Below are 57,671 nucleotides of genomic sequence, written 5' to 3' on the forward strand. Positions count from 1 at the left end.
TTCTCCACCTCCGGTGCAGATATTACCCAGGATATTGTTTTAACAGAAGACCTTTTAAGCTTGGACGAGGTAGTGGTTACAGGAACGGGAACCGGAGCCAACAAAAGGTCCCTAGGAAATGCCATCTCTTCCGTGAAGTCCGAAGAATTGACCAATAATGGTGCTACCCAAGTAGACCAGGCCATTGCCGGAAAGGTTTCCGGCGCCTTGGTACAACAAAACTCCGGTGATCCAGCAGGAGGTATTAGTATAAGACTTAGAGGCCCCAGCACTATCGCAGGTAGTTCCGACCCACTGTATATTGTAGATGGAATCATTATAAGCAACTCCAGCAACGAGCTAATAGATTTGGGCGGTAACTCCCAAAACAGACTGGCCGACCTAAACCCAAACGATATCGATAAAATAGAAATTATTAAGGGTGCAGCAGCAGCAGCTATCTATGGTTCAAGAGCGAGTAACGGGGTAGTCCAAATTTTTACCAAAAAAGGAAAGAGCGGTGAACCAAAGTTTACCTTTATGACCAATACCAAACTTAACGAGCTTAGAAAAAAAATAGATTATAACACTGTTCCCCTAGCCTGGGAAGTAGCCACGGATAGAAACAATTTGGCCACAGTTCCCGTAGAGCGATATGATTTGCAAGATGTTATTTTCGATACTGGCTTCGGTTTGGAAAATTACTTTTCAGTAAACGGAGGCAATGAGAAGACCTCCTATTTTCTTTCTGCCTCACATTTGGATAATGAGGGAATTGTAAAGAATACCGATTTCAAACGCTACGGATTCAAGGCCAATATCACCCAAAAGGCATTTGACTGGCTAGATATCACCGGAGGTTTTAACTACGTAAGAAGTATTAGTAACGATGTTCCCAACGGAGGAATCAATTCGGCCTATGGCTCCATTACAGGTTTCTTGTTCAGTGACAACTCTATAGATCCAACCCCCGACGCATCTGGGGTTTATCCTGTAACCTCTCCTCTAGTAGCCAGAACAAACCCATTGGAAGCGGTAGACCGATTTGATTTTGGACAAAAAACCAATCGCTTCATCACTAGCATTGCTTTGGACGGTAAATTTAACGAACACCTTTCCGCAAAATATACCTTGGGAATGGATTATTATAACCAGTCCGCATTTGCCTATATTCCTATTAATAATACCTCAACATTACCCGATGGGTTTGCCAGAAGATCGGATCTAAACAGTTTTCAATACAACAGCGATCTAAATATAACCTATAGGACAGATATATCCGATAATGTGAACTCCACTACTACAGCGGGAGGTTCATGGCAATATGAAGAGAGAGACAGAGTAGGCATCAGCGCAACCGGACTTCCACCTGTAGTGCAAACGGCAACTGGAGGTAGTTTGTTGGAGCAAGGCGAGACAAGGTCCCAAATATCTTATTGGGGCGCCTTTTTACAGCAGTCTTTTTCTTTTATGGACAAACTTTACATAAATGGCGCGGTAAGAATGGACGGAGCCTCAACCTTTGGCAAGGATGAACGTAATCAAATTTATTTTAAGGCCAGTGCTTCCTATGTACTATCCGATGAAGATTTCTGGAAAGATGCCTTTTCGGACACTTTTAACTCCTTTAAATTAAGGACTTCATGGGGTCAGGCCGGTAACCTAACCGCCTTGGGTGCCTTCGATAGGTTTTCTGTATATTCACCCTCCGCTATTGCAGGTGCAGTAAGCCTTATACCCTCTACTGCCCAAGGCAATGAAAACCTTAAACCAGAAAGACAGGATGAAATTGAATTAGGTTTTGATGCCGGTTTTCTTAACAACAGGTTAGGCCTTGAATTCTCATACTACCATCAAAAAGTTACAGATCTACTACTACCAAGGGTCTTGGCCCCATCAACCGGTTTTAGCTCTAGATTTGAAAACGTAGGTAACCTGGAAAATAAAGGGATTGAAATACTGCTTAGGGCCGCGCCCATTAAAAATGAAACCTTTTCATGGGACCTAAGCGCTTCTTTCTCCAAAAACAAGAATGAGGTTACCAACGTAGCCGGTGGTGGCCGACTAACACTTGACGGAAGCTTTTCTACCAACTATGTGATTGAAGGTGAACCTTTAGGCGTTTTTTACAGACAATTTTATGCCAGAAACGAAGATGGTAGCATCGCTCTGGATGCTGATGGCTATCCATACAGAGGAACCACAGAGGATGGGGAATCATCCAAGGTGTTAGGTGATCCAAATCCAGATTGGTTTGGGTCGCTGATCAACGAAGTTTCTTATAAGAATTTTTCTTTAAGAGTACAGTTGGACGCGGTTCAGGGTTATGAAGTTTTCAACTGGAACCGCAGATTGATGGACAATGTTTTGTTTGGCGGTGGATATAATGTAGGTCAAGAATTGCTGGGGAACCTTCCTAAAGGTTACGGAGGAGCGCAGGCAAATATCTTTGAAGAGTTTATAGAGGATGGATCTTTCGTTAAGTTGAGGGAGGTAAGCCTTAGCTACAACTTTGCACCTAAATGGGATTTCATAGACAACGTAGCATTGAGTTTGGTAGGTAGAAACTTGGTTTCATGGGATAATTATTCCGGATGGGACCCAGAAGTAAGTGCCGCTGGCCAAAGTAACGGAGTAAGGGGATTTGATTTTGCTACAGTTCCGATCCCAAAAACCTATCAATTAGGAATAAATGTTAGTTTCTAAACTTAAAAAAACAACGATGAAAAAATATCTAAATTTAAATATAAAGGCTATTGCACTCTTGATGACCGTTTTGGCGGTTTCATCTTGCGAAACCGATTTTGACAACCCTAATGCCGCCACGGACGCCCAGGTTTTTTCTTCTAGGGAAGGCATATTGGCTGCGACCATTGGAATGCAACAATTGTATTCCACCACGGGTTTGAGATGGATCGTAGAAACACCAGCGGTCACCACCAGAGAGGCCGGTATTACCACTACATTCCAAAATATGATCGATCTTGAGGACGGTGGGGACATTCCAAATTCTACCTCCAATATAGTCGGACTCTGGTCCACAATGCTCAGGGTAATGTCTATTTCAGAAGATATTGCTAAAAACGCACCCGATCTCAATATTAATGATGGCACCAAAAGTGGTTTAATTGCATATGCCAATTTATTTAAGGCCATGGCCATAGGAAGTATGGCACAGAACTACGAACAAGTAATTGTAGAAATTAATCAGGAAGGGGATGCAGCATTCGTAACTAGAACAGAGGCCTACAATACCGCAGTTGCCCTGCTCAATGAGGCACAAAACTTAATTTCGGCCAATCCAATATCGGACGAATTCAGTTCAGAAATTCTGAGGGGAAATATAGATTTGGAAAATACCCTACAAGCCATGTTGGCCAGATACAACTTATTTGCAGGGAATTATGACGCCGCAATCACGGCTGCAGGTTCAGTAGACCAATCTTCCGCCTCCGTATTTACTTATGACTCACAGAATCTAAATCCAGTTTGGAGCAGGGTATTTCAAAACGGCGTTCCCAATTTTAAACCTAGGGACAATTTTGGTTTACCGGCCTCATTTTCTATAGACCCAGCGGATGGTCGTATAGGCTTCTATTTGGTTCCATTGGATGAATCGAACATTAATCAACTTCCAATAGAGGACCTTGCAGGATTCTTTGATGAGGAAAGTGGTACAGAATCGATTCCTGTTTATTTACCGGACGAAATGAACCTGATTATAGCCGAGGCCAATCTTAGAAAAACTTCAGCCGATATTACGGCTGCTGTTACGGCCATTAACAATGTTAGGACGGATAATGACGATGTTTTTGGTGTAAACGCCAATATTCCCGCCTATTCCGGTGATAACTCCATAGACGCACTATTGGAAGAGGTATACCTTAATCGTAGGCTGGAACTATTTTTAACCGGATCCAGTTTGGAAGACAGTAGAAGGTTTGATCGACCTGAACCCAGCACTAGCGCCAAGGTATTTACAGACGAAAGGAATAGAAATTTTTATCCTTACCCCAACACAGAAAGGGACAACAATAGTAATACCCCGGCCGACCCTACAATTTAGAGGAAATATTGTTTTAGAATACAAAAGGCCTACATTTATATTTAAATGTTAGGCCTTTTATTTCAACACCTAATTTCATATGTTCAAAAGACTTGCCCTTATACTCGCATTGACACTTACCTCCTGCTCGGTATTTAGACCTTCCATACCAACACCCAAACATGAATTTAGAGGGGTATGGATAGCCACCGTAGCCAATATCGACTGGCCAAAAAGCGGCCTCGATGATATTGAAAAACAGAAACAGGACTATCTGAAAATCCTGGATTTTTATAATGACTTAAATTTTAATGCCGTAATTGTACAAATCAGGGCTGCTGGGGATGCCTTCTATCCATCCCAATACGCACCTTGGTCAAGGTTTTTGACCGGCAACGAGGGCGTTGCCCCAGAACCTTATTACGACCCATTACAATGGATGATACAGGAAGCGCATACCAGAGGAATGGAATTTCACGCTTGGCTTAACCCCTACCGGGCCACATTTGATGAAAAATTGGAAATCTTAAGTAAGGACCATGATTACAATCTACATCCAGATTGGATGCTGAAATATGGAAAAAAATACTATTACAATCCCGGATTGCCTGAAGTACAACAGCATTTAACCAATATCATGGGCGAGGTAGTAGCCAATTACGATGTAGATGCCGTTCACTTTGACGACTATTTTTACCCCTATAAAATAACGGATGAAACTTTTGAGGATACGGAAACCTATACCAAATACGCCCAACCACAACAATCCCTGGAAGATTGGCGAAGAAGCAATATCGATAGTTTGGTGCATAAGGTGCACAACACCATAAAGAGCACAAAACCCTGGGTTCAGTTCGGTATAAGTCCGTTCGGAGTTTGGAAAAACAAGAGTACCGACCCATTGGGCTCGGACACCAAAGCGGGTCAGACCACCTATGAAGATCTGTATGCCGATCCCTTATTATGGATGAAAATGGGCTGGATAGACTATTTGGTACCCCAAGTATATTGGAGCATGGAGCTACCCGTGGCATCGCATAAAAAAATAGTGGACTGGTGGTCCAAAAATAGTTACAACACCAACCTATATATTGGCAACGGACCTTATAAAATAAGAAACAATAGTGACAAAGCATGGGATAAGAAAAAAGAGCTTCCAAATCAATTAAGGTTCGCAAGGGAAAATAGCAATGTAATTGGAAATGTATTTTTTAGTGCCAAATCCCTGATGACCGATAAGGAGGATGTCCTTAAAATATTGAAGAAAAAATACTACCGTAATATTGCATTGCCACCCACTTCACCTTTGTCAAAAAATAAATTTCACAATGAAATTATTGAATCACATATTGAAGAAAAAAATGGATTTTTACATTTCAGCATTCCATCCGAAGAAAGACAAAATTTAAGATATGCTTTGATATATGTAGCCAAAAAAGAATCAAAATTAAGTCTGGAAAACCCGGATAAATTGGTGGCAAAAATACCGCTATCGGACTCCGGTAATTTTAGTTTTGACAGTTCAGGATTCAAAGGAAAAAAACTTTTGGCATTGACGTTTATAAATAATTTTGGACAGGAAAGCAAACCCAAAATCATCAGCTTAAATTAAAGTCAAGGAAGATTTAATATCTTTCTGAGCAACAAAATAAAATCAATTTTAGAAATAAAAATCCGATAAAATGATTCAAAAAGACAAGTGGGCATGGGCATGGGTTCCTGTTTTATACTTTACACAAGGCATTCCATACGTACTTGTAGTAACAGTTTCGGTAATAATGTATAAAAAACTGGGTATCAGTAATTCAGATATCGGTTTATACACGAGCTGGTTATACCTTCCATGGGTCTTAAAACCCTTATGGAGTCCGTTTGTAGACCTCAATGGCACCAAACGAAAATGGTTTTTGAGCATGCAGCTAATAATTTCACTTGCCATCTTGGGAGTGGGTTTAACCGTGCCGACATCTATATTTTTCACCACTTCTTTGGCTTGTTTTTGGATGGCAGCTTTTGCTTCTGCAACCAACGATATAGCATCGGACGGATATTACATGTTGGGCCTGACGGAAAAAAAACAGGCCTTCTTTGTAGGCATGCGAAGTACCTTCTATCGCCTGGCCATGATTACCGGTCAAGGACTCATTGTTATCCTCGCAGGATTCCTGGAAAACTATTATGGAGACAACACAAAGGCATGGTCCGTTACCATGATCGCCGCTGCCATTTTAATGTTGGCCTTGACCATCGCCAACTTTTTTGTGACGCCAAAATACGAAACTTCCGAAGCCATTGTTCAAGTAAAACCCGAGGGGTTTATGGACGTATTTATTTCCTTTTTTAAGAAGCCCAATATTGGAATTGCCCTGGCCTTTATTTTAAGTTATCGCCTAGGGGAATCCCAGTTGGTAAAAATGGCCGCTCCCTTTTTGTTGGACAAAACCTCTGCGGGCGGATTGGAATATTCCACCGAAGCAGTAGGAACCATTTACGGTACGGTGGGAGTAATTATGTTATCGCTGGGAGGAATACTTGGTGGCATCCTTATTTCCAAGGATGGATTAAAAAAATGGATGCTGCCCATGGTCTTGGCCCTAAATGTACCCAACGCCATGTACGCTATTTTGGCCTTGACCAAAACTACTAGCATAGTTGCCGTTGTGGCAACAGTGGTTTTGGAACAGTTTGGCTATGGCTTTGGTTTTGCGGCTTTTCTCATCTTCTTGATCTATATTGCCGAGGGAATCTCAAAAACCTCGCACTATGCCATCGCCACCGGATTTATGGCCTTAGGTATGATGCTACCGGGAATGGCAAGTGGCTATATACAGGAATGGCTTGGATATGGTGGGTTTTTCGTTTGGGTGGTCATTGCTGCCCTTCCCGCCCTCTTCCTTTTAAAATATATTAAGTATCCCGCCGATTACGGTAAAAAAACCAATACCGAAGATGTTTAAAATTACACCCTATAATATCGCCACTACCCAGCTTGCCTTAAAAGAAAAAGTTGGTCAATTGTTTATGCCCGCAGCCTTCATCAATGATACCGAGGAAGAAATCCAAGGATTGGAAAAACTCATTGGTAAATACCATATAGGCGGCCTCTGTTTCTTTCACAGTAGGGCCAGCGCCGCGACCAATTTTGAAGGAAAAAAGAAGATTGTTTATAATGAACAAAGTTTAACAACGCTAAAAAACCTTATCCGTCGATACCAAAATGCGGCAAAATATCCACTCCTAATAAGTATTGATGCCGAATGGGGATTGGCCATGCGGATTGAAAATACCCCACAATATCCATATGCGATCACCCTAGGGGCCATACAAAACAATGAGGATTTAATATTCAAGGTAGGACAACAAATAGCTTTGGATTGCAGAAAAGCGGGAATTCATTGGAATTTGGCACCGGTTGTGGATATTAATAACAACCCCAATAATCCGGTAATTGGCTATAGATCATTTGGGGAAGACAAACTGAATGTCGCCCAAAAGGCCATATCCTTTATCAAGGGTACCCAGAGTGTCGGTGTTTTAAGCTGCATCAAACACTTTCCTGGCCATGGGGATACGGCTACGGATTCCCATCTTGGCCTTCCAATCATTAAAAAATCTAAGGAAGCCCTTATGGCAAACGAACTTTATCCCTTTAGGGAAACCATTAAAAATGGGGTGGATAGCGTTATGGTAGGTCATTTATCCATACCCACTTTGGATAACGGTGAGGGTACTCCAGCAACGATATCGAGCCCCATCATTAAAGGCCTCCTTCGCCAAGAATTAAATTTTAATGGCGTGGTGATATCCGACGCCTTGAACATGCATAGCGTAAGCAAAATGTTCTCCCAAAAAGGGGAACTGGAATGGCGTGCTTTTGATGCAGGCAACGATATCCTTTGTTTTGCAGAGAACACGGAGGAAGGCATTCAGAAAATCATGGATAATGCGGATCCTAAGGATATAGAAGAACGTTTTAATCGCGTATGGAAACTTAAGGAACAAGCCTTTAGCTACCTTTCCCCATCAGCGAAGGACCAACAAGAAACCTCTGCCCTAAACAAACAGCTAGCTGCTGAAAGTCTAACTTTATTGACGGGGAACGATAGTAATGTTGGCGATTTTATAAGAGAAGGCTTTAGTTGCCTTTCCTTAGGGGAAGCTTCAAACAAAACCTTTGTGGAAGTCATCTCGGGGATTGCCGATAAGGGACCAAAAAATGAGGATAATGTCTTAATAGCCCTTTACCCACCAAAAGTAAAACCCCAGAACAATTTTGACCTCAAAACCGAAGAACTGGAGTTGCTGCGGAAATTGCTAAAAACAAAGAAGGTTGTTCTATATGTGTTTGGAAACCCGTATACACTCAACCTTATTAATTATAAAGCGGCCAAAGCAGTGGTATTGGGATATCAAAATTTTAAAGAGTTTCAAGACATTGCCCTGGCCCATTTTAAGGGCGAAATTATAGCTAAAGGAACATTGCCTGTTACCATTAATCTAATTGAACCCTGAAAGACAATGGAGAACAACATTATCAAATCTTGGAACAAAAATGCCCTTGAATGGATCAGAGTAATTGACAATGCGGATATTGAATCCAGAAAATTCACCAATAATGCCATATTGGATCTCATTGGCAATTCTCCTGCCATCAAAATTTTGGATGTTGGCTGCGGGGAGGGATGGCTAACTAGAAGTCTTGGCGCCATGGGCAAATCTGTGGTGGGACTGGATGCCATTCCCGAATTATTGGAAAATGCTAAAATCAAAGGCGATGGCACCTTTTATCAAATGTCCTACGAAGATATAATATTGGAAAAACCCATCCCGGAAGCACCCTTTGATGCAGCTGTTTTCAACTTTTGTCTTTATCAAAGGGAAGGGCTCGGCCAACTTCTAAAGCAAGTAAAAAAATCACTATCGGAAAATGGATACATCGCTATACAGACCCTTCATCCCTTTTTCCTATTGCAAAATGATTTGGGATACAAAAGTCAATGGATCAACGATTCCTGGAAAGGACTTCCCGGCAATTTCACGGACGGCCACTCTTGGTACGCCCGTACTTTTGAATCATGGATATCCGTATTTAAAAAAGCCGGACTTCAATTACACCAATTACAGGAAGTGACCAATGATGATCATAAACCCATTTCGGTAATTTTTATTTTGTCCGAATAATACCTGGTCCTCCTTATGAACCATAACAACATCAATAATAAAAAATGAAAACATATAAAGTCATCGGGCTAATGTCGGGAACCTCCTTGGACGGATTGGACCTTGCTTACTGCCATATATGGGAAACCACCAGTGGATGGGATTTCGAGATTAAACAAACGCGCAGTATTTCCTATAGTGAAGAATTGCAGGCTAAACTTAAGAACTCCATTTACCTTCCGGCCGACCAACTGCTTCAATTCCATAATACCTATGGCAGCTGGCTTGGGCTACAAACCAAGGATTTTATCAAAGCCCATACCCTGGAAGTCGATTTTATTGCCAGTCATGGTCATACAACCCATCACCAGCCCCAAAACGGACTTACCTTTCAAATAGGTTCCGGTCAACACCTGGCCAACGAAAGTGCCACCAAGGTAATCTGCGATTTCCGTACCAACGATGTAGCCCTGGGCGGACAAGGAGCTCCTTTGGTGCCCATTGGGGATCAACTGTTTTTTGGTCAGTACGATTATTGCCTAAATCTTGGTGGAATAAGCAACATTTCCTTCGAACAAAATGGTAAAAGACTGGCTTATGACATAGGCTTGGCCAATATGATCCTCAACCATATTACCAAAAAAATAGACCTGGATTATGACAAAGGAGGTGCTTTGGCAAGGACCGGAAAGCTAAATCGGGGCATGTTGGACCAACTCAACGACCTCGAATTCTATAAACTGCCCTTTCCAAAATCAATTGGATTTGAATGGTTCGTAGAGAAAGTGGTTCCCATTGTTGAGAGCACCAAGGACAGTATTGAAAATCTACTACATACTGCCGTTCATCATATTTGTGATCAGATATCCCTTCAGGTATCAGCTCAAAAGAATAAAACAAATAAGAGTCTTTTTGTTACCGGAGGTGGTGCCCTAAACACTTTCTTAATGGATTGTTTACAGGAAAAACTAGGAACGGAAACTAAAGTGGTTTCTCCCTCAACAACCCTGATCGAATTTAAAGAGGCCCTTGTATTTGCACTCATGGGGGTTTTGCGGGAGGAACAGAGAATTAATTGCCTTAGCTCTGTAACAGGGGCCAAAAAGGACTCATTTGGTGGTGTTGTTTATTTGCCTGCTTAAAACATATCGTTTGGTATATTAAATCAAAACCTTATCTTGGTTACTTAAATATTACCTCTTTACAAAACCAAAGATATAATGAGCGATAAACAAAAAAAGGCAACCGCCTATTGGAAGGAAAATGTGCGCTATTTATTTATTCTGTTATCCATATGGTTTGCCGTTTCATTCGGGGCCGGGATATTATTTAAGGATGCCCTGAACACTATAAAAATTGGCGGTTTTAAACTGGGCTTTTGGTTTGCACAACAAGGGTCGATCTACGTTTTCGTGATCCTAATATTCGTGTATGTACGCCTTATGAACAAGTTGGACAAAAAATATGGTTACAACGAATAGCCGCTTCGAATTTTCCATTTCCGATCACAAATACCGAAATGCCATTGGACTTACCACCCAATTGGCCAAAACACAATCCAAAATATCAACCAAAAAAATTAAAATATGAGTGTTCAAGTCTGGACGTACCTTCTTGTAGGAATCACCTTTGCCCTGTATATAGGAATAGCTATTTGGTCTAGGGCAGGATCAACAAAAGAGTTTTATGTGGCCGGAGGAGGGGTGTCCCCCTTGGCTAACGGAATGGCCACTGCGGCCGACTGGATGTCCGCCGCCTCCTTTATCTCCATGGCCGGAATTATTGCCTTTGCAGGTTATGATGGTTCCGTTTACCTAATGGGCTGGACGGGTGGCTATGTGCTCTTGGCGCTGCTCCTTGCCCCCTATTTAAGAAAATTTGGAAAATTTACGGTACCCGATTTTATAGGGGACCGTTATTATTCCAATACGGCCCGTATGGTGGCCGTGTTCTGCGCATTGATTGTTTCCTTTACTTACGTGGCCGGACAAATGCGAGGTGTTGGCGTAGTCTTCTCCCGGTTTTTACAAGTAGATATCAATACAGGAGTGATCATTGGAATGGTCATAGTACTCTTTTATGCCGTTCTGGGCGGTATGAAAGGAATTACCTATACACAGGTGGCCCAATATTGTGTACTGATATTCGCCTTTATGGTCCCTGCCATATTTATTTCCTTTCAAATGACAGGCAACCCCATACCTCAATTGGGAATGGGCTCTACCCTTAATGATGGATCGGGGACCTTTTTAATGGACCGGTTAAACGGACTCTCCACGGAGCTGGGTTTTGCCGAGTATACGGATGGCACCAAATCTGTCATAGACGTCTTTGCCATTACCTTGGCCCTTATGGTAGGTACGGCTGGACTACCCCATGTCATCGTAAGGTTCTTTACCGTAAAAAGAGTCAAGGACGCAAGGAAATCGGCCGGACTGGCCTTGTTGCTTATAGCCATACTATACACTACCGCTCCGGCTGTTTCCGTTTTTGCAAAAATGAACTTGATCGATACCGTAAGCAACGAAAAATACAGCCAAATGCCCGTTTGGTTTAAAAACTGGGAGGAAACCGGGTTATTGACCTTCGACGACAAAAATAAAGATGGAATCATTCAATATGTAGCCGATAAGGATAAAAACGAGTTAATCGTAGATAACGATATTATGGTCTTGGCCAATCCGGAAATTGCCAACCTTCCAGCTTGGGTAATTGCCCTTGTGGCCGCAGGAGGATTGGCAGCTGCACTAAGTACGGCTGCTGGATTGCTATTGGTCATCTCGGCCTCTGTTTCCCATGACCTCATCAAGAAAGTTTTTAAACCCAATATCTCCGAAAAAGGGGAGTTATGGGCAGCAAGGGGAGCAGCAACGGTAGCCGTTGTAATTGCAGGGTATTTTGGAATTCACCCGCCAGGATTTGTGGCTGCGGTGGTTGCCCTTGCCTTTGGACTTGCAGCAGCTTCGTTCTTTCCCGCCATTGTACTGGGCATTTTTTATAAGAAAATGAACAAGGAAGGCGCCATTGGCGGTATGGTAGTTGGGATAAGTCTAATGCTGTTCTACATGGCAAAGTTCAAGTTGGGTTGGCTGGGCGAAATTCCGGATAAGTCAGAATGGTGGTTTGGCATATCACCGGAAGGCTTCGGAACCGTGGCCATGATCGTCAATTTTATGGTCGCCTTGGTCATCAACAGATTTACACCAGAACCACCGCAGGAGGTACAGGAAATTGTGGAAAACATTAGGATTCCCAGTGGTGCAGGAGAGGCTGTAGACCACTAATCCAATAGTCCAATATTAAGATTGGTGGTTTGGAAAAAACGAATGGCTACTTAGCTCCTCTATAAGAACAAACCACCAACCTTCTTACGAAGGTTTAACACATTCTCATAAAATTGGCATTTCAATATTAAATTCATATTAGGAAACCTTCCTTTTATGGATGATTTATATAAATTTATAGAAATTTTAAAAACACGATGAGCAATTATCACATTAAGCATTTAGAAGAGTACTATCAGGTTTATCGAAAATCGGTTCGCGAACCAGAAAATTTCTGGGGAGAAGTAGCTGAAGAGCATTTTTTATGGAGAAAAAAATGGGATAACGTTTTAAGTTGGGATTTCGAAAAACCTGAAATAAAATGGTTCGAAGGGGCACAATTAAATATTACCGAGAACTGTATAGATAGGCACCTACTTGCCAGAGGAGAAAAAACGGCCATTATTTTTGAGCCCAATAACCCGGAAGAGGAAGCCCAGCATATTACCTACCGTCAGCTGCACGAGCGAGTGTGCCAATTGGCCAATGTTTTAAAGGATCAAGGAGTTAAAAAGGGGGATCGTGTTTGTATCTACCTTCCCATGATCCCGGAATTGTCCATTGCCCTCTTGGCCTGTGCCAGGATAGGGGCCATACATTCCGTGGTGTTTGCAGGATTTTCATCCACTGCCTTGGCTACCCGTATCAATGACAGTGATTGTAAATTATTAATAACGTCCGACGGATCCTATAGAGGTGCCAAATCCATTGACCTAAAAGGAATTGTGGACGAAAGTTTAGAAGATTGCCCAGGTGTTAAAACAGTGTTGGTCGTAAAACGTACCAATGCAAAAATAAATATGAAGGAAGGGCGAGACAAGTGGTTACAACCTCTTCTTGAAAGTGCTTACCTGGATTGTGTACCGGAAATAATGAACGCAGAGGATCCCTTGTTCATTTTGTATACCTCCGGTTCTACCGGTAAACCCAAGGGGATGGTGCATACCACGGCAGGCTATTTGGTGTATACCGCCTATACCTTTAAAAATGTCTTTCAATATACAGAAAACGATGTCTATTGGTGTACTGCGGATATAGGCTGGGTAACCGGGCACAGTTATATTGTATACGGACCCTTGGCCAATGGCGCCACCACCCTAATGTTCGAAGGGGTACCCAGCTACCCTGATTTTGGAAGGTTTTGGGAAATCGTGGAAAAACACAAAGTAAACCAGTTTTATACCGCTCCTACCGCTATCCGTGCCCTCGCAAAGCAGAATATAGCATTTGCCGAAAAACATGACCTATCCTCGCTAAAAGTATTGGGCTCAGTTGGTGAACCCATCAATGAAGAGGCTTGGCACTGGTACAATGACGTTATTGGAAAAAAGAATAGTCCCATTGTTGATACGTGGTGGCAAACAGAAACAGGAGGCATTATGATAACGCCCATTCCTTATGTAACGCCTACCAAACCTACCTATGCCACCCTACCCTTTATAGGGATACAACCGGCGTTGATGGACGAACAGGGCAAGGAACTAAAGGGCAACCAAGTAGAAGGTAGACTATGTATAAAATTTCCATGGCCAGGAATGGCAAGGACCATTTGGGGCGATCATGCCAGATATAAGGACACCTATTTCTCGGCCTTTCCCAACAAATACTTTTCCGGGGACGGTGCCCTGAGGGACGAAGTGGGATACTATAGGATTACAGGTCGGGTAGATGACGTAATCATAGTGTCTGGCCACAACTTGGGTACGGCTCCAATAGAGGATGCCATCAACGAACACCCTGCAGTGGCAGAATCGGCCATAGTAGGCTTTCCGCATGACATTAAGGGAAATGCACTTTACGGCTATGTAATCCTTAAGGAAACCGGGGAATCCCGTAACCACGATAATCTAAGGAACGAAATTAACCAGATCATCACAGAGCACATTGGCCCAATAGCCAAACTGGATAAGATACAGTTTACCTCTGGCCTGCCAAAGACCCGTTCCGGCAAGATCATGAGGCGTATCCTGCGCAAGATTGCCAGCAGGGACATGAACAATTTAGGAGATACCAGTACACTGCTAAATCCTGAGGTAGTGGAAGAAATTAAGGACAACGTACTTTAATTTATTCTGAGGGGCATTGCCACTTTATAGAAAGTCATAAAGTGGCCGTGCTTTCCACTATATCTTTTTTAGACCCAGAAGATCATAGCCGTTTGTAATACTTTCCCATTGGCCTAAAAAAGGATGCCGCTGCAATCACTAATGCGGGTTGCTCCAATAGGCCCCTATCCCCTATTTAGATAGTATCACAAATTGCTTTGCCATTCTTAAACTACTGTTCTAATTAAAACTGACCGAAATGCCACAAAAATTTGAAGAATGGACCATTAAAGACCCTTGCCCCGGAATGGCCCTTCAAAATATTCAGCCTATTTCCCATAGGGCTTTTGCTTTGGTAAGCAGAAATAAAAATGGTTTGGTGTCAAAGGAAGGCGCCCTAAACATAATAGGGGCAATAGACATGATGGAGGCACTGGATTACCATTTCAACAATTTTATTGAACATGGAAAAGGTGCAACTAATATCAACCAAAAACACGAGGCCGTTGCCTATCTCAATAGATTAGGCCAACTATATGCTTTTACAAAATCGGATTTCACTAAAAAATACAATTCGGAACCCAAAGCCATATTGCCTAAACTGGATGAGCTTTATATATTTCGCAGAAAAAACACAGCACATCGATCTCTAGATGCTCCACAAAACGAGCCGAAAGAATACAGGAACAGGCAAGCCCTTTCTTTACTTGGTGCAACAACCTTAAAATTTATGGGGAACGAACAATATGTTTTCCCTAATTACAATAAGGACCACAAAGAAACTGAATGGCAGTATTTTACACCTGCCACCGATCATCCCATTGTAATGGAGGAATCCTATCAACTTATTGAAAAGATAATTACCCAAATGCTCAAACCTACTTCCATTTGAAGAAGATCTTACTTATTGCCTGCGATTAGCCTAATTGTACTACAAACCTCCCCTACTGTCCAATTCCTGAATAATTGTCGTTAACTGATCGTGGGTAATTGGCTTCACAATATAATCGGTGATTTCGCTTATTTTTTTTGCCCTATCAATATCCACAGGGTCTACCGATGAGGAGACCATGTATATCGTTATTTTCTTTCCCAGCTTTGGCTTTATCTTTACATATTCCTCCATGAATTGAAATCCGTCCATGATAGGCATATCTATATCCAAAAAAATCACATCCGGAAGCTCCTTATCATTGTGTAGATTATCCAACATAAAATCCAAAGCTTCTTCACCATCCGAAAATACCATAATATTATCGGTCAAATTAAGTGACTTCATGGTCCTGACCATGGTAAATTGATAGATATCGTCGTCGTCAACAATACAAACATTTAAAGAACTACTCATTTACTATCTAATTAAAATTAATATTAAAGGTGGTACCCACATTTACTTCACTTTCAGCCGAAATAGACCCACCATGAGCTTCTACTTGCGTTTTGGTCATGAACAAACCAATTCCCCTGGCATCGGGATGCCGGTGAAATACCTTGTTCAAACCAAACAATTTGTGGCCATGCCTTTTTAAATTTATTCCTTGCCCGTTATCAGTGACCTTCAAGAATTTTTTACCATTTTCAATACCGGTTGTAACAAATATTTCAGGTACTCTATCCGCGCTCCTGTATTTTAGGGCATTTCCAACTAAGTTAAGAAAAATACTTTCTAAATAAATAATATTGTAAGTAATATAAGGCAATTTTGAAAAATCGCTTTTAATTACCGCTCCGGTTCTCATAATTTCGCCAGAAAGTATTTCCTGGGTTTTAACCATTACCGCTTTAAATTCAATTTTCTCTAGCTTATCCGAATTATTTTCCTTCCTAATGTTTAAAGCCTCCACCAAGGTATTGAGCGTTAACGTAAGATGTTGTACAACATTTTCCAATTTTTGGAACAGATCCAATCGCTCCTCCTCACTTTGGGCAAGTTTATAAAAACCTAAAAGTGCATTGAGATTGCTTACGGGAGCTCTTAAATTATGGGAGGTAATCTGAGTAAAATCTGCCAATTTCGTATTTTTGACAACCAATTTATTGGCAAAGACCTCTAACTCCTCCTTGGCTTTCAATATTTTCCCCTCTGCTATTTTTTGGAAGGTAATATCCCTTATCGCAGCGGATACCAAAACACCTTCTTGCGTTTTTAGTGGGCTTAAACTTATTTGTATAGGGATTAACTTTCCTTTTTTATTGATTCCAATTAATTCCTTTCCCTCTCCCATATCCCGGGTTTTGGGATTGGCGAAGAAACTAGACCGATGGTTGGGGTGTTTCTTATTAAAAACTTCAGGAATAAGGATTTCCACAGAATTACCTATCAATTCCTGGGCAGTATACCCGAACAACTTTTCAGCCTGCTTGTTGATCATATGAATTTCCCCCGCTTCATTGACGATCACCATGGCATCAGGAGCCGATTCCAACAATCCCCTAAATTTAATCTCTTCCATGCGCTGTTCCGTCACGTCCTGGCAGGAACCTACCAACTCTGTTACCTCCCCTGCCTCATTGGTCATAACTTCTGCCAACAGATGAATATTCTTAACCTTCCCATCCCTTAATTGAATTCGATGCATTAAATCAGGGAATTTTTTATTCTCAAGAGCCAATGTTACATGATTGGTTACGAGTTCTCGGTCTTCGGGGTGTACATAGGAAAAATAGGTGTTGTAGGTCAATTCCTGTAATTCTTCATCCACACCAAAGATCTTGTAGAGATTATTGGACCATCTAACCTCATTGCTAATGGTATTCCATTGCCAGTTGCCTATCATTGTTAGACGCTCTGCTAAATTTAGGACTTGATTCCTCCGCAACAACTCGTTCTCTGCCTTCTTTCTTTCCGTTATATCCGTAGCAACATTTAAAAACCCGATCAATTCCCCATCATCATTTTTGACAGCAGATAAAGTGGCTTGGACTGTTATATTAGCACCATCTTTCTTTCTATAATTCCATTCCCTAACATCAAATTCATTTTTTTCCGCCAATTCCTTCATAGGATTAAAAACATCGGGGTCTTTTCCATATTTCTGGGACATATCCAACAAAAACCTTTTCACCTCCTCCTTATTCGTGTAGATTCCTGGTGCTTTTGAACCTACAATTTCCGAAGCCGAATAACCCAATAAATTCTCGGCCCCATGATTAAAACTATTTATAATTCCTTTATCGTTGGTAGTAATTATGGCTATGGTCTTGGAATTGAATATGGCCTTTAATTCAGCATTGGCCTTACTCAACGCCTGTTCGGACTGCTTTCTTTCATTAATATCTTGGAAAATCCCAAAAAGACCAACACATTTCCCATCCACAAATTCCGCATTTCCAATAGCGCGGGTCCAAATAGTAGCCCCCTTGGCGGTTACAAGTTCTACCTCAACATCATAGGGCTGCCCTGTTAAAATAGCCCTGTCTACCACCTGCTGAATGGTTTCACGACTTTCCCCTTCCTTATAAAAATTAATAGCGGTTTCCAATTCAGGTGTATAATTTTCAGGCACCTCATGTATTTCACAAACCATCTTGCTCCAATAAACTTTATTGGTTGAAAAAATAACTTCCCAAGTACCAATTCTGGCCACTTCATTAGTCTTATCCAATATTTCGATCATACGGGCTTGTTCCTTATCTTTTAACTTCTGAGGTGTTATATCCCCTGTATGCATTAGCAAACCTCCTATCTTTCCTTCAGAAACATACCAAGGACGCACATCCCAATAGATCCATTGTATTGTTCCATCTGCACGCTTAAATGGAGCTTCCTCACAAATATCTATGGCCCCATTAAGGCATTTTTGGTGGTTGGCTTTCCAATCTTCACCTATTTCAGGGAATAGGTCATAATGCGACTGTCCTATTATTTCCTTGCCTTCCATTTTATAATCGGATATCCAGCGTTGGGATACGGCTATATATTTCATGTCATTGTCCAACATTGCAATGGCAGTGGGTGCTTGTTCTATAAAGATTTTGTTATACAGCTCCCTTTTTTCAGTATCTTTTTCAGACATAATTAACTCCCTATGATTTGTGGAAAATTCCTAAATTAATAATTTATGGTACCGGCCTATGAACCTCATATTCCAGCATCAACCATGACATTCCCTAACAATTAAAAGGCCCAGATAATGGTGTTTGACCATAAATTTTAAATACTCGATTCAAAAATTCTTGTCCATATGTTAAAATTAGTACATTTTTCCTACATAATAACAAGTCAACAAACCATAACTAGCATTACGGTCTATAAAGAGGTTATTTAAAAGCACAGGATTTTCTAAATCCAATTCCACAAAAAAGTACAAATATGTAAGTACTGTTTAAAGTGGGTCAAATGAAGGTCTATATTTTAAAACACCCTTTATACCCCAAATATGGAGTAAAACTAAAAGCAATACATTAGTCTTACCCATACTTATATTGCTGAACCAATCTCATTATTAAACCAATCTAACAATGAAGGAAAATATAAAAACCTAAAAAATAAAGCTAATCGGAGTAACACTCCCAGTAATCAAGTTGGGAAGAAAAAAGTTGATACGGACCAAAAACGAATTATAGGATACCCGGATGCTATCTGGTCCCGATACTATCGGTAAAAATTATTATTTGGCTACTATCCAACATGGAACGCCAGGAGGTTATCGGGTTTGGGGTCTCTTTAACGATCCTAACCTTCATCTATTTACTAAAGGGCATAAATTGGAAAAAAAATAATCTTCCCAATGTCATTGGTTTCCATTTTAAAGCAAGATGGTGTTTAATTGTAAGGGATCGGATTAAGCCAATTTAGCTTTGTTCAATTTAGTTGAGAAAGACAATTCTTTTTTAACCCTAGAATTTTTGAACATGTACAAACGAGCTACTTTGTTTTCGTTTTTAACAGAAACCTCATTTTGGGTAGCAGTAACGATACTCATGGTAACAGTTTCAACTTTCACTTCCTGCCCAACGTTGTTTGCTTGTGCAGATACTCCGATAAAAAGAACAAAAATTAAAGTTAAAAGCGTTTTCATGTTGCGTTGTTTTGTTATGTAAATTTAACGCCACATGCACCTTGACATAGATCACAAATCGTTTAAACCCCCTTATTTTTCGGTATCTGACAAATCTCCCGATAAAGTGTAGAAAATGCTCGGTGAGTGAAAACCTACCCAGGAAACGCTAATCGATGTTAATGGTATTTAATCGGTAATTCCTACGGTATTTTAGTTCACTAAAACCATATTCACTCAATTTTTGTAGTATAAAACCTATTAAAATAGATGTGCCGTGAATAGACTCTCGGGCAAAGCGATTCTATAAATTGTCTATGTTCAACAATCCTTCCTATTTAAAGATATTTTTGGTGCACAGTCCACGGCCTTCATATACTTGACAATACCTAAAAACAACCAATTAACAAATGATGCGAACTACAAAACTTATTTATATAGACGAAACAAATCAATGTTTGAAGGTTTACAGCAACCTGGGTATAGCTATCCAATATTGAACAGCCTTAAATATTTGCTAGTATCACTTATAATTACCTTCTACAAATACTTTGTTGATCAGATAATGGTTGGCAACTAAAGTTTGGTTGGATAGATTGTAATTTAGTTCGGGGAGATTTCCTTTCCTTATGGATTCTGGTGGACCTAAAGATTAAGCTAATTTAGCTTTGTTCAATTTAGTTGAGAAAGACAATTCTTTTTTAATCCTAGAATTTTTGAACATGTACAAACGGGCTACTTTGTTTTCGTTTTTAACAAAAACCTCATTTTGGGTAGTAGTAACGATACTCATGCTAACAGTTTCAACTTTTACTTCCGGCCCAACATTGTTTGCTTGTGCGGCTACTCCGATAAAAAGAACAAAAATTAAAGTTAAAAGTGTTTTCATGATGCGTTGTTTTGTTATGTAAATTTAACGGCACACGCACCTTGGCATAGGTCACAAATCGTTTAAACCCCCTTATTTTTCGGTATCTGACAAATCTCCCGATAAAGTGTATAAAATGCTCGGTAAGTGAAAACAGTACAAGAAAACGCTAATCGATATTAATGGTATTTAATCGATAATTCTTACATGATTTTAAATAAAACCATTCACCTACAATCAAAAATTGTAGTAAAATATTTACAAATAAATTATTTGCAATAACAGTATCCATTTGAACACCAATGCCCCTTCCAATACTCTCAGTTTTAGTTGTAGACGTATACCTTTTAACCGTGTCAATCCTTCCATGCCGCTCAAAACATATAATAACATGATATTTTAAAACTTTTAAGCAGTTTATCCGTAAGTATTTTGGAATTACAAACACTAAAGGATTAAGTATTTATCATCGATATGTTTGGTAAAACTGTTTTACCTTTATAAGGCAAGATTTTTGCTGTCTTATTATTATGGTTCCCGTCATGTTGGTGCCACTGAATAAATAGATCATATTAACGCTAAGAAATTTATCTATGAGACTTTTAAACATTACCTTATTAACAATTTTAGGACTTTCTGCCATGAGCTGTCAATCCAAAACCAAATCCGAACAAAAGCATGAAATAATTGCCGAAGTCAGCCCGCAAGAACTACAGCAATATGAAACTGCCTATTTTGCCAGCGGTTGTTTTTGGTGTGTGGAAGCTATTTTTGAAAGTGTAAAAGGTGTAAAGGAAGTGGTCTCCGGATATTCTGGTGGTAAGGAAAAAAATCCCACCTATGAACAAGTAGGCTATGGCCGCACCACCCATGCCGAAGCTGTTGAAGTTTATTACGATCCCAAGATCGTTTCCTTTGAAACCTTGGTAAAGGTGTTTTTTGGATCACATGACCCCACCACCTTAAATAGGCAGGGGCCGGACAAGGGTGCCCAATACAGGTCTATAGCCTTCTATAAAAATGAATCCGAAAAGAAAATAATTAACGACTATATTTCCGAACTGGAGAATAAAAAAGTCTATTCAGCACCTATAGTAACGGAAGTAAAACCTTTTAGTGTTTTTTATGATGCCGAAGACTATCACCAAGATTATGAAAAAAACAATCCCAACAACTCCTATATTAGAAATGTATCGGTACCTAGGTTAAAACGATTTCAAGCCAAATTTCCGGAATTATTAAAGAATCAGTCACATTAGTGCATACACCTCATACAGTAACAAGTTAATTCCTTTAAACTGAAATCTATCCCAACGGGAAGAGTTTACAATTACGACTAGGCCGACTGCATAAAGCGTGTCGGCTTTTTATTTGGTGTCATTTTAATATAACAATTGGGCCAATTTTAGTGTAATTTGGTAATGTTTAATCACTTTTTTATACCTTTCAAGCTCACATTATAAAAATAAGATTTAAAAAAATGAAAGTAAGAGCAAAACTTCCCTCCACCCTATTCTGTGCCATAATGTTGGCTACCTTATTAATAGGTTGCGCAGGTAAAGAAAAGGACATCACGCCTTGGGTACATCTTTTTGATGGAAAGACCTTGAACGGTTGGAACCAAAAAGGTGGAGAAGCCAAATATGAAGTCGTTGATGGCACAATCGTTGGAACTACTGTACACGACACTCCCAACTCCTTCATGACCACCAATGAAATGTATGGGGATTTTATCCTGGAATTGGAATATAAGGTTGATTCCTCCATGAACTCTGGAATTCAGATTAGAAGTAATAGCATCCCAACCTATAGAAATGGAAGGGTACATGGATACCAAATAGAAATTGACCCTTCAGAAAGGGCATGGAGTGGCGGTATCTTTGACGAGGCTAGAAGGGGCTGGTTAAACACATTGGACAATAACCCCAAGGCACAGCAAGCATTCAAACAAAATGACTGGAATCACTACAGGGTGGAGGCCATAGGCGACACCATTAAAACATGGATCAATGACGTACCAGCGGCCTATCTAATTGATGATAAGACAGCAAGTGGCTTTATTGCCCTACAGGTGCATAGCATAGGAAAGAACAAAAAGGAAGGAACCTCAATTGTTTGGAAAAACATAAAAATACTTACGGACAACTTGGAAACCTATTCAAGAAAATCCCCTTTAACACCAATAGTTACCAAAAACAAGCTTACCGTAGGCGAAGAAAAGGATAACTGGAAACTACTTTGGGACGGTGAAACTACCAATGGATGGAGAGGTGCCCGTTTGGACGGTTTTCCGGAAACCGGATGGGAAATTAAGGACGGCATACTTACCGTTCTACCCTCTGGGGGAGAAGAATCTGCCGCTGGTGGAGATATTGTAACTACCGACCTCTATGGCGATTTTGAATTAAAAGTAGATTTTAAACTTACCGAAGGTGCCAACAGTGGCATAAAGTATTATGTAAATACCGACCTTAACAAAGGTCCTGGTTCTTCCATTGGTCTGGAATATCAAATTCTGGACGATGCTCGCCACCCCGATGCCAAGTTGGGCAATCATGAAGGTAGTAGGACGGTAGCTTCATTATACGACCTTATTCAGGCAGACCCCAACAAACCCATCAATCCTATTGGGGAATGGAATACCGCCCACATCAAATCCGTCAACAATCATGTGGAACATTGGTTGAACGGAACCAAAGTTTTGGAATATGAAAGAAAAAGTGATGACTATCGAAAATTGGTATCGGAGAGCAAGTATGTAAAATGGCCCAATTTTGGCGAGGGAGACGAAGGACACATCCTTCTACAAGATCACGGAGATTTGGTAAGTTTCAAAAACATCAAAATTAAAAGCATAAACAAAAGCGAATAAATGAAAACTAGAAGAGACTTTATTAAAAAGACGGCAGTGGGCAGTGCTGCCCTTAGCTTGGGAGGATTGGTATTGCCAAACATGGGATACAGTAATATTTTGGGAGCCAATGACAAAATCAATGTTGCGGTAATTGGGGTAAGAAGCAGGGCCAAGGCCCATTTCGTTGCCATAAGTAAAGACCCTAATGCCAAGGTGCTATATAGTTGCGATGTGGACGACAAAATTCTGGAGGAACACAATGTTTGGTGCAAAAAGAATATTGGTTATATCCCAAAAGTAGAAAAAGACTTTAGGAAAATTTTGGAAGATAAGAACGTGGATGCCGTTTTCATTGCAACGCCGGAACATTGGCATGCCCCTATGGCCATCATGGCCTTACAAGCAGGCAAACATGTTTATGTAGAAAAACCGTGTAGCCACAATCCGCACGAGAATGAACTCTTGGTTGCGGCACAAAAGAAATATGGTAAAAAGGTACAAATGGGAAACCAGCAGCGTTCCTCCCAAAGTTCCGCCTTGGCCGTTAAAGAGATACGTGAAGGAATTATTGGAGAAGTCTACAAAGGTGAGGCCTATTACTCCAGTAATAGGGGCTCTATCGGTATTGGGAATAAAATAGAAGTTCCCAACACATTGGACTGGGATTTATGGCAAGGGCCGGCACCTAGGGAATCCTACAGGGACAATGTACATCCATACAACTGGCATTGGTTCCGTACCTGGGGTACAGGGGAAATTCACAACAATGGTACCCATGAAATTGATATTTGCCGTTGGGCATTGGGTGTGGACCTTCCCAATAGCGTAACTTCCTTTGGTGGTAAGTACACCTTTAAGGATGATTGGGAGTTCGTGGACAACCAACAGGTAACCTATAAATATGATAATGATAAATTCATTACTTGGACGGGACACAGTAGAGGTTTAATAAAACCTGAGCAACCTGGTAGAGGGGCTACCATCTACGGAAGCAAGGGTATGATAACCTTGAGCAGAAATGAATACAACCTTTATAATCTGGACGGCAGTTTAATTAAAAGCGTTGAAGAAGGGGTAAAGAGCGCTACCACCAATACTATGGGTATGGGCGGCTTGGATGTTAATCACATCCACAATTTCTTCAGTGCCATCCGTCAGGATACTTCCCTGAATTCCGACATAAATGATGCCAGTATTTCTACCATGCTATGTCATTTAGGGAATATTGCCCAAGATGTAGGTAGAACCATTCATATCAACCCTACCACAGGAAAGGTGAAAAATGACGATGAGGCCATGTCCTATTGGAAAAGGGAATACCAAGAAGGCTGGGAGCCAAAATTATAATTCTTGGATTTAAATGATTTAAATAAGGGGATTTTCCAAGGAAAATCCCCTTATTTTTTTGTAATGTAATTGCCATTACCGCAGAACAACTTCCGTAAACTTGGAATTAATAATGATAGATTTACCACTAGTTTTGTTTATATGATATCCCTTGTTCAACGTATTATAGCCGTTTTTTGTTTTTACCATCTGCAGCTCCTTTGGATGGACCAATTCTGAATTGGTACCATTGACGGCTATATTAAATGCCGTTTTTGGCAATACACATCTAAATTCGGCATTCTGTAGATTGATATCCAAATCAGTAAAATCGTTGGAAATGGAGTTGATAACCAAAAGACCAAAATTGTTTTTAATAAACGCTTTCTGTAATAGATTTTCAATAGTAACATCCGAAAAAGTGGCATTTAAGGTCAGGTTTTCAACTTCTTTGATATTTACCTTCTCAGAATAATCGGCCTTAAGTTGACCGTAGTTCCATTTTTGGACATTTACCGGTGAATAGGAAGCATCTATATAGGTTTTATCACCGTCAATGGTCGACGCCAATAAGGTGGAATAGGATAAAGTGGCACTTAGGTTCTTTGTGTTTTCTGCCAAAATAACTTCCCCATGTCTCACGTTCATTTTAATTTTAGTCGATTTTGGCAATTTGATCTTTATTGTTTTCTTAACCTTTAAATTCTTATCCCCTCCCTTTTTTATCGAATAAAAAACATTGGGTGCCGTAGGGTGACGTTCCTCCATAAAGATAAATTCCCTACTTTTCCCATCCGTTGAGTCTAGCTCTATTGTAATGGTCTTCATATCTTTCTGTATTTCCCGTAGTTGTTTGCCCGAAGTTATGGATTTGGCCATTTGTTCTTGCGCCTTCCCATTGATTTCCATTCTTTGATTTTGTATTTCTTGCAACTGCTCCAATCGTTCTTGATGGGCCTGTTCCCTTTTCTTTTCCATTTCAAGTCTTCTTTTTTCGATTTCCGCCCGCTTCAGGTCCATTTTTTTGCTCCACTCTTCCATTTTACTTTCATAATCCTTCCCAAATCCCTTATCAAATTCTTTCTTCCACTCTTTTAAATAAGCTTCCCCATCTTTTTTATAAGCTTCATAATCAAATGGTTGTATATTCATTGGGGGAAGCGGTGGCATTTCCATCATTTCTGGCAACTCTGGAAGCTCTACTAGTGGTGCTATGTTATGGGCATTAAATTGATGTAAAAAATCGATATCGATATCCTCTGTATTGTTGGAAATAAACTCTCGGTGTCCCAATGCTGTACTGATACTGATATTTTTACTATTTCCCACAATTTTTATAGGCCCACTTTTAAAATAGTTGTTGGCCTCCTCCTCGGAAACATCCTCCAATTCAACCACAGCCGTGATATCCACTTGATTCCTGTTCCAAGTTTCAAATTCTATATCCGCGTAACTGGTATTTAATTCCAAAACCAAATCATTGTTTACATTAAAATTCTCATGAAAGGTTTTTGTCTTTTTTTGTCCCCAAACAACACTAGTACCCATAATTAATATTACCGCTGTTATGAAGCCTATCTTTCTCAATATTGTTTTCATCTATCTTATAATTTTCTTGATTTAATATTTCCACTTATCATACAGCCGTAAGCAAGGCATTTTTATCCGCCTCCGTGCTTTGGGTCTGCAATTCCTTTAACTTGTCCCTTAGTTTATGTAGCAGCAGTAGCCTTAGCTGCAAGTTCTTTATCAGGGCGGTTATGGTCTGGTCATTGGGACCGATCTCGTTTAATTCGGCATTCAGTTTTTTATATTCCCCATTCAATTCCTCCAGGCGTTCCATAAAGCTATCGATGAGGGTTTTGTTCCTATCGGAAATTTCCAATTGGGACAATTCCATATTTATACTCACCATATAATAATCTTCCACCTTCTTTAAATCCGGAGAAAGGTCACCCAGGGAAATTCCCCTTTCTTCTGGGCCAGGATTGTTTTTTTCAACTATGGTTGTTTCCACAGGTTCTGGCTTATTCCAATTCATAAAAATGTAGGTGCCCAAACCAGCCAGAATTATTAACGATGCAGCAATTGTGAACCATGGGTAGGATGGCCTTTTAGCAACCGGTAGTTCCACTTCCATTCTTTTCAAAAAACGCTGCTCATGCCCATCCTTCATCGTTGGCACAATTTCCTTATCGGAATTCTTGAACATTTCTCTAAGATCTTGCGACATACTTATTCGATTTTAAAATTTCCTTTAATTGTCCCTTACCCCTTAATAATCTTGTTCTACAGGTGGTATAACTTATGTTCAGTATTTCGGATATCTCGTGGTGATCGTAGCCTTCCACCAAAAACAACTGCAACACATATCTATATTTTTCCGGTAAATTTCCTATAGCCTGTATTACTTCGTTGACAGTAACGGTATCATCTACCGTCCAATCTTCATCTTCGGCTATATGCATATACCCTTCATTAAGTTCTACAGTAGTTAATTGTTTCGATTTTAAAAAATCGATACTCTTGTTCACCACTATCCTTTTTAACCAGGCCCCAAAAGTTACCTCTCCCCTGTATTGACTTATTCTTGAAAATGCCTTGATAAACGATTCCTGAACTACATCTTCCGCGTCATCTTCATTTTTCAAGAATCGCATGGCAACACAGAACATGCCATGACAATACTGATTGTACAGTTTCAATTGCGCTTTGCGATCGTTACGTTTACATTGTTCTACAATATCAATTTGAAACATTTTGGCCAGTTTCTTTGGTTGATGGGAGGGTAAGTTGCCATTAAAATCACGCCCGTTAAATCCCAATTACCTAAAGGACGATGAAATGATTGTAATGTTGCAAAAAATAGTATTTTTATCTTAAATCCTAAAAACAACCATCTTGAATCAAGTTACAATTAAAAATAATTTCATTACCCTGACCGTATTGGACTATGGGGCCATCATCCAAAAATTGATATTAAAAAATAAGGACGGGGTGGATACCAATGTAGTAGTGGGATTGGAGGAACCCGAAAAATATTTAATGGACAATAAGTCTCTTGGAGCGTGTATAGGTCGTTATGCCGGAAGAATATCCAAAGGTGGATTTCATATCAATAACGTGCACTATCCCATATTTTCCAAGGATGGAGTTCATCTCCACGGCGGACAAAAAGGTTTTGGAAAGAGGTATTGGACCATAGAGCAGGTACATGATGGCGAAAGCCCATTTGTAAAACTAACGTACCTAAGTCAGGACATGGAAGAGGGTTATCCTGGTAATCTAAAATGCACAGTAACCTATAAACTGGTAGGGCCATCCCTATTCATAATACATGAAGCCACCACTGACAAGGCCACACCAGTAAATCTGACCAACCACTCCTATTTTAATTTGGATGGAGAAGAAACCATAGACCATTGGAACCTAAGGTTGTCTTGCCCGGAATACTTGGAAACAGATGCCAAATTACTGCCTACCGGAAAAATACTTTCCGTAAAAAATTCGAAATATGATTTCTTGGAAATAAAAAAGATAGGCCAAGTGCGTTTGGACACCCCGTTTGTGATGGACCCCAGTCTAAAAAATGGTACCGTACTGACATCCGACAAATCAGGTTTATCTATGGAAGTAGTAACCAACCAACCGGGAGTGGTAGTCTATACGCCACCCGCTTTTGCCGCCATCTGTTTTGAAACCCAAAATTTCCCGGATGCACCCAACCAGCCCCACTTTCCCAATAGCATTCTACAGCCTGGCAAAACGTATTTAAATGAAACTGAGTTTAGGTTTAGTTTCGTAAATTAGAACAATTAACTAAATAAAATCCAAGGAAATGAAGTTTATTAAATGGTTACTGGTAGTCATCGTAGTGTTGGTATTGGCCTTCTTTTTGTTCGGAAAATCCTATTTAAGGGAGCAAACCAAAAAAAATAGCCCAGAGAAAACTGCTACCTATACCAAAAATGGAATGGACCTTACTGTAAAATACAGTAGTCCTTTTAAGAAGGATCGAGTTATTTTTGGCGAATTGGTACCCTATGATGTGGTTTGGAGAACCGGTGCCAACGAACCTACCACCTTTACCACAGCCAGCAACATCAACATTGGAGGCAAAAGCCTTCCCGCCGGTAGTTATTCTTTTTGGACAATACCCGGCAAAGACAGCTGGAGCTTTATTTTTAATAGTGAAATTCCCGACTGGGGCGTAACTATATTAAGTGGCGGAAAAGAAACTACTAGAAATGTAGACGCAGATGTAGTACAAATAAATGCCATACCACAGAAATTGTCCAAATCCATTGAAAGTCTTTCCATAGATTTCGAAGAAAACGACCAGCTTTACCTGAGCCTTGCCTGGGATAAAACAAAGGTTAGCGTTCCTATTAACAAATAAGTTTGGCCTCAAAAAAAAATACGGACAAAAATCATAATTCTAAAACAAAAGCTTTTAGAAAAAAAGATCCGTCCACAACGGAATTGATCGATGGTATTTTAAACGGTGACATAGCCACCTTGGCTAGGGCTATTACATTGATTGAAAGTACCAAAAGTGAACATTTTCAAAAATCCAATGATATCATCAACCAATGCCTGCCCCATAGTGGCAAGAGCATACGCATTGGAATAACGGGAGTTCCCGGGGTAGGTAAAAGTACCTTTATCGAAACTTTTGGCTCCTACCTTACTGCCATGGGAAAAAAAGTGGCCGTACTGGCGGTAGATCCTACCAGCACCATTAGCAAGGGAAGTATTTTGGGGGACAAGACCAGAATGCAGGAATTGGTAAAGGATAAGAATGCCTATATCCGTCCTTCCCCTACCGGACATTCTTTGGGAGGAGTTGCTAGAAAAACCCGTGAAACCATTATCCTTTGCGAAGCGGCCGGCTTCGATACCATTTTAGTGGAAACTGTTGGTGTGGGTCAAAGTGAAACCGCAGTGCATGGGATGGTAGATTTCTTTCTATTATTGAAATTGGCCGGTGCCGGGGATGAACTTCAGGGCATTAAAAGAGGCATCATGGAAATGGCGGATGCCATTGTCATCAACAAAGCGGATGGCAACAACATTGAACAGGCCAACTTGGCCAAAGTTGAGTTTTCAAAAGCAGTACACCTCTTTACCCCCAAAGATAATGGTTGGAGCCCTAAAGTGCTTAGCTGTTCTGCTACCCAAAAAACTGGGATATCGGAAATCTGGGAAGTTATTAAAACCTACATAGACGATAAACCAGGCTTGGATGGTATAATCGCAAATAGGAGAACACAAAACAAATACTGGCTACTACAGACCATTGAAGACCGACTAAAGCAACAATTTTATGAAAACAAAAACATAAAAAACAATCTGGATAAAATGATACAATTGGTTGTAGATGGTGAGATTTCCCCTTTCAACGCCGCTGAAAAACTATTAATACTAGCCAAGGATCCCTAAGCCCTAGTAATTTTTTGCACCATGCCCTCTAAGAATAATCTCGGAGGGAATTGGTAATTCCTAGATTACAAATATTTTGAAACCATTCCAATTACACCTCCGCCATAAGATGTACGTACCAATTCCATATAGGTTGACAAAGTTGATTATCTTTGGCCCTAAATTGTATTATTCAAAAGCATTCACCCTTGCATAAAATGAATTACGAATTCACCATAATTATACCGGTCTACAATGAGGAAGATAATTTGGAACGTGTTGAAAAGGAGCTTAAGGACTATATGGCCATATGTACAAAAAAGGCCAAGGTATTATTCGTAAATGACGGTTCCAAAGATAGGAGCCAACAATTGATAGAAGCTATCTGCCAGAGAAACGAAAATTTTAGTTTTGTAAAATTTGCCCAAAACAAAGGCCTGAGTGCGGCTATCAAAGCAGGTTTCGACTATGCCGATACTCCTTTGGTAGGTTATATAGATTCCGATCTACAGACCTCCCCTGAAGATTTTAACCTTCTTTTGGAACATATAGATAAATACGATCTGGTAACCGGTGTAAGGGCAGACAGGAAGGATTCCTTCGTCAAGAATGCCTCTTCCACTATCGCCAATGGCATACGCCGCGCTTTTACTCATGACGGTATGGACGATACAGGCTGTCCGTTAAAGGTTATAAAAACGGATTACGCCAAAAGAATACCCATGTTTAAAGGTTTGCACAGATTTTTGCCTGCCATGATCCTATTGCAAAATGGAAGCATTGTGCAAATTCCAATTCGCCATTTTCCACGAATGGCTGGAACTGCAAAGTTTGGTCTATGGAACAGATTATTGGGACCACTCATGGATTGTTTTGCCTATTTGTGGATGAAAAAAAAATACATTAACTACCAGGTGGATAAAATAGGGTAAATGGCAGATTGGATGGTTTATGCAATTGGCTTTATTGCCCAGCTTCTATTTTCCAGTAGAATGGTGGTACAATGGGTCATATCGGAAAAGAACAAAAGAGTACTTACCCCTAGACTATTTTGGCAGCTAAGTTTATTGGCTTCATTTCTATTATTTGTGTACGGGTGGTTAAGAGACGATTTTGCCATAATGTTGGGACAGGCCATTACCTATTTTATATATATCCGAAATATCCAATTACAGGGTGAATGGACTAAATTGCCAAGGGCCTTCAGGGTTTTTCTATGGGTTTTTCCCGTAATAATTATTGTATACGGGTATAACAACAATGCCTACGATTTAAGGCAATTCTTCAACAATGAAAACATTCCCATCTGGTTACTTTTATTGGGTAGTATAGCACAGGTTATTTTCACCTTCAGGTTTGTATACCAATGGATATATTCCGAGAAAAAGAAAACCTCAAGCCTTCCCTTCGGTTTTTGGTTACTAAGTTTAATTGGGGCCTCCCTAATTCTTACCTACGCCATTTTTAGGAAGGACCCGGTACTTTTTGCTGGCCATTCACTGGGGATGATCGTTTATTTAAGAAATATGTTTATCCTTAAAAATGAAGAACATGAGGTGGTTGAAAAATAATCCTATAACCCTGATCTTCTTGGCGGGCCTCTCCATTTTTTTATTTCATTTAGACGTTATCCCGGTCACAATCATGGAGGCCAGAAATTTTATTACGGCAAGGGAAATGATTACGGAAGGAAACTGGTTGCTGACTACAATGAACGACCTCCCAAGATATGAGAAACCCCCCTTACCAAGTTGGATCACTGCCCTTTTTGGATTTATTTTTGGTTTGGACAACGTAGCCACACTTCGCATGCCAACAATGTTAATGGCCATAGTTTTAGGATATGTGGGATATTTGTTTTCCTTAAAAATACTCCACAATAAATTACACGCACTCATAAATGCCCTTATATTATTGAGTTCGTTCTACATTATTGCAATTACGATTGAAGCACCATGGGATATCTATACCCACGGATTTATGTTGACCGCCATCTATTTTTTATATAGTTTTTTTAATCATGCGGACAACAAATGGAAAAACAGTTTACTTGCCGGATTATTTATAGGCCTGTCCTTTATGAGCAAAGGACCAGTTTCACTATATGCCCTTCTCCTGCCCTTTCTCATGGCCTATGGATTTGCACATAAATATAAAGGCTTTGGTACTGACAGGAAATTTTTCCCCTTATTGGTCATGACCCTCTTGGCTACGGTTATTGGCGTATGGTGGTTCCTATACGTGCGACTTGCCGACCCTAATGCCTTTTTGGCAATCACCAAAAAAGAAACAGCCAATTGGTCTAGTTATAATGTGCGCCCCATCTATTATTATTGGAGCTTTTTTATACAAAGCGGCATATGGACCATTCCCGCCTTGTTAAGTCTAATGTATCCATATCTTAAGAATAAGGTAAGTGATAAAAAGATATACCGCCTTACCTTTCTATGGACTATATTTTCGGTAATTCTACTTTCTATCATTCCCGAAAAAAAGACTAGATATCTTGTTCCTGTACTAATTCCCCTAGCCCTCAACACTGGCTTTTATTTGGAATATATCATTAACCATTTTAAAAGTTCGCTAAGCCCAAAAGAGAAAATACCGGTATATTTTCATTTTTCCTTAATAGGATGTATCGGAATAGCCTATCCAATTATCGCCTATTTTCTTCTAAAAGATGGTTTGAGTGGTCTATGGGGCTACTATGTGCTGTCCTCCCTTGCTCTTTTTGCTATTGGAATATTGATTTTTTTACGACTTAAAAAGCAACAACTTTTTAGCTGCTTTATACTTACTATTGCCTTGATAGCTGCTATAAAATTATTGGCTGTGCCCTTGGCGGGAGCAATGGAGAAAAATACTGGCTACAGAAGTATTTCAGACTTAAGGCGCACTATGCAGGAAGAGGGACTAAAAATCTATTGCTTTGGTGAAATTGCCCCTGAAATGATCTGGGACTATGGTTCAGCGATTCCCGTACTTAAAGGAGAAGAGGAAATCTCAATTCCAGAAGGGAAAAAGTTTGGGGTACTGGTAATTCCAGCAGATGAAAATGAATTTAAACGTATCTTTGATCCCGAATATAGCTATACCTTAAATAACGTATACGATCTAAATTATAATGCCAACCCAGGAACCAAAGGACATAAGGACCGTTTGTTAAGTAAATTATATATAGTTCAAAAACGATGATGAATATCTTTTCCAAAATTGAAAAAATAGGGTACAGTCTTTTATTGGCCATTGTACTGATCGGCCTTTATTTGGGCCTCAGGGACCACATTTATTTTGATGTTAATTATGCCCAAGAAGACGGACCGGTTGAATGGGGTACGGCCATAATGCTATTTGCAATATTCGTACTTTCCCTATACCACTTATTAACTTTGTGGAATGGCAAAAAAATATTGTGGAAATTGGGAACCTTCCTTTTTGTAATCTTGTTCCTTTTCGCCGCGGGTGAAGAAATATCATGGGGTCAACGAATATTTGGAGTGGAATCCAGCGAATTTTTTATAGAAAATAACGCCCAGGGCGAAACCAACCTGCATAATCTAGTAGTAGGTGAGAAGAAAATAAACAAAATTATCTTTAGCCAGTTATTGTTCTTGGTGATGTTTATTTACCTAATTATCACCCCTATCCTCTTCAGAAAATATAAGTGGTTTAAGGATTTGGCCAACAATTTTGCCGTGCCCATTGTAAAATGGCATCATACCATCGCCTTTGTAGTAGCAACCGTTTTGGTCGCCCTTAATCCGGCCAGTCGAAAATGGGAGGTGTACGAATTGGCTTTTGGCGCAATCTTTTTCTTGATTTTCCTAGGTCCCCTGAACAGGGAAATTTTTGAACGGAAAGAGCCAAAACAAGATGTGGCATAAGAGCAAAACTCTAACCAGTTTTGGATGCCAGGATCAAGGATTGTATTTGGAAACGGCCTTTAAAAAAAGCTGCATAAATAATCCTCCCAATAAAATTCCTATAATTATTCCCGTCAATACGTCCAAGGGAAAATGTACCCCAATATATATCCGGCTATAGGCGACCACCAAGGCCCAAATTATCAAAATCAACCCGATATACTTATACTCTTTCCGTAATAGGGAGGTAAAGAAAATGGCTACGGCAAAGGAATTGGCGGCATGGGCGGAGAAATAGCCGAATTTTCCACCACAGGAACTTTTCACCAATCGCATCAATCCATTTATTTCATCATCATGGCAAGGCCTCAACCGTTGCACGCCATACTTGAAAAAATTGGCCAATTGGTCCGTTACCAAAATGAGCAATGCAATTGCCACCAGGGTCATCAAAAGCCGCTTTAGTCCAAATGCCCTATAGGTTAAAAATGCCAACAAGGCATAAAGGGGAATAGAACTCCATTTATTGGTCATAAAAAGCCAAAAACCGTCCCACTTGGCGTTGCCCAAATTATTTAGGAACAAAAACAATTCCTTGTCGTAATGTACCAACTGGTCCAACATAGGCTATTCTTCGTAACGAGAAATTTCCCGGTCATAGAAAGCCGTAGCCTGTTCAATTAAATTCTCGGCTTCAGCCTCCAGCTCCTTTTCGTCCTCTGCGGTAAAATCCTCCAACCACTCCACCTCATCATTCTCCAGATTAATAATAAATCTAGGATATTCCGTATGTACCACAAAAATTGCCGTTGGGTAATCCGTATTGTCTCCTAGTAAAAATTTTGGAAATTCCATAATTCAACTTTTTATATAATTATCAATATCCCCAACACTTTTCCTCTATCGGGGGTAAGGACTTGTCTTAGTTTCAATCTATCTCCTGCAAGGCCTTTTGTGCAATTAGTTTTTTGGTCAAATAATTAAATCGAATATACAACATTATGGCAGATGCCGTAAGCCCGGACAATAAGCCGATCCAAATTCCAGTACTCTGCAATGGCGTATATAATCCCAGATAAAAACTAATGGGAAAGCCAATTATCCAATAAGCTACAAAGGTAATCATGGTGGGTATCCTTACATCCTGAAGCCCCCTTAGCGCTCCCAATACCACAACCTGTAAGCCATCTGAAATTTGAAATACCGCCGCAACCAAAATTAGTTCTGCTGCCATTTTTATCACTTCCACGTTGTCTGACAGATTGTTGGCATCCCCAAGATCCAGATAAATTGTTGGCAGAAAATCATTTAGAACAACAAAAGACACCGCAAAAATAACTTCCAACACAAAAGTGAGCAGAAAAATAGATTGTGCAATACGCCTTAATTCTTTAAAATTCATTAACCCCTTTTGATTTCCTACACGTATCATGGCGGCAACGCCCAGCCCCATTCCTACCATAAAGGTCATACTGCTCAAGTTTAATGCAATCTGGTTGGCCGCTTGCGAATTCTTGCCCAAAACACCACTTAACCAAACTGCCGCAGTAAAAATGGCTACTTCAAAAAACATTTGTAAAGCCGATGGAAATCCAAGGTCAATGATTTTTCTCATGACCTTTTTCTCTATTATCCTAAAATTAAGTCCGGTAATATAGTCGTGAAATTTCTTTTTTTTCTTAAGTAGTACCCAAAGAAAAAGGACCATTACAATACGGGAAATCAAGGTTCCCCAGGCCGCCCCCACAATTCCCATTTTGGGAAAGCCCCAAGAACCAAAAATAAGAAGATAGTTTAAGAGGATGTTTACAAAATTGGCAATTACAGTTGCGTACATAGGGTATTTGGTCTGGGACAATCCCTCTGAGAACTGTTTAAAAGCTTGGAATATAATTAACGGAACCAAGGAAAATGCCACTAAATCCAGATAGGGCATAGCCAATTCCACCACTTCTGGAGGTTGCTTCATTAGATACATGAGTGGCTTGGCCAATAGTATTATCCCAAAGAGTGAAATTCCCATTAGTGTGCACAATAATAGGCCATGTTTAAGGGCACTTTTTCCCGCACCAACATTGCCGGCACCATCGGCCTCGGCTACCAAAGGCGTAATGGCAGTAGAAAATCCTATCCCCAAGGACATGGCTATAAACACAAAACTGTTCCCCAGAGAAACCGCAGCCAGCTCCGCCGTACCCAATTGCCCCACCATAATATTGTCCGCAAACTGTACGAACGAATGGCCCAACATTCCAAGAATTACGGGAAATGAAAGGGATAAATTATAACGAAACTCCTTTGTATATTTATGTAACAATACGACTTAATTTGAAGGGGCAAATATATATTATCGCCACACTATTCTCGAGAATATTTGAAAATTAATAGATAATAGAACTATTTTAAATGGTCTTGGCCTCCTCCCAAAAAACATCCATTTCCGACAAGGTCATATCCTTTAAGGCCTTACCCTGTTCCTTGGCCTTGTTTTCCAAATATTGAAATCGTTTAATAAACTTCTTGTTGGTACGCTCCAAGGCGTTTTCTGGATTGATATTCAAAAATCGGGCATAATTTACCATAGAAAATAGTACATCGCCAAATTCGGACTCCATAGCGTCCGCATTTCCTTGCCTAACCTCATCTTGGAATTCTTCCAGTTCCTCCTGCACTTTCTCCCATACCTGTTCTGGCTTTTCCCAATCGAACCCTACTCCTGCCACCTTGTCCTGAATACGGTTGGCCTTTACCAAAGCCGGTAATCCCTTGGGAACACCCTCCAAGACACTTTTTTTACCTTCCTTTAATTTTATTTTTTCCCAATTCTGCTTCACCTCCTCTTCATTTTCCACCACTACATCCCCATAAATATGAGGATGCCTATTGATGAGCTTATCACAGATATCATTGGCAACGTCCGCTATATCAAAATGCTTGGTCTCGCTCCCTATCTTGGCATAAAAGACGATATGCAGGAGTACATCGCCCAATTCCTTTTTTATTTCCTCCAGGTCATTGTCCAATATGGCGTCTCCCAATTCATAGGTTTCCTCAATGGTCAAATGACGCAGAGTTTGCATGGTTTGCTTTTTGTCCCACGGACATTGGGTTCGCAATTCATCCATTATAGTGAGAAGACGATCGAAGGCCTGTAATTGGGATTCCCTAGAATTCATAAAGTTTGCTTTTCAACAAAAATACAAAGACCGTACGGTTTCAACTATCGTATGTTCCGAGTTTTTTAGCTAACTTTAGTTCCTAACTTTTCTGACCCAAGCAATATGACCAACATAAAATTGATTCTCCGTGATGCCTTCATTTGGGTTGACCTTATGTCTTGGGATAGACCCAAGGATTTGGGAGTAATTCCACTTCAATGTGATATGGCCTTTGATCCCACATGAGTTATCGGCTGAAATAATATTTAATCAAACCATAGAGAATTATAAACCAAACTAGAAAAATGAAACCTAAAATGACCTTTAAAAAAATAATCTCAACCTCCGTGCTCCTCATGTTTATGGGTATACTTCCCGCCCAGGTATTGGAAAAAGCCAATGTGTTTTTAAATAGTTTGTCCGACGAAATTAAGGCAAAAACCTTATTCAGCTTAGAGGACACAGAGCGCTTTAACATGAATTATGTTCCCATTCCAAGGGCGGGAGCCACATTCCATGATTTTAACGAGACACAAAAAAAAGCGGCGCTCGACCTCCTAAGGGCTTCTCTGAGCGAAGAGGGTTTTCGCAAGTCTCAGGAAATAATGGAACTGGAAAAAGTATTGAGAATTATAGAAAATAACGACAACGATAAAATGCCTGACGGAAGGCCTAGGCGAGACCCATTAAATTACCACTTTTGTATTTTCGGCAAACCATCCGAGGACGAGCCTTGGGGATGGCGATTTGAAGGTCACCATCTCTCCTTAAATTTTACCTCCACCGACGGGATTATTACCTCCTCCACCCCTACTTTCTTTGGCACCAACCCAGGCATTGTGCGTAGTACGGAATACAAGGGAAGAGAAGTTCTTAAAAAAGAAGCGCAATTAGGTTTTTCCCTTCTCCATTCCATGTCCCAGGAACAATTAAAAACAGTGGTATTTACAGATGTTGCCCCGCACGATATCATTACCACGACCAAAAGAAAGGTAGAACAACTGGAATCTATAGGAATCGCATATCGGGACCTATCCAAAAACCAAAAGAAAATATTCATGGAACTTCTGGAGCTGTACATCAACAACTACGAACATGGATTTGCCGAAGGATTTAGGGACAAAATAACCAAAGCCGGCATAGACAATTTAAAATTTGCATGGGCAGGAAGTCATCAACCGGGCAAAGGGCATTACTTCCGTATTCAGGGTCCTAGCCTACTTATAGAATACGATAACACCCAAAACAATGCCAATCATGTACACACTGTAGTAAGGGATCTCACCAATGATTACGGGGAAGATGTATTAAAGGACCACTATGAAAAAGAGCACCAACATTAATATAAATCATATAAGGCTTAACCACCAGTGGCAATAATTACCAATTAGTTTTAAGTTTTAAAATTATTAAATGAAAAAAGTATTAAATGTCTTTTTGGCAATACCAATTTTGCTGTCCCTGTCCTGCAAATCATTACAAACCTCCTTAATTGCCAAGGATGCCGAAGTACAATTGGTGTCATCGGGTTATTCCTTTACGGAAGGCCCCGCCGTGGCGGCCAATGGGGATGTATTTTTCACAGACCAACCCAACGATCGTATTTTAAAGTGGTCTGCCAAGAACAAAACCGTCTCGGTCTATATGGAACCTGCAGGTAGGTCCAACGGACTATATTTTGACCACGATGGAAACCTTTTGGCCTGTGCGGACGAAAAAAATGAACTCTGGAGTATAGATCCCAATAAAAATGTGACCGTACTAATTGAGGATTTTCAAGGTAAGAAATTAAACGGGCCCAACGATTTATGGGTAGACCCCAAGGGAGGAATTTATTTTACCGACCCCTTTTACAAACGTCCGTATTGGAGTCGCACCGAACAGGAATTGGAAAAACAAAATGTCTACTATCTTACCCCCGATCAAAAGGACATCATTACGGTTGCAAATGACTATGTAAGGCCTAATGGCATTATTGGCAATAAAGAGGGAAACCTTTTATACGTAGCCGACATTGGTGATAAAAAAACCTATTCCTATACCATAAATCCCGATGCCAGTCTTGGCAATAAGACGCTTTTTGCCGATATGGGGTCGGATGGCATGACCATGGACAACCAAGGTAATGTTTACCTCACTGGGAACGGGGTTACCGTTTTCAATTCCAAAGGCGAACAAATATTACATATCCCAATAGATCAGAAGTGGACGGCCAATGTCACTTTTGGAGGGAAGGACCAAAAGACATTATTTATTACTGCCATGAATTCTTTGTATTCCCTCAAGATGAATGTAAAGGGTATTAGGTAGGATTGTAAGTCAATTAGATTGTTTTTATAGCTAAAGCTTAAGTATAGATAGGGCCTAATTGATCAAATCGAACATTCGGCTATATTTAATAATAATACTATTATTTAAGGGATCGCCCTCCCTTACATTGTAATTATAGACCACAAATAGCCCGGTATTGGCACGTTGCAACCAACCCAATCGCAAATTTACCGCCCAAAGTTCATTGGCCGAGTTGTTCTGCACCAAACTTTGTACATATAAATTGGGTCTAAAGGAATAGGTCATTTGACTGCGAAAAATATTAGCCGTAAAATCGCCTACCGGCAATTGATAATTGTTGTAGAGATAAATAAAATCTGAATTAAACCTATCCCCCAATCGTACACTTAAGGTGCCACTTTGTTGATATCTTTTGCCCCCAAAAGAACCCCCTATTACGGAGCGAATATTTATGGAGACGGGCTTGCTCTTATTGGTAAAGAAAACCAACTGGGATTCCGAGTGCCTATAGGTACCGGGCAGTACGGTAACCCCATCTGATATCTCAAAAGGATCCAGAACCCCTTCGGTAGTAAGGTTTAAACCGGTATGGATTTCCATCCCGCTTTTAAATTCCCAGTGGTTATCTATATGTGTATAACTGGTTTCCTGAAAGCCCTCAAAATTCCAAAAACTGTTGTAGGATATGTGGGGCCTTAATTCCAAGATGACCGAGTTTTCATTCTTTGGCCTATAATGATATAAAACCCTTGCTTCCGGTTTTCTGAAGGCAGAACGCTGTAAAAATCCAACTTCCGGATTAAAGCCTTCCCCAACTTCCGTATACCCGCCTCCTATTTCCCAACTATTCCAGACATAATCTGTTTTTAACCTGAAAGAATGTTCATTTATGGTATCCATTGGTCCATTGGTCTGGGCATAAAAACCTGTCATTCTAGCCTTGCGGCCCAGACCCAATTTTCCATCGATGGCTATGGTACTGTTAAAATCATCTTGGATACCTATCCCCGAACGGTTAATAAATGCTGCCCCCAAGGCCGATCTCCCTTTAAATTCATGGTTAACGCGTGCTACCGTAAAATTATTCTTTTGTATCCCAGCATCCTCAACCTCATCGGTGAACATGGTCAAAAGTCCAACATTGGTCCGGTCCAATTTTCCGGATAACCTGGCCCCTCCAATTATAGGAACTATGTTTCCGTCATCCCCTATGCCTATTCGTCTACTAAAAAAAAGGTCTACTTCCCCTGGACTCCCCACACTGAACAAGCCTGCATTCTCCAAGAAAAAGGGTCGCTTCTCGGGAAAAAATAAATTAAAACGATCTAGGTTTACCTGTTGCTCATCAACCTCCACCTGGGCAAAATCGGTATTATAGGTAAGGTCCAAGGTGAGACTAGGTGTTATACTGAATTTTATATCCCCACCCACCTCGGGGGTAAATTTTGCTTTTGGATCGTTGGCCTCATAATCTTTGGCCAACTGCCCCAACACATAAGGAATAACCTTTAAATTCCTGGGAGTTTTAAGATTTAGACCAGTAAGCGTACCGGCCAAGGAAAGTCTATTTAAATTAAACCCTATGGGCATTGGCGACCAATAAGCAATTTCATTGGTCTTCCTAATATTTCTGCGAAAATTAATGCCCCAATCCTTTCCTGGTTGAAACCTAATGGTACGCAATGGAATGGCAAATTCCGCACTCCAACCTTCATTATGGACCGAGGTCCTAACTTTCCACGAACCATCCCAGTTTAGATTAAAGCCTCCTATGGTTCCGCCTTGCTGCCTGTTTGTATTCTGGTTGCCCTGGCCTTCATTATCTACCTGGGCATCATATTCCACTCCCAGCGAATTGGTTCCAAAAATAAAACCATTCTGATTGTCCTTATAGGTATCCACAATAAAAAGAAAGGCGTCGGTGTTGTCCAACAAAGCATCCCTCCTGGCATCGGAGACTACTAGTCCATCAGGATCCGAATCATAACAGACTACTGCCACATAAAAAGTGTGTTCGGTATAGGCTATTCTTATTTCCGTACGTTCACTGGCCGCCTGCCCGTAATTGGGCTGACTTTGTAATAAGCCTCCAAACGGTTTTATCTTTTGCCAAACCTCATCTTTTAGAATATTCCCATCCATCAGCGGATCTGTTTCAATAGGAACTGCAACAGCCGTTGGTCGTGTTAGGATGTCATTATTCAAATCGGTAGTTTGGGAATAACCAATTGTTGACAAGCATAAAAAGACGAAAAGAGCAAAACTGAATTTCTGGATGGGCATGTTATTTTTGGTTTGTTGGTATTGGTTTGGCGTATTACCCTAATATAATAACTATTAAGGAGTTAATGGAACAATTTTTTAATCTTATCTTTAAAATATCCAATCCTTAAACATCATGAAAAATATAAAATCATTAAGTACCCTATTGTTCCTTTTACTTATTCTAGTGATGCCCGCCAACGGGCAAACCGGTAACAATGCAGCACCAAGTGTAACCATATCGGGAATTGATAAGGCAAGGTTAAACCGATATGACGATTTTCTTAAAAAGGAAATAAGCGAAAAGAGAATTCCAGGTGCCGTTTCCTATATCATGAGAAGGGGCGAAATAGTGCACGAAGCCGCTTATGGGTTTAGTAGTATGTCAGATAGGACCCCTATTCAACAGGATCAGCTGTTCCATATCATGTCCATGACAAAGCCCATTGTAACTGTAGCGTTTATGATGTTATATGAAGAAGGATATTTCCTGCTTACAGATCCGGTTTCCAAATATTTACCGCAGTTCAAGGATTTGAAGGTAGCCAAGGATTTGGATCAAGGGACAAATGGTGAAACCGAACCGGCCAATACTGAAATTACAATTGCGCAACTATTGACCCACACTGCTGGATTTTCACATGGCCTAGGACGTACCAAATTGGACAACGAGATTGCAGAAGCACTTTATGCCGAACCACATAAGGATATAGAAAGTAGGGTAAATGCCATGATAAAATTGCCTTTGATAGGGCACCCAGGTAATCAATGGAATTACAGTGCATCCCCAGATGTCCTGGCCCTACTTATTGAACATTTCTCGGGTATGACCACTGCCGAATTTTTAAAAGAAAGGATATTCGATCCCTTGGAAATGAAAGATACCGGGTATAACGTATCCAAAGAGAACAAGGGGAGATGGATGCCTGTTCATAATTTGGACGAGCAAGGCAACCTTATAAATTCCATAACCCAATTGCCCACAGATGGCAATACCATTTATGGTGGTACGCACGGCCTTTTTTCAAGTGCCTCCGATTATATGAAATTTTGCCAAATGCTTCTCAATAAAGGGCAATATAAGGATAAACATCTACTTAGTCCCAAAACCGTGGATATCATGACCATGAACCAAGTGGGAGACCTTTACAAAGCCCCTGGACAAGGTTTCGGACTAGGATTTGGTGTTACCACAGATCTAGCTGCAGGCAAAACATTGGGGTCCGTAGGTCAATACTATTGGAGCGGTGCCTACTGCACCTATTTTTTTATAGACCCAAAAGAAGAACTCATAGTAATCCTAATGAGTCAGTTACAACCTTACAACAATTACTATGGGGATAAAATGAGACAAATGGTTTACCAATCGCTCATTACAAAATACTAATTAACGCATTAATCAAAAACGCTATGCCTTTTACTGGGTGACCGTATTGGACATCCAACCTACATCCTCTCCGATAAAGTGTCACCAAGGTTTTACCAAGGCTTAGTAGCTTAAAGACTATATTATCTCGACAATTATTTAAATACAACGCCAAATAAGGTGATATTTTACCATTGGCGTACAACCAATGTTCCCGGTCGAAAATTATTTGTCAAGAACCATAAAAATTTTAATTTAAACCTTTAATTTTATGACATTGAAAAAGATCACTTATTTATTCCTTACTCTGGCGTACCTTGGTTATGGCCAAAAATCCCCTGCCTTTCAAAACGAGGTAAAGGCCATACAGAAGAAATATGAATCCATTTGGGACTCCTCCAAAGAAACCGTTGTATTTACAGGTAGTTCGAGTATCAGAATGTGGAAAAGCTTGGAATCCATGTTCCCCAATCACCAAATTATCAACTCTGGTTTTGGGGGGTCTCAATCCTCGGACCTCATCCGCTACTACAATGAGCTCATATTACAATATAATCCTAAAAAGGTATTTATCTATGAGGGTGATAATGATATTGCTTCCAAGAAAAAGACCAAAGATATAATAGACAACACCCGTGAAATCATTAATAAGATAAGGGAAAGAAACAATGCAACCCAAGTGGTCATAATAGCTGCCAAACCAAGTTTGGCCAGATGGAAGCTAAAAAGAAAATATATGAGATTAAATAGGGCGTTCGAAAAATTATGTAGAGGGGACAGTACCTTACAGTTCGCCAATGTGTGGGATGTGATGATGGATGGAAAACAGGTAAGAAAGGATATCTTTATAAATGACGGACTTCATATGAACAGTAAAGGGTACGACCTTTGGTTCTCCGTCATCAAACCTTATATGAATTGATCCCAAGGGCAGTAATAAGCAAATAATACTAATACAATCCGACTAAATGAAAAATTCAATTCTTTTTAAATCACTGGTAGTACTCACAGTTTTTACTGCCCTCGTTGCATGTCAACAGGAAAAAAAGAAGGTAATCAATTTTCCAACAACAGATCTGACTGCGGAAAATTTTGTTCCAAAACCGCTAAAAATAATCCCTACCAATAGTGCTTTTGGGTTGGATAAAAATACCATCATCTATACCTCCCAAAATGCCACGGGCTTCCCTGAGGTGGGCGAATTCCTATCGGAAAAAATAAAATGGCAAACCGATTTGGAATTGGCCGTAAATGCTTCTGACAATACCAGTGCAGAACGGATTATATTTATCAACCAATCCGACAGTACTGCTTTTTCATCCAAAGAGGGTTACGCCTTGCACATTACCCAGGATTCCATTATCCTTAATGCAAAAACGGCCGAAGGCGCCTTTAGGGGAGTACAGACCATAAGACAAATAATTCCGGAGACCAGTAACGATACCCTTTCCGAAACTAAAATGTGGTTGATTCCCACCGGTAAAATCATAGATAATCCGAATTTTGAATACAGGGGGTCCATGTTGGATGTGGCCAGGCATTTCTTTAGTGTAGAGGATGTAAAAAAGTATATTGATATCCTGGCATATTACAAAATTAATATCCTACACCTACACCTTGCGGATGACCAAGGCTGGAGGATAGAAATTAAATCATGGCCCAAACTTACCGAAATAGGCGGTAGTTCTGAAGTGGGTGGCGGGCCAGGTGGCTTTTACACCCAAGAGGAATATCAAGATATTGTGGCTTATGCCGCCAAACATTTTATAACCATAGTTCCTGAAATAGATATGCCAGGACATACCAATGCAGCTTCGGTTTCCTATCCCATACTAAATGGAAATGGAAAAACGCCAAAAATTTATACGGGTACCGAAGTTGGGTTTAGCACCTTTGACACGCGCAAGGATACTGTTTATGCCTTTATAGATGATGTTGTAAGGGAAATATCGGCCATAACTCCCGGCCCATATTTTCATGCTGGCGGAGACGAAAGTCATGTTACCAAGAAAAAGGATTTCATCCATTTTGTTTCCAAAGTGGACAAAATTGTAAAAAAATACGGCAAAAAAATGATCGGTTGGGATGAAATTGTGCATGCTGATATTGATACCAGCGCCATTGCCCAATTTTGGGCCAACGAAGAAAATGCCAAACTGGCTGTGGAAAAAGGATTAAAAATAATATTATCCCCAGGAAAAAAGGCGTATTTGGATATGCAATATGACACCCTATCCAAACACGGACTTCATTGGGCAGGCTATATTCCCGTGGATACAGGATATATTTGGACACCTGAAAGATATGTTAAGGGAATCAATAAGGAAAATATTCTGGGTGTTGAAGCTCCATTATGGTCCGAGACCATAAGCAATATGGAGGAATTGGAGTACTTGGCATTTCCTAGGATGATAGGATATTCAGAACTTAGCTGGAGCGTTGAAGAAAACAGAAATTGGGAAAATTACAAAGTAAGGTTGGGCAATCAGGCTCCGTATTTGGACAAAATGAATGTAAAATACTACCCGTCCGAGCTCATTGATTGGAAAAAAAGTAAGTACACCTACAAAACTATTGATAAGGACTAATAATTCATTAAGCAGTAGTATGGGCCATGATCCATATATTTAATATATTGTAAGGCCCTAATTATCAGACTTTACCTGTTTAGCTATTTAACCAAATTTAAATACTGAACACATGAAAGCCTTTATTTTAATGATCACCCTTATTTTGGGACAATTGTGCTATCCCAACAATGAGAACGATTCCATACCCAAAGCGGAGGTTGCTACCACCATGCAAAGCGTTACCATAAATGGCAATACCATTTATTTAACCGCTAAGGCAGGCACTTTTGAGTTAAAGGATGAAACCAACAAACCCATTGCCTTAATGGGTTTTACCTATTACACTAGGGATTCCAAAAGAGGATTGGCAACACAAAGACGGCCAATAGTCTTTGCCTTTAACGGTGGCCCGGGTTCCTCGTCTTTTTGGCTGCATATGGGAATTTTGGGACCCAAAAGAATTGTGGTGGACGACCCTAAATCTACCCCAGCTGCGCCCTATAAAATCGTAAACAACAATTACTCTATCTTGGATATTGCAGATCTTGTAATGATAGATCCCGTAGGTACCGGTCTAAGCATACCTATAGGAAAAGCCAAGTACAAGGACTTTTGGGGAGTAGACCAGGATATCAGGAGTCTCTCCCTGTTCATAACACAATTCCTAATCCATAACGATCGTATGAACAGTCCCAAATTTCTTTTGGGGGAAAGCTATGGTACCTTTAGAAATGCAGGTTTAATGAACACCCTGTTAAACCAAGGGGTGGCCATGAACGGAGTTATTATGGTATCGGCTGTTTTCGATCTACGGACACTTCTCTTTCCACCAAATGACGACCTACCATATATAGTTCATTTTCCTACTTATGCCGCCACGGCGTGGTACCATAATAAAATAACCGACAAACCGGAAAATATATTTGAGTTCCTAAAGACCGTCAGATCCTTTACTGAAAATGAATACACCCCTGCCCTATTTAAAGGAGATCAAATATCCGAAAATGAAAAAGCCAACATTGCCTCCAAGTTAGCGTACTACACTGGTACAGATACCGATTACTGGCTAAAAGCAGATCTAAAGGTAACTGCTTCTGAATTTTTTGCTGAATTTTTAAGGGACCAAGGCGAGATTGTAGGAAGGTTGGATTCTCGCTTTACTGGAATCAACGAAGATCCCCTTGCCCAAGAAGGAAGCCATGACCCCCAAAGTTTGGCCATTTCCCCCGCCTACATTAGTGGGTTTCTGGATTATTTTTATGGCGACCTAAAAGTAAATAAAAATTTGCTATACTCCATAACAGCAGGGAGAAGGGATGGATTTAAATGGGATTGGACGCATAAAGGAAATACAAGATGGGGCGCCACGGCGGCAATTAATACTGGTATTGACATGGCCACAGCCCTATCCAGAGACCCGAACATGAAGGTTCTTATCCTAAACGGTATATACGACCTAGCTACGGTTTTTTATGGAGTGGAACATAGCATTAATCATTTGGGCCTTAAAAAGGAAATCAAGGAAAATATTACCATGGAATATTATGAAGCGGGACATATGATGTACACCCACAAACCATCCATGGAAAAATTCAAGAAAGACGTCTCCCAATTTATACTAAACACATCAAAATAAATAGCAAAAGGTCGACCAAATAAACGAAGCCAAATTAAAATTTATTGGGCTTACTATTTGGTCGACCAAGTCTTATTTCCATTCAAAATCACCGGATTCAATGGACCAATCGTTTCCAAAGAATCCAGCGCATTTTACCGCAGAAGTACCTAACTCCAAAACAGTTGCATCAAAAAGCATAAAATCTGGGAATGTTGTGCCGTTCACCAAATAATGGTTGGCATAGGCGGCTTTCATACCCTCCAATCCCGTAGCAGTTATGACACCTACACTGGCCAAATCACTATCTGTTCTTGGCACTATAAAATATAGCCCCCAATTACTTCCGGACAGACTTCTATCTCCAAATTTCATATTATTGTTGGACACTTGGACCGGACTATTTTTCAATAATTTATCCCAAGCAGAATTGTTGGATCTATTACCGTAAATTACCACGTTGCGATTGGGATAGTCTCTTGGGGAGAAATTGGTATCCGCCACCATTTCAATGTTTCCATTTGCCTTGTACCAGAAGGTATCTGCATCAAATCTTGCCTTATTGTAATACCAATCATTCTCTTCTTTGGAACCATTTGTAGCATATACAAATACCACATCATTTCTAAAGGCATCTTTAAACCCTCCGCTTCTATGAGGACCTTTTTCCTCTAATGAAGGTTTATTCACAATATTCCAATCCCCATCCTTTTCCCTAAAGTAGATATTTTCCTTTGATGTTATACCAATCTCCTTTCCGTTAAGTTCAATTCTCTGGATATCCCCGGGCAATTGCGTAAAATCTACTTCCAACAAAGACACATTTTTGGTCTCTATTTTAAAAGTGGTATCCCAGGAAAAATCAAATGAACTTACTTCAAAAGGTATTTGTTGCTGATGAATGGTAATAAAATGCGAAGTTGCAGAAACCCCAGGAGACCCCGTACTGAACTCCAGTTTTTTTATATCCTGTACCTCGGGAATCGTTCGTTGTTTAAACAGATTAAAAATGGGTTCCCAATCTACACTATGGTCCCCGTACCAATGCGTGCCCCCTGGGTACTCATAATAGGTGAAATCCGGATGAAATTTCCCCAATCGCTCCCTCATATCGCGCGCTAAACTGGTAGGTACAACGTTATCTTTTTCACCGTGCAACACATATACCCCGTGATGCAGATAATTTCGAATCAACTTTAAGGTTCTGCTTGGCGTTCCCGCTCTTTCTACAATATTTTCAACCGCAGTAGGGACATATTCGGCCGTCATACGTTCAAACATTTTAGGGCTGATTCCATAGCGCATTCTCTGTTCTTCGGTCATTTCTAAAAGTCTTTCAGACCTGTTGCCACGGTAAAGCAACAAATCTGGGTATCCGGCACATGGCGCAATAGCGGCAAAATGGTCCGGGTAAGTTGCCCCCAAATACCATGTTCCATGCCCTCCCATGGAATGTCCTGTTAAATAAATTTTGCTATTGTCCGGTTTAAAAATTTTCTTACTATCCGCCAACACTTCCAAGGCATCCAATCTTCCCCAATCTTCCCAAGCAAACCCGTAAGGTCTCCTATTAGTAGGCGCAACAAGGTTACCCCAATCTTTTTGCTTGTAGGCGTTAGCTTGATTTACCGCCTCTACAGAAGCTCCGTGTACCGAAAGGAAAAGTGCTGCGCCATCGCTATGGCCATTTTTATCAGGTGCCACACTGTAATACTGTACACTTTTATCTATATCACTTATAAAAGTTCTCTTATGATGTTTGTTTTTCGATTTCACATTTAAAGCAAGGGTCTCGGTAGAAACCTGCTGCCCGTTACTTTGTATCAAAACTAAATCTACATTCACCTTTGCGAGAGAGGTATCCAAGGTGGACGAGGGAATGGAAAAAGGAATTTTATAGACCGTAAAAGGTGGAATATCGTTTATTTTGGTAGTACGCTCCCTATCATTGACCTTGGCCACAATGGCATACTTCCTGATCCACTTATCAGAAGCATTTACAACCCTTATAGCGGCCTTATAATCCATATCCTCCCCTATTAAAAGATCGGGAACAGTTACATCTCGGGTAGTAAATTGAACCTCGGATTTAGGCTCCAATAATCGTGCCCGAACCCTTGGAAAACGACCTACCTTTAAAACAAAAACATTAATCCCCTTTTTCAACTTTAAAGGGATAAGGTTCCAGCCAAAATCGTAATGGTCACCTTCATAAGGGTAACCATTAATGGAAGCCAAAGAATGCCCGGAAGCTTCAAACAAGACCGTTTTTTCCGATCCCGATTTGTAGGTAAGGTAAATATAGCCCGACCTAAGGTCTCTCCCTGAAAAGCTATTGGAACTATCCACCTTTATGGCGTTCCATTTTAATTCCCTTCCAAAGAAATCTATATCGAAAACTTCACCCTCCTTGACCTGGGTATTCGGTTCCATTAGAAATTTATCAAAAACGGGATCTACTGGAAAGGATGACGATTCAAATCCGAAACTTGGAATGGACAAAGCCAAGGCCTTATTAAATACATGGATTACTTTTCCTTCATGAATATCCTCTACTTTTTCCTTACCAAAATACTCTACTATATTTCCGGTACGTTGCTGCCCGATAAGTACAAAGGGAAGGACAAGGAGAATTACAAAAACTACTGCACTTTTTTTATAAAATTTAGCCATGACAAAACTGATTAAGGAATTAAAATATTAATTTCCATAATTAGTAGTCCGCTGCCCAACAATTTAGACCAATAACAAAAGCCTGAAGCTAAATGGAGAATAATTTTGCCATAGAGGTGATGGCTACCCTAATTTATTAGAAGGGAAACCAACATTTGGGTACAAAAAAAACCTTCGTAAACGAAGGTTTTAATGTTGTATATAGGTCAAATCTATTTTGTTTCCTTAGATGCCTCTTCTTTTTCCTCCTCGTCCGCAAACTCTGTAATACCATGCTCATGTAGTAAATTATACCATTGAATGATCTTTTTAATATCGCTGGCATAAACCCTATCCTCATCATAATTGGGTAGCACTTCAAACAAATATTCCTCCAATTTTATCTTATCCTCTTTATGGCTCACTGCTGTTTTACCACCATCTTCCTTTTCCTTGATCTTTTCAAACACTTCTTTTAAAGGTACTTCCTCTTCCAAAGTATAGATCGCAATCTCCGACAAGACACTAACATTGTTCTTAAAACTTACGGTAACTTTTTTTCCATCCAATAAAGATTCGGCTACAAAACCAGTTCGCGTTTGCGTCAATAATTTAAAAAGTCCCGGCTTACCTGCAATCGATAATATTTTATTTAAACCCATCTGTTATTTTTGTTTCAGCGGCAAATATGCTACTTTTTGTTTATAATAGAAATAGTTTTAACGTGCTTTTTTCATGTTGGGAAATCGCATTCTATATTCCACCTTAATCTTTCCCTTGGAAATGTTGGCCAGCCTTCCTTTTAGAAGGCGTTTTTTTAAGGAAGATAATTTATCGGTAAACAAAATACCTTCTATATGGTCATATTCATGTTGGATTACCCTGGCCAATAGACCACCATAGGTTTCCTTATAGGATTTAAAATTCTCATCCATATAGGATATGGTAATGGTACCTTTTCTGGAGACATCTTCCCGTACATCTGGAATACTAAGACAGCCTTCGTTAAAAGCCCATTCTGTTCCAGATTCTTCCTCTATACGTGCATTAATAAAAACTTTCCTAAACCCTTTTAATGCATTTTGTTCCTCTTCCGTGAGCTCTTCGTCATCCGCAAATGGTGCGGTATCCACAAGGAACAGCCTAATGGGCAGCCCAATTTGGGGTGCGGCCAAACCCACACCATTGGCATTGTACATCGTGTCCCACATATTGGCCAACAATTCTTCAAATCTTGGAAAATCCTTGTCTATATCATCCGCCACTTTCCTAAGTACCGGGTCTCCATAAGCAACTATAGGTAATATCATACTATTGTTTTCTATTTAAATACGCCTGAAGGATTATAGTGGCGCTAATTTCATCGACTAAGGCCTTATCCCTTCTTTGTTTTTTATTAAGGCCACTATCTATCATGGTCTGAAATGCCATTTTAGAAGTAAAGCGCTCGTCTTGGCGCTCTACCGGTATCTTTGGAAAAACACCATCCAAAGTCCTTAAAAAGGGTTTGATCAATTCCTCGGATTCGGAGGGAAGATTGTTCATTTGTTTTGGTTCACCGATCACAAATTTTTCTACCTTCTCCTCTTGAACATACTTCCTTAGAAAATTCAAAAGTTCCTTGGTGTCAACAGTAGTCAGGCCAGAAGCTATTATTTGCAACTCGTCCGTAACGGCAATTCCCGTCCGAACCTTTCCATAATCCAATGCTACAATCCTTCCCACTTGTATTTTTTGCAAAAATAAGGGATAAATTGTTATAAGTGCAAAAACAAAAGGTTAATTACCTACTAGCCCTTATATTTGCTAAAATTTGAATTATTAAAGATGAAAGAACTAAGAAAAGCAATAGAAACTGCTTGGGAAAATCGAGATTTACTTAAAGAAATTCCAACTCAGACCGCCATAAGGGAAGTCATAGATCTTTTGGATATTGGTAAACTGCGCTGTGCTGAACCTACCACTGACGGATGGCAGATCAATGAATGGGTAAAAAAAGCTGTGGTACTATATTTTCCGATTCAAAAAATGGAAACTTTGGAAGCAGGTATTTTTGAATATCACGATAAAATGCCTCTTAAAAGAGGGTACGCCGAAAAAGGTATTCGTGTTGTTCCCAATGCAGTTGCCAGACACGGATCTTATATTTCCGCAGGTACAATTTTAATGCCCAGTTATGTCAATATCGGCGCCTATGTGGATGAAGGCACCATGGTGGATACATGGGCTACAGTTGGTAGCTGTGCCCAAATTGGAAAAAATGTCCATCTAAGTGGTGGTGTAGGAATTGGCGGAGTCCTGGAGCCGCTCCAGGCAGCACCCGTTATCATTGAGGACAATGCATTTATTGGATCCAGATGTATTGTGGTAGAAGGTGTACGTGTAGAAAAAGAAGCGGTATTGGGTGCCAACGTGGTACTTACCGGCTCAACAAAAATTATAGATGTTACTGGAGATACACCTGTTGAGCGAAAAGGATTGGTGCCAGCAAGATCTGTTGTTATCCCCGGAAGTTATACCAAAAAATTTCCGGCTGGCGATTATCAGGTGCCCTGTGCCTTGATCATTGGTACCCGAAAGGAGAGTACCAACAAAAAAACATCCCTAAATGATGCCCTAAGGGAATACGACGTAGCAGTCTAAAGTTAAAAATTAATCTATTCCTGTTGATGTTTGGAACACCTTAGTTACTGAAAAGGATATGGATATCGATCTAAACTTAATACTGTAAACTTATCCCAATCCTAGAATCATCCTAACAAATGCCAACAAACAGGAATGTTTTACCAATGGAATTGTACATATGCCTTATCGGGTTTTTAGTTTGGAACATAATTTCAACTAGACCGATAAGGCATATTACCATAAAATGTTAAACGATTTTCATTTAAAACCTACTGAGGTTGTTTATTTTGTAAATAATTCAGAAGCCTAAAATTCTGCCTCCTCTGTTAACAAAATAACCTTTCCTTACAATGAGGATGGGAGTTTGGACGGCCTCCACAGTCTCCTAAAAAATAATTTGGATTAAACCTTTGTAATCATGGCATATAACATAACCCTTGAAGGAAAAAATAAAGTTATTGCCGAAAGAATGCTCAAGAATGTGGCTATCCTTTTTGACCGTTGTAATATTGCTTACTGGATAGAAGGAGGTACCTTATTGGGCATAAAGAGGGAAAACAGACTACTGCCTTGGGATAACGACGTGGATATGTCCATTAATCAGGACCAATTGGATAAGTTGGATCATTTTTACGCAGAGTTAAAAAAAGCGGGTTATAGGGTAAGAACAAGGTGCTTCAATGAGACCACCGAGTTTTTTGTTAAAGGCAATATTCGAATGTTAAAAATAAGGGAAAAGCGATTTTTTGGAATGATCAAAGGGGCAGTTTGCCTAGATGTTTTTATTAAATATCAACATGGGGAGAACAGTTATTGGGAAATAGATAATAAAACAAAGTTTGTCCCAAGCAAGTTCTACAGCACTTTTGCGTCTATTGCATTTAAAGATTTCAACTATAAAATCCCAGCCCGGACCGATGAATATCTAACCTATAGATATGGAGATTGGCAAAAACAGGTTAAGACTTGGGATACTTCCAAAGATGACAATGCCATTGCCTAAACGACCTGAGGTTGCAATTGTAATGTTTCCTTTAAGATAGTACTACTTACATTTTCCGTATAGGCCACGTATTCAACGGGACATGTGGTTTTTGGAAATCTGCCTTTCCAATCGTCCCCAACGGAAATGGCATCTATACCATATTCATCCACTATGCGCTGCTTATCTTTATCTGACTGGGGAATAACTTCATCCACATAATTTATTGCCTTGACCAGTTTTATCCTTTCCTCAAAAGGAATAATAGGCAGTCTCCCTTTTTCCTTCAAAATAAGTTCATCTGTAGAAACACCTACAATTAAATGCCCGCACATCTGTTTGGACCTTTTGAGAATGTTGAGATGCCCAAAATGAAAAATATCAAAACATCCCGAGGTATACATTTTATTGTATTTTTTGGTCTGTTTACTATGTTTTACTTTTATTTCAAGGGTCATGCCCTTTTTAAGTTTTATGATGAAATTTTGATTGTTAAAAAAAATATCGATGTTTTTGACAATCTCCAACATCTCGCAAAGGGCATCATCAAATTCACATTTACAACTTATATACAATTTCACCTTATCGTCTGGATCCGAGACAAAATTCCAGTTAGGGTACTTGGAAGTTAATATATGTAGATAAGCCTCAGTCATATTGGAAGGATACAATTGTTAGTATATATTGCGTAAAGGTAGTAAACGCCAACAGAGATAATTTATTATGCCCAATTTTTATATAAAGCCTTGGTCATTCCCTTTATTTATGAGGTTATCATAAATAATACCATAATAAATTATCGACCCCACTATACTCTTTGGCCAAACCCTTGTCCATTCCATATATGAAAAACCCTATAAACCAAAGTAATACCCATAATTAAAGAGCCTTTTGGAACTCCTCATTGGAAAAACTACTTGACATTTCATATACTATTATCCAATTTTTATTGTTATGTATTAAATAATATCGATATATATTTTAGTGAATTCAACGCAACTATTTCTATTAAAACTATCTAATAAGTGATAAAATTTTCAATTGCATGATAGACCAAAGTGAAAAAATATCGGCTTTAATAATCACTTATAACGAAATAGGATATATTGAAAAATGTATCGATTCCATAGAATTCGCAGATGAAATTATAGTCGTGGATTCGTATAGCACCGATGGTACCTACGAGTATCTCCTTAGTCATCCCAAGGTTAGGGTTATTCAACATGAATTTGAAAATTATACGGCCCAAAAATCCTTTGCCCTAAAACAAGCTTCACATGATTGGGTTCTTTTCTTGGATGCGGATGAAGTAGTTACGGACCAGTTGAGAAATGAAATAAAATCTAAGGCAAAAAAAGATGCTGAACATTGTGCATATTGGTTCTACCGTAAATTTATGTTCAAAAACAGTCGCCTGCGCTTTAGCGGGTGGCAAACCGATAAGAACTACCGGCTTTTTAGAAAAAGTAAAGCTCAATTTTGCAAAAACAAAATAGTTCATGAGACCCTTATTGTACAAGGTACCTCCGGAATATTGAAACAGAAGTTATTGCACTTTTGTTTCAAGAATTACGAGGATTATAAATTTAAAATGCTAAGATATGGGCGTTTAAAAGCCAAGGAGGCCCATCAAAAAAACAAGAAGTTTAATTATCTTTTGTTAGTTTTTAAGCCTTTTTGGAAGTTTTTTAACCACTACATAATTAGATTGGGAATACTTGATGGAAAAAAAGGGATTACCATCTGCTATTTAAATGCCTTGGGGGATTTTGAAAGGTACAAGGAACTAAAACGTTTGGGTAAAAAAGAAAAAATGGCTTATTTTTTGGTCAAATCATAATTGTATCCGATTTACCTCACGGTAATTTTTCCTTAGGCCAACATTCATATCATTCTATACTACATACCCCATTGAGGACCTAGCTCCTTATTAAATGCTTCGGATTTTTGAGATCCTGCATGTGCTTAAATCTTTCCTTCTTATAAAGTATATGCACTAACATTGAAGGCTAATCAAGACTTCCTACTCTTGACCATAAAAAATTATAAACCATTATTTACATATCTTTGCCCTCTCCCTTAACCTTATATTAGATTAAGGATCAAAAAAACTTAGGACCTGTCCAGCTCTTGACTGGTCACTTAATAAATTATAAAACTCATGAAAATTGTCATTTTAGCAGCGGGTATTGGATCAAGACTTGGAAACCCATTTCCTAAACCTCTGACCCCACTAAAAAATGGAAAATGTATCATGGAGATGCAGGTCAACAATTTGGAAGAAACCTTTGACATAGACGATATTAACGTTGTTGTTGGTTTTAAAAAAGACCTAATCATGGAACGCTTTCCGGAACTCACCTATATATACAACCCATTTTTTGATCAGACCAATACCTCCAAAAGTCTTTTAAAAGCCCTAAGAAAAAACAGGGACAAATCCGTGCTTTGGCTAAATGGCGATGTTGTTTTTGACATAAGTCTCCTATCCGTCCTAATACCCTATATCAATAAAAATCAGTCATTCGTAGCCGTAAACACCAGTAAGGTGGCAGATGAAGAGGTAAAGTACACATTAAAGGATAATTATATTGATAAATTGTCCAAAACGGTAAGGAATGGACTTGGTGAAGCTGTGGGCATTAACTTCATTGCTACCAAGGACATAAAAAGTTTTATCACTAGACTTGAGGAATGTGATGACAATGATTATTTTGAAAGGGGTTTGGAACTGGCCATAGAAAAAGATGACCTTAAAATTAGTGCTGTGGACATTTCCGATTACAATTGTATGGAAGTTGATTTTAAGGAAGATTTGGAAAATGCCAATACCCTTTTTCGCAAATGAAAGTAATTTTATTTTGCCAAAATGCATATGCCTTTGGCATCCTTGCCCCCATCCGGGATGTACTTCAGGAACAGGGACACGACTTTCTTTGGTATATTTCTGGGAAACTCTTGGATAATTTTCCATATAAAAATGAGGATTACACCCTTAGTACTTTAGACTTACAATTGTATAAAAGCGATGCCATTTATGTGCCCGGAAACGAAGTACCCTATTATATCCGGGGACTAAAAGTCCAAGTTTTCCATGGACTTGCAGGTGAAAAAAAAGGACATTTTAGGATACGGCACTACTTTGACCTTTATCTTACACAAGGCCCATATTTCACTGATAAATTCAATGAGCTTAAAAAAGTGCACAACAATTTTGATGTGATTGAGACAGGGTGGCCAAAATTGGATGTATACAGCACGGAAAAAAATAAATATGATTTTGAAAAAAAGGCCATCCTGCAGCAGTTCAACACGGATAAAATTGTTCTTTACGCCCCTACCTTCTCCCCTAGCCTAACTTCTGCACCATATCTATTAAAGGAAATAAGAAACCTTGCCGAAACTACGGGATATGTAATCTTCGTAAAGTTCCATGACCTCATGGACCAAAAATGGATCAACGCTTATAAAAGACTTTCCATAGAAGTTAACAATGTTATTTTTAAGGAAGACAAAAACATTATAAAATCGCTCCTACAGGCCGATATATTGGTTAGCGACACCTCATCCGTAATATACGAATTCATTCTCTTGAACAAACCGGTAATATCCTTCAAGAATATTGCCGAAAAGGTGTTGTGGGACAACTCCAAAACTTACAGTGGTCTTACCGAGAAAGTTTTGGACAATTTTCATTTGGATCCCCACGCTGCGGAAAGAGCATACATAAATATGCAATTTCACCCATATCAAGATGGAAAGTCCGCGCTTCGCATGGTAAATGCGGTTAAAGAATATATTGAAATCCATGGAGTGCCGGAAGAAAGAAAACTATCCCTAGCAAGAAGGCTTAAAATTAATTCCATGTTCGGAAAACCAACCAAGAATCCCTTTGTTGGTAAAAAAATAAATAAAATCTCCGCCCTTCTCATTACCTACAATGAGAATATCCATATCAATGCGGTTTTGGAAAATGTAAAATTTGCAGACGAGATTATCGTAGTGGATTCCTTTAGCACGGATGGCACAATAGAAAAAATCAAGGAGCATCCTGAGGTGAAATTAATCCAGCGGCCATTTGTAAATTATACAGACCAAAAATCCTACGCCTTGGAGCAGGCAACCAATGATTGGGTACTTTTCCTTGATGCGGATGAACGAGTTCCGGATCGGCTGAGAAATGAAATCTTGGAAACCGTAAATTCCTCGAATTCAACAGCAGATGCCTATTATTTTTATCGCACCTTTATGTTCAAAAATAAGGT

General features: G+C 39.8%; 49 protein-coding genes (2 of these 49 cut by a window edge). 32 read left to right on the plus strand and 17 right to left on the minus strand.

The window, feature by feature from the left end; all coding sequences use genetic code 11:
* From B9Y87_RS05630 to B9Y87_RS05680, 11 genes are all read left to right on the plus strand, one after another.
* Positions 1 to 2,685 carry the 3' portion of a SusC/RagA family TonB-linked outer membrane protein gene (locus tag B9Y87_RS05630; protein WP_245808656.1) on the plus strand. 225 nt of this gene lie to the left of the window's left edge, so 2,685 of the gene's 2,910 nt are visible here — the last part of the coding sequence; its start codon lies beyond the left edge, outside the window; it ends in the stop codon at positions 2,683 to 2,685.
* A 16-nt stretch (positions 2,686 to 2,701) separates the two neighbouring features.
* The gene (locus B9Y87_RS05635) at positions 2,702 to 4,045 is read left to right on the plus strand and encodes a RagB/SusD family nutrient uptake outer membrane protein (RefSeq protein WP_176225596.1); all 1,344 of its coding nucleotides are present in this window, start codon (positions 2,702 to 2,704) and stop codon (positions 4,043 to 4,045) included.
* Positions 4,046 to 4,124: 79 nt separating this feature from the next.
* Entirely contained in the window at positions 4,125 to 5,636 is a 1,512-nt protein-coding gene (locus B9Y87_RS05640) for a glycoside hydrolase family 10-like protein (protein ID WP_085497033.1), read from the plus strand.
* Between the two features lie 70 nt (positions 5,637 to 5,706).
* Positions 5,707 to 6,981 carry an MFS transporter gene (locus B9Y87_RS05645; protein ID WP_085497035.1) on the plus strand — a complete coding sequence of 425 codons (1,275 nt, stop codon included), beginning with the start codon at positions 5,707 to 5,709 and terminating at the stop codon, positions 6,979 to 6,981.
* A complete protein-coding gene (locus B9Y87_RS05650; protein WP_085497037.1) occupies positions 6,974 to 8,536 on the plus strand; it encodes a glycoside hydrolase family 3 protein in 1,563 nt (520 codons plus the stop codon). Before B9Y87_RS05645 ends, B9Y87_RS05650 begins: the two co-directional genes overlap by 8 nt.
* A 6-nt stretch (positions 8,537 to 8,542) precedes the next feature.
* Positions 8,543 to 9,205, plus strand: a complete 663-nt coding sequence (locus tag B9Y87_RS05655; protein ID WP_085497039.1) for a class I SAM-dependent methyltransferase — start codon at positions 8,543 to 8,545, stop codon at positions 9,203 to 9,205.
* A gap of 44 nt (positions 9,206 to 9,249) precedes the next feature.
* The gene (locus B9Y87_RS05660) at positions 9,250 to 10,326 is read left to right on the plus strand and encodes an anhydro-N-acetylmuramic acid kinase (RefSeq protein WP_085497041.1); all 1,077 of its coding nucleotides are present in this window, start codon (positions 9,250 to 9,252) and stop codon (positions 10,324 to 10,326) included.
* 78 nt (positions 10,327 to 10,404) lie between these two features.
* A complete protein-coding gene (locus B9Y87_RS05665) occupies positions 10,405 to 10,665 on the plus strand; it encodes a DUF4212 domain-containing protein (RefSeq protein WP_085497043.1) in 261 nt (86 codons plus the stop codon).
* 105 nt (positions 10,666 to 10,770) lie between these two features.
* The gene (locus tag B9Y87_RS05670; RefSeq protein WP_085497045.1) at positions 10,771 to 12,468 is read left to right on the plus strand and encodes a sodium:solute symporter family protein; all 1,698 of its coding nucleotides are present in this window, start codon (positions 10,771 to 10,773) and stop codon (positions 12,466 to 12,468) included.
* Between the two features lie 197 nt (positions 12,469 to 12,665).
* Positions 12,666 to 14,573 (plus strand): acetate--CoA ligase, encoded by a 1,908-nt coding sequence (acs, locus tag B9Y87_RS05675; RefSeq protein WP_085497047.1) that lies wholly within the window; start codon positions 12,666 to 12,668, stop codon positions 14,571 to 14,573.
* A 238-nt stretch (positions 14,574 to 14,811) separates the two neighbouring features.
* Positions 14,812 to 15,444 carry a hypothetical protein gene (locus B9Y87_RS05680; protein ID WP_085497049.1) on the plus strand — a complete coding sequence of 211 codons (633 nt, stop codon included), beginning with the start codon at positions 14,812 to 14,814 and terminating at the stop codon, positions 15,442 to 15,444.
* Between the two features lie 39 nt (positions 15,445 to 15,483).
* Here B9Y87_RS05680 and B9Y87_RS05685 read toward each other — a convergent pair whose 3' ends face one another.
* The 4 genes from B9Y87_RS05685 to B9Y87_RS05700 all read right to left on the minus strand — a co-directional run bounded on the left by B9Y87_RS05685 (position 15,484) and on the right by B9Y87_RS05700 (position 20,441).
* Positions 15,484 to 15,900: a response regulator gene (locus tag B9Y87_RS05685; RefSeq protein ID WP_085497051.1), complete on the minus strand. Its 417-nt coding sequence runs from the start codon at positions 15,898 to 15,900 to the stop codon at positions 15,484 to 15,486.
* A gap of 7 nt (positions 15,901 to 15,907) precedes the next feature.
* On the minus strand, positions 15,908 to 18,568 hold the full coding sequence (locus B9Y87_RS05690) for a PAS domain S-box protein (RefSeq protein WP_085497053.1): 2,661 nt from the start codon (positions 18,566 to 18,568) through the stop codon (positions 15,908 to 15,910).
* Positions 18,569 to 19,336: 768 nt separating this feature from the next.
* Positions 19,337 to 19,573: a hypothetical protein gene (locus B9Y87_RS05695; RefSeq protein WP_085497055.1), complete on the minus strand. Its 237-nt coding sequence runs from the start codon at positions 19,571 to 19,573 to the stop codon at positions 19,337 to 19,339.
* Between the two features lie 631 nt (positions 19,574 to 20,204).
* Complete coding sequence (locus tag B9Y87_RS05700; RefSeq protein WP_085497056.1) at positions 20,205 to 20,441, minus strand: hypothetical protein; 237 nt, start codon at positions 20,439 to 20,441, stop codon at positions 20,205 to 20,207.
* A gap of 572 nt (positions 20,442 to 21,013) precedes the next feature.
* Between B9Y87_RS05700 and msrA the strand changes: the two genes are divergently transcribed.
* From msrA to B9Y87_RS05715, 3 genes are all read left to right on the plus strand, one after another.
* Positions 21,014 to 21,679 carry a peptide-methionine (S)-S-oxide reductase MsrA gene (gene msrA / locus B9Y87_RS05705; RefSeq protein WP_085497058.1) on the plus strand — a complete coding sequence of 222 codons (666 nt, stop codon included), beginning with the start codon at positions 21,014 to 21,016 and terminating at the stop codon, positions 21,677 to 21,679.
* A gap of 221 nt (positions 21,680 to 21,900) precedes the next feature.
* On the plus strand, positions 21,901 to 23,292 hold the full coding sequence (locus B9Y87_RS05710; protein ID WP_085497060.1) for a 3-keto-disaccharide hydrolase: 1,392 nt from the start codon (positions 21,901 to 21,903) through the stop codon (positions 23,290 to 23,292).
* Positions 23,293 to 24,621, plus strand: coding sequence for a Gfo/Idh/MocA family oxidoreductase (locus B9Y87_RS05715; protein WP_085497062.1), 1,329 nt, complete (start codon positions 23,293 to 23,295; stop codon positions 24,619 to 24,621).
* Positions 24,622 to 24,696: 75 nt separating this feature from the next.
* On the opposite strand, the gene B9Y87_RS05720 is transcribed toward B9Y87_RS05715, so the two are convergent.
* Genes B9Y87_RS05720 through B9Y87_RS05730 form a run of 3 tightly spaced genes read right to left on the minus strand, consistent with a single transcriptional unit; the run spans position 24,697 to position 27,359 of the window.
* Positions 24,697 to 26,199: an OmpH family outer membrane protein gene (locus B9Y87_RS05720; RefSeq protein ID WP_085497065.1), complete on the minus strand. Its 1,503-nt coding sequence runs from the start codon at positions 26,197 to 26,199 to the stop codon at positions 24,697 to 24,699.
* 37 nt (positions 26,200 to 26,236) lie between these two features.
* Positions 26,237 to 26,833 (minus strand): hypothetical protein, encoded by a 597-nt coding sequence (locus tag B9Y87_RS05725; protein WP_085497067.1) that lies wholly within the window; start codon positions 26,831 to 26,833, stop codon positions 26,237 to 26,239.
* Positions 26,817 to 27,359, minus strand: coding sequence for an RNA polymerase sigma factor (locus tag B9Y87_RS05730; RefSeq protein WP_085497546.1), 543 nt, complete (start codon positions 27,357 to 27,359; stop codon positions 26,817 to 26,819). The genes B9Y87_RS05725 and B9Y87_RS05730 overlap by 17 nt, the downstream gene beginning before the upstream one ends.
* Before the next feature lie 142 nt (positions 27,360 to 27,501).
* Here B9Y87_RS05730 and B9Y87_RS05735 point away from each other — a divergent pair, with 142 nt between their 5' ends.
* The 7 genes from B9Y87_RS05735 (at position 27,502) to B9Y87_RS05765 (ending at position 33,905) form a co-directional block, all read left to right on the plus strand.
* Positions 27,502 to 28,410, plus strand: a complete 909-nt coding sequence (locus B9Y87_RS05735; protein ID WP_085497068.1) for an aldose epimerase family protein — start codon at positions 27,502 to 27,504, stop codon at positions 28,408 to 28,410.
* Positions 28,411 to 28,438: 28 nt separating this feature from the next.
* A complete protein-coding gene (locus B9Y87_RS05740; protein ID WP_085497070.1) occupies positions 28,439 to 28,999 on the plus strand; it encodes a DUF2911 domain-containing protein in 561 nt (186 codons plus the stop codon).
* Positions 29,000 to 29,001: 2 nt separating this feature from the next.
* Positions 29,002 to 30,042, plus strand: a complete 1,041-nt coding sequence (gene meaB, locus B9Y87_RS05745) for a methylmalonyl Co-A mutase-associated GTPase MeaB (RefSeq protein WP_085497071.1) — start codon at positions 29,002 to 29,004, stop codon at positions 30,040 to 30,042.
* A 197-nt stretch (positions 30,043 to 30,239) separates the two neighbouring features.
* Positions 30,240 to 30,953 carry a glycosyltransferase family 2 protein gene (locus B9Y87_RS05750; protein ID WP_085497073.1) on the plus strand — a complete coding sequence of 238 codons (714 nt, stop codon included), beginning with the start codon at positions 30,240 to 30,242 and terminating at the stop codon, positions 30,951 to 30,953.
* Positions 30,954 to 31,592 (plus strand): lipid-A-disaccharide synthase N-terminal domain-containing protein, encoded by a 639-nt coding sequence (locus B9Y87_RS05755; protein ID WP_085497075.1) that lies wholly within the window; start codon positions 30,954 to 30,956, stop codon positions 31,590 to 31,592.
* Complete coding sequence (locus tag B9Y87_RS05760; RefSeq protein WP_245808657.1) at positions 31,573 to 33,216, plus strand: ArnT family glycosyltransferase; 1,644 nt, start codon at positions 31,573 to 31,575, stop codon at positions 33,214 to 33,216. Before B9Y87_RS05755 ends, B9Y87_RS05760 begins: the two co-directional genes overlap by 20 nt.
* The gene (locus B9Y87_RS05765) at positions 33,213 to 33,905 is read left to right on the plus strand and encodes a hypothetical protein (protein ID WP_245808658.1); all 693 of its coding nucleotides are present in this window, start codon (positions 33,213 to 33,215) and stop codon (positions 33,903 to 33,905) included. The genes B9Y87_RS05760 and B9Y87_RS05765 overlap by 4 nt, the downstream gene beginning before the upstream one ends.
* A 33-nt stretch (positions 33,906 to 33,938) precedes the next feature.
* Here B9Y87_RS05765 and B9Y87_RS05770 read toward each other — a convergent pair whose 3' ends face one another.
* The 4 genes from B9Y87_RS05770 to mazG all read right to left on the minus strand — a co-directional run bounded on the left by B9Y87_RS05770 (position 33,939) and on the right by mazG (position 37,060).
* Complete coding sequence (locus B9Y87_RS05770) at positions 33,939 to 34,508, minus strand: phosphatase PAP2 family protein (protein ID WP_085497079.1); 570 nt, start codon at positions 34,506 to 34,508, stop codon at positions 33,939 to 33,941.
* Positions 34,509 to 34,511: 3 nt separating this feature from the next.
* Positions 34,512 to 34,739, minus strand: coding sequence for a hypothetical protein (locus tag B9Y87_RS05775; protein ID WP_085497081.1), 228 nt, complete (start codon positions 34,737 to 34,739; stop codon positions 34,512 to 34,514).
* 73 nt (positions 34,740 to 34,812) lie between these two features.
* A complete protein-coding gene (locus B9Y87_RS05780; RefSeq protein WP_085497083.1) occupies positions 34,813 to 36,201 on the minus strand; it encodes an MATE family efflux transporter in 1,389 nt (462 codons plus the stop codon).
* A gap of 85 nt (positions 36,202 to 36,286) precedes the next feature.
* Positions 36,287 to 37,060, minus strand: coding sequence for a nucleoside triphosphate pyrophosphohydrolase (gene mazG, locus B9Y87_RS05785; protein WP_085497085.1), 774 nt, complete (start codon positions 37,058 to 37,060; stop codon positions 36,287 to 36,289).
* Positions 37,061 to 37,347: 287 nt separating this feature from the next.
* Here mazG and B9Y87_RS05790 point away from each other — a divergent pair, with 287 nt between their 5' ends.
* Together B9Y87_RS05790 and B9Y87_RS05795 are read left to right on the plus strand one after the other, a co-directional pair.
* Positions 37,348 to 38,385, plus strand: coding sequence for a DUF3500 domain-containing protein (locus tag B9Y87_RS05790; RefSeq protein ID WP_139827170.1), 1,038 nt, complete (start codon positions 37,348 to 37,350; stop codon positions 38,383 to 38,385).
* A gap of 70 nt (positions 38,386 to 38,455) precedes the next feature.
* Complete coding sequence (locus B9Y87_RS05795; protein WP_085497087.1) at positions 38,456 to 39,352, plus strand: SMP-30/gluconolactonase/LRE family protein; 897 nt, start codon at positions 38,456 to 38,458, stop codon at positions 39,350 to 39,352.
* 54 nt (positions 39,353 to 39,406) lie between these two features.
* On the opposite strand, the gene B9Y87_RS05800 is transcribed toward B9Y87_RS05795, so the two are convergent.
* Positions 39,407 to 41,617 carry a DUF5916 domain-containing protein gene (locus B9Y87_RS05800; RefSeq protein ID WP_085497089.1) on the minus strand — a complete coding sequence of 737 codons (2,211 nt, stop codon included), beginning with the start codon at positions 41,615 to 41,617 and terminating at the stop codon, positions 39,407 to 39,409.
* Between the two features lie 115 nt (positions 41,618 to 41,732).
* Between B9Y87_RS05800 and B9Y87_RS05805 the strand changes: the two genes are divergently transcribed.
* The 4 genes from B9Y87_RS05805 to B9Y87_RS05820 all read left to right on the plus strand — a co-directional run bounded on the left by B9Y87_RS05805 (position 41,733) and on the right by B9Y87_RS05820 (position 47,168).
* Complete coding sequence (locus B9Y87_RS05805; protein WP_176225597.1) at positions 41,733 to 42,983, plus strand: serine hydrolase domain-containing protein; 1,251 nt, start codon at positions 41,733 to 41,735, stop codon at positions 42,981 to 42,983.
* A gap of 250 nt (positions 42,984 to 43,233) precedes the next feature.
* On the plus strand, positions 43,234 to 43,884 hold the full coding sequence (locus B9Y87_RS05810; protein ID WP_085497091.1) for a GDSL-type esterase/lipase family protein: 651 nt from the start codon (positions 43,234 to 43,236) through the stop codon (positions 43,882 to 43,884).
* 46 nt (positions 43,885 to 43,930) lie between these two features.
* The gene (locus tag B9Y87_RS05815; protein WP_085497093.1) at positions 43,931 to 45,550 is read left to right on the plus strand and encodes a family 20 glycosylhydrolase; all 1,620 of its coding nucleotides are present in this window, start codon (positions 43,931 to 43,933) and stop codon (positions 45,548 to 45,550) included.
* A 112-nt stretch (positions 45,551 to 45,662) separates the two neighbouring features.
* The gene (locus B9Y87_RS05820) at positions 45,663 to 47,168 is read left to right on the plus strand and encodes a S10 family peptidase (RefSeq protein WP_085497095.1); all 1,506 of its coding nucleotides are present in this window, start codon (positions 45,663 to 45,665) and stop codon (positions 47,166 to 47,168) included.
* Positions 47,169 to 47,240: 72 nt separating this feature from the next.
* Here the strand turns inward: B9Y87_RS05820 and B9Y87_RS05825 are convergent, their stop codons facing one another.
* The 4 genes from B9Y87_RS05825 to ruvX all read right to left on the minus strand — a co-directional run bounded on the left by B9Y87_RS05825 (position 47,241) and on the right by ruvX (position 51,524).
* Positions 47,241 to 49,820, minus strand: coding sequence for a carboxylesterase family protein (locus B9Y87_RS05825; RefSeq protein ID WP_085497096.1), 2,580 nt, complete (start codon positions 49,818 to 49,820; stop codon positions 47,241 to 47,243).
* 212 nt (positions 49,821 to 50,032) lie between these two features.
* Positions 50,033 to 50,461 (minus strand): DUF5606 family protein, encoded by a 429-nt coding sequence (locus B9Y87_RS05830; RefSeq protein WP_085497098.1) that lies wholly within the window; start codon positions 50,459 to 50,461, stop codon positions 50,033 to 50,035.
* 57 nt (positions 50,462 to 50,518) lie between these two features.
* Positions 50,519 to 51,109: a peptide deformylase gene (def, locus tag B9Y87_RS05835; RefSeq protein WP_085497100.1), complete on the minus strand. Its 591-nt coding sequence runs from the start codon at positions 51,107 to 51,109 to the stop codon at positions 50,519 to 50,521.
* 1 nt (position 51,110) lies between these two features.
* Positions 51,111 to 51,524 carry a Holliday junction resolvase RuvX gene (gene ruvX, locus B9Y87_RS05840; RefSeq protein ID WP_085497554.1) on the minus strand — a complete coding sequence of 138 codons (414 nt, stop codon included), beginning with the start codon at positions 51,522 to 51,524 and terminating at the stop codon, positions 51,111 to 51,113.
* A gap of 102 nt (positions 51,525 to 51,626) precedes the next feature.
* Between ruvX and B9Y87_RS05845 the strand changes: the two genes are divergently transcribed.
* Both B9Y87_RS05845 and B9Y87_RS05850 read left to right on the plus strand, forming a co-directional pair.
* Positions 51,627 to 52,442, plus strand: a complete 816-nt coding sequence (locus B9Y87_RS05845) for a 2,3,4,5-tetrahydropyridine-2,6-dicarboxylate N-succinyltransferase (RefSeq protein ID WP_085497102.1) — start codon at positions 51,627 to 51,629, stop codon at positions 52,440 to 52,442.
* 400 nt (positions 52,443 to 52,842) lie between these two features.
* On the plus strand, positions 52,843 to 53,427 hold the full coding sequence (locus tag B9Y87_RS05850; protein ID WP_085497103.1) for a LicD family protein: 585 nt from the start codon (positions 52,843 to 52,845) through the stop codon (positions 53,425 to 53,427).
* On the opposite strand, the gene B9Y87_RS05855 is transcribed toward B9Y87_RS05850, so the two are convergent.
* Positions 53,424 to 54,062 (minus strand): FAD synthase family protein, encoded by a 639-nt coding sequence (locus B9Y87_RS05855; protein WP_217807489.1) that lies wholly within the window; start codon positions 54,060 to 54,062, stop codon positions 53,424 to 53,426. The two genes, B9Y87_RS05850 and B9Y87_RS05855, sit on opposite strands and share 4 nt — an antisense overlap.
* A 389-nt stretch (positions 54,063 to 54,451) precedes the next feature.
* Between B9Y87_RS05855 and B9Y87_RS05860 the strand changes: the two genes are divergently transcribed.
* From B9Y87_RS05860 to B9Y87_RS22350, 3 genes are all read left to right on the plus strand, one after another.
* Positions 54,452 to 55,246, plus strand: coding sequence for a glycosyltransferase family 2 protein (locus tag B9Y87_RS05860; protein ID WP_085497105.1), 795 nt, complete (start codon positions 54,452 to 54,454; stop codon positions 55,244 to 55,246).
* Positions 55,247 to 55,567: 321 nt separating this feature from the next.
* Positions 55,568 to 56,254, plus strand: a complete 687-nt coding sequence (locus B9Y87_RS05865; protein ID WP_085497106.1) for a phosphocholine cytidylyltransferase family protein — start codon at positions 55,568 to 55,570, stop codon at positions 56,252 to 56,254.
* Positions 56,251 to 57,671 carry the 5' portion of a CDP-glycerol glycerophosphotransferase family protein gene (locus B9Y87_RS22350; RefSeq protein WP_085497108.1) on the plus strand. The gene runs 403 nt beyond the window's last position, so only the first 1,421 of its 1,824 coding nucleotides appear in the window; its start codon is at positions 56,251 to 56,253; the stop codon falls past the right edge of the window. The genes B9Y87_RS05865 and B9Y87_RS22350 overlap by 4 nt, the downstream gene beginning before the upstream one ends.

Origin of the sequence: Arenibacter troitsensis (assembly GCF_900177645.1) — a bacterium.
In the GTDB taxonomy this organism is placed as follows: Bacteria; Bacteroidota; Bacteroidia; order Flavobacteriales; family Flavobacteriaceae; genus Arenibacter; species Arenibacter troitsensis.

Bases quoted from the DNA above. Each gene is read 5' to 3' on its own strand.
- B9Y87_RS05635 (WP_176225596.1), top strand. From the start codon at position 2,702: ATGAAAAAATATCTAAATTTAAATATAAAGGCTATTGCACTCTTGATG.
- B9Y87_RS05640 (WP_085497033.1), top strand. From the start codon at position 4,125: ATGTTCAAAAGACTTGCCCTTATACTCGCATTGACACTTACCTCCTGC.
- B9Y87_RS05645 (WP_085497035.1), top strand. From the start codon at position 5,707: ATGATTCAAAAAGACAAGTGGGCATGGGCATGGGTTCCTGTTTTATAC.
- B9Y87_RS05650 (WP_085497037.1), top strand. From the start codon at position 6,974: ATGTTTAAAATTACACCCTATAATATCGCCACTACCCAGCTTGCCTTA.
- B9Y87_RS05655 (WP_085497039.1), top strand. From the start codon at position 8,543: ATGGAGAACAACATTATCAAATCTTGGAACAAAAATGCCCTTGAATGG.
- B9Y87_RS05660 (WP_085497041.1), top strand. From the start codon at position 9,250: ATGAAAACATATAAAGTCATCGGGCTAATGTCGGGAACCTCCTTGGAC.
- B9Y87_RS05665 (WP_085497043.1), top strand. From the start codon at position 10,405: ATGAGCGATAAACAAAAAAAGGCAACCGCCTATTGGAAGGAAAATGTG.
- B9Y87_RS05670 (WP_085497045.1), top strand. From the start codon at position 10,771: ATGAGTGTTCAAGTCTGGACGTACCTTCTTGTAGGAATCACCTTTGCC.
- acs (WP_085497047.1), top strand. From the start codon at position 12,666: ATGAGCAATTATCACATTAAGCATTTAGAAGAGTACTATCAGGTTTAT.
- B9Y87_RS05680 (WP_085497049.1), top strand. From the start codon at position 14,812: ATGCCACAAAAATTTGAAGAATGGACCATTAAAGACCCTTGCCCCGGA.
- B9Y87_RS05685 (WP_085497051.1), bottom strand. From the start codon at position 15,900: ATGAGTAGTTCTTTAAATGTTTGTATTGTTGACGACGACGATATCTAT.
- B9Y87_RS05690 (WP_085497053.1), bottom strand. From the start codon at position 18,568: ATGTCTGAAAAAGATACTGAAAAAAGGGAGCTGTATAACAAAATCTTT.
- B9Y87_RS05695 (WP_085497055.1), bottom strand. From the start codon at position 19,573: ATGAAAACGCTTTTAACTTTAATTTTTGTTCTTTTTATCGGAGTATCT.
- B9Y87_RS05700 (WP_085497056.1), bottom strand. From the start codon at position 20,441: ATGAAAACACTTTTAACTTTAATTTTTGTTCTTTTTATCGGAGTAGCC.
- msrA (WP_085497058.1), top strand. From the start codon at position 21,014: ATGAGACTTTTAAACATTACCTTATTAACAATTTTAGGACTTTCTGCC.
- B9Y87_RS05710 (WP_085497060.1), top strand. From the start codon at position 21,901: ATGAAAGTAAGAGCAAAACTTCCCTCCACCCTATTCTGTGCCATAATG.
- B9Y87_RS05715 (WP_085497062.1), top strand. From the start codon at position 23,293: ATGAAAACTAGAAGAGACTTTATTAAAAAGACGGCAGTGGGCAGTGCT.
- B9Y87_RS05720 (WP_085497065.1), bottom strand. From the start codon at position 26,199: ATGAAAACAATATTGAGAAAGATAGGCTTCATAACAGCGGTAATATTA.
- B9Y87_RS05725 (WP_085497067.1), bottom strand. From the start codon at position 26,833: ATGTCGCAAGATCTTAGAGAAATGTTCAAGAATTCCGATAAGGAAATT.
- B9Y87_RS05730 (WP_085497546.1), bottom strand. From the start codon at position 27,359: ATGTTTCAAATTGATATTGTAGAACAATGTAAACGTAACGATCGCAAA.
- B9Y87_RS05740 (WP_085497070.1), top strand. From the start codon at position 28,439: ATGAAGTTTATTAAATGGTTACTGGTAGTCATCGTAGTGTTGGTATTG.
- B9Y87_RS05750 (WP_085497073.1), top strand. From the start codon at position 30,240: ATGAATTACGAATTCACCATAATTATACCGGTCTACAATGAGGAAGAT.
- B9Y87_RS05755 (WP_085497075.1), top strand. From the start codon at position 30,954: ATGGCAGATTGGATGGTTTATGCAATTGGCTTTATTGCCCAGCTTCTA.
- B9Y87_RS05760 (WP_245808657.1), top strand. From the start codon at position 31,573: ATGAGGTGGTTGAAAAATAATCCTATAACCCTGATCTTCTTGGCGGGC.
- B9Y87_RS05765 (WP_245808658.1), top strand. From the start codon at position 33,213: ATGATGAATATCTTTTCCAAAATTGAAAAAATAGGGTACAGTCTTTTA.
- B9Y87_RS05770 (WP_085497079.1), bottom strand. From the start codon at position 34,508: ATGTTGGACCAGTTGGTACATTACGACAAGGAATTGTTTTTGTTCCTA.
- B9Y87_RS05775 (WP_085497081.1), bottom strand. From the start codon at position 34,739: ATGGAATTTCCAAAATTTTTACTAGGAGACAATACGGATTACCCAACG.
- mazG (WP_085497085.1), bottom strand. From the start codon at position 37,060: ATGAATTCTAGGGAATCCCAATTACAGGCCTTCGATCGTCTTCTCACT.
- B9Y87_RS05790 (WP_139827170.1), top strand. From the start codon at position 37,348: ATGAAACCTAAAATGACCTTTAAAAAAATAATCTCAACCTCCGTGCTC.
- B9Y87_RS05795 (WP_085497087.1), top strand. From the start codon at position 38,456: ATGAAAAAAGTATTAAATGTCTTTTTGGCAATACCAATTTTGCTGTCC.
- B9Y87_RS05800 (WP_085497089.1), bottom strand. From the start codon at position 41,617: ATGCCCATCCAGAAATTCAGTTTTGCTCTTTTCGTCTTTTTATGCTTG.
- B9Y87_RS05805 (WP_176225597.1), top strand. From the start codon at position 41,733: ATGAAAAATATAAAATCATTAAGTACCCTATTGTTCCTTTTACTTATT.
- B9Y87_RS05810 (WP_085497091.1), top strand. From the start codon at position 43,234: ATGACATTGAAAAAGATCACTTATTTATTCCTTACTCTGGCGTACCTT.
- B9Y87_RS05815 (WP_085497093.1), top strand. From the start codon at position 43,931: ATGAAAAATTCAATTCTTTTTAAATCACTGGTAGTACTCACAGTTTTT.
- B9Y87_RS05820 (WP_085497095.1), top strand. From the start codon at position 45,663: ATGAAAGCCTTTATTTTAATGATCACCCTTATTTTGGGACAATTGTGC.
- B9Y87_RS05825 (WP_085497096.1), bottom strand. From the start codon at position 49,820: ATGGCTAAATTTTATAAAAAAAGTGCAGTAGTTTTTGTAATTCTCCTT.
- B9Y87_RS05830 (WP_085497098.1), bottom strand. From the start codon at position 50,461: ATGGGTTTAAATAAAATATTATCGATTGCAGGTAAGCCGGGACTTTTT.
- def (WP_085497100.1), bottom strand. From the start codon at position 51,109: ATGATATTACCTATAGTTGCTTATGGAGACCCGGTACTTAGGAAAGTG.
- B9Y87_RS05845 (WP_085497102.1), top strand. From the start codon at position 51,627: ATGAAAGAACTAAGAAAAGCAATAGAAACTGCTTGGGAAAATCGAGAT.
- B9Y87_RS05850 (WP_085497103.1), top strand. From the start codon at position 52,843: ATGGCATATAACATAACCCTTGAAGGAAAAAATAAAGTTATTGCCGAA.
- B9Y87_RS05855 (WP_217807489.1), bottom strand. From the start codon at position 54,062: ATGACTGAGGCTTATCTACATATATTAACTTCCAAGTACCCTAACTGG.
- B9Y87_RS05860 (WP_085497105.1), top strand. From the start codon at position 54,452: ATGATAGACCAAAGTGAAAAAATATCGGCTTTAATAATCACTTATAAC.
- B9Y87_RS05865 (WP_085497106.1), top strand. From the start codon at position 55,568: ATGAAAATTGTCATTTTAGCAGCGGGTATTGGATCAAGACTTGGAAAC.